The organism is Polynucleobacter sp. JS-Safj-400b-B2, from assembly GCF_018881975.1.
Classification (GTDB): domain Bacteria; phylum Pseudomonadota; class Gammaproteobacteria; order Burkholderiales; family Burkholderiaceae; genus Polynucleobacter.
The window spans coordinates 1-56,766 of the sequence record NZ_JACVPJ010000010.1 but is presented as its reverse complement, the minus strand read 5'-3'; the positions used below and the strand labels follow the sequence as shown (position 1 = coordinate 56,766).

General features: G+C 45.0%; 63 protein-coding genes (1 of these 63 only partly in view). 13 read left to right on the top strand and 50 right to left on the bottom strand.

What is annotated here, in order from left to right:
* The 30 genes from ICN48_RS10755 to ICN48_RS10610 all read right to left on the bottom strand — a co-directional run.
* Positions 1-1,020 carry the 5' portion of a hypothetical protein gene (locus ICN48_RS10755; RefSeq protein ID WP_216153690.1) on the bottom strand. Its footprint begins 780 nt before the window's first position, so only the first 1,020 of its 1,800 coding nucleotides appear in the window; its start codon is at positions 1,018-1,020; its stop codon lies beyond the left edge, outside the window.
* 69 nt (positions 1,021-1,089) lie between these two features.
* On the bottom strand, positions 1,090-1,917 hold the full coding sequence (locus ICN48_RS10750) for an A24 family peptidase (RefSeq protein WP_216153689.1): 828 nt from the start codon (positions 1,915-1,917) through the stop codon (positions 1,090-1,092).
* Complete coding sequence (locus tag ICN48_RS10745) at positions 1,914-2,699, bottom strand: hypothetical protein (RefSeq protein WP_216153688.1); 786 nt, start codon at positions 2,697-2,699, stop codon at positions 1,914-1,916. Before ICN48_RS10745 ends, ICN48_RS10750 begins: the two co-directional genes overlap by 4 nt.
* Positions 2,656-4,545, bottom strand: coding sequence for a hypothetical protein (locus tag ICN48_RS10740; RefSeq protein ID WP_216153687.1), 1,890 nt, complete (start codon positions 4,543-4,545; stop codon positions 2,656-2,658). Before ICN48_RS10740 ends, ICN48_RS10745 begins: the two co-directional genes overlap by 44 nt.
* A 23-nt stretch (positions 4,546-4,568) precedes the next feature.
* A complete protein-coding gene (locus ICN48_RS10735; RefSeq protein WP_216153686.1) occupies positions 4,569-5,819 on the bottom strand; it encodes a hypothetical protein in 1,251 nt (416 codons plus the stop codon).
* A 43-nt stretch (positions 5,820-5,862) separates the two neighbouring features.
* On the bottom strand, positions 5,863-6,861 hold the full coding sequence (locus ICN48_RS10730) for a hypothetical protein (RefSeq protein WP_216153685.1): 999 nt from the start codon (positions 6,859-6,861) through the stop codon (positions 5,863-5,865).
* A gap of 26 nt (positions 6,862-6,887) precedes the next feature.
* On the bottom strand, positions 6,888-7,964 hold the full coding sequence (locus ICN48_RS10725) for an ATPase, T2SS/T4P/T4SS family (RefSeq protein WP_216153684.1): 1,077 nt from the start codon (positions 7,962-7,964) through the stop codon (positions 6,888-6,890).
* A gap of 19 nt (positions 7,965-7,983) precedes the next feature.
* Entirely contained in the window at positions 7,984-8,871 is an 888-nt protein-coding gene (locus ICN48_RS10720) for a hypothetical protein (protein ID WP_216153683.1), read from the bottom strand.
* Positions 8,872-8,896: 25 nt separating this feature from the next.
* Positions 8,897-9,553 (bottom strand): hypothetical protein, encoded by a 657-nt coding sequence (locus ICN48_RS10715; protein ID WP_216153682.1) that lies wholly within the window; start codon positions 9,551-9,553, stop codon positions 8,897-8,899.
* 54 nt (positions 9,554-9,607) lie between these two features.
* Complete coding sequence (locus ICN48_RS10710; protein WP_216153681.1) at positions 9,608-10,804, bottom strand: type II secretion system F family protein; 1,197 nt, start codon at positions 10,802-10,804, stop codon at positions 9,608-9,610.
* Positions 10,801-12,831, bottom strand: coding sequence for an ATPase, T2SS/T4P/T4SS family (locus ICN48_RS14110; RefSeq protein ID WP_216153680.1), 2,031 nt, complete (start codon positions 12,829-12,831; stop codon positions 10,801-10,803). Before ICN48_RS14110 ends, ICN48_RS10710 begins: the two co-directional genes overlap by 4 nt.
* A 2-nt stretch (positions 12,832-12,833) precedes the next feature.
* Entirely contained in the window at positions 12,834-13,400 is a 567-nt protein-coding gene (locus ICN48_RS10700) for a hypothetical protein (RefSeq protein ID WP_216153679.1), read from the bottom strand.
* Positions 13,336-14,700, bottom strand: coding sequence for a hypothetical protein (locus ICN48_RS10695; RefSeq protein ID WP_216153678.1), 1,365 nt, complete (start codon positions 14,698-14,700; stop codon positions 13,336-13,338). The genes ICN48_RS10700 and ICN48_RS10695 overlap by 65 nt, the downstream gene beginning before the upstream one ends.
* Positions 14,697-16,322, bottom strand: coding sequence for a type II secretion system protein GspD (locus tag ICN48_RS10690; RefSeq protein WP_216153677.1), 1,626 nt, complete (start codon positions 16,320-16,322; stop codon positions 14,697-14,699). Before ICN48_RS10690 ends, ICN48_RS10695 begins: the two co-directional genes overlap by 4 nt.
* On the bottom strand, positions 16,319-16,909 hold the full coding sequence (locus ICN48_RS10685) for a hypothetical protein (RefSeq protein ID WP_216153676.1): 591 nt from the start codon (positions 16,907-16,909) through the stop codon (positions 16,319-16,321). Before ICN48_RS10685 ends, ICN48_RS10690 begins: the two co-directional genes overlap by 4 nt.
* Positions 16,910-16,946: 37 nt before the next feature.
* On the bottom strand, positions 16,947-17,561 hold the full coding sequence (locus ICN48_RS10680) for a TcpQ domain-containing protein (RefSeq protein WP_216153675.1): 615 nt from the start codon (positions 17,559-17,561) through the stop codon (positions 16,947-16,949).
* Between the two features lie 276 nt (positions 17,562-17,837).
* Complete coding sequence (locus ICN48_RS10675; protein WP_216153674.1) at positions 17,838-19,040, bottom strand: ATPase, T2SS/T4P/T4SS family; 1,203 nt, start codon at positions 19,038-19,040, stop codon at positions 17,838-17,840.
* Between the two features lie 300 nt (positions 19,041-19,340).
* Positions 19,341-20,579 carry a DUF1173 family protein gene (locus ICN48_RS10670; RefSeq protein ID WP_216153673.1) on the bottom strand — a complete coding sequence of 413 codons (1,239 nt, stop codon included), beginning with the start codon at positions 20,577-20,579 and terminating at the stop codon, positions 19,341-19,343.
* On the bottom strand, positions 20,579-22,036 hold the full coding sequence (locus ICN48_RS10665; RefSeq protein WP_216153672.1) for a TrbI/VirB10 family protein: 1,458 nt from the start codon (positions 22,034-22,036) through the stop codon (positions 20,579-20,581). Before ICN48_RS10665 ends, ICN48_RS10670 begins: the two co-directional genes overlap by 1 nt.
* The gene (locus tag ICN48_RS10660) at positions 22,033-23,079 is read right to left on the bottom strand and encodes a TrbG/VirB9 family P-type conjugative transfer protein (protein ID WP_216153671.1); all 1,047 of its coding nucleotides are present in this window, start codon (positions 23,077-23,079) and stop codon (positions 22,033-22,035) included. Before ICN48_RS10660 ends, ICN48_RS10665 begins: the two co-directional genes overlap by 4 nt.
* The gene (locus tag ICN48_RS10655) at positions 23,076-23,807 is read right to left on the bottom strand and encodes a type IV secretion system protein (RefSeq protein WP_216153670.1); all 732 of its coding nucleotides are present in this window, start codon (positions 23,805-23,807) and stop codon (positions 23,076-23,078) included. The genes ICN48_RS10660 and ICN48_RS10655 overlap by 4 nt, the downstream gene beginning before the upstream one ends.
* A 34-nt stretch (positions 23,808-23,841) precedes the next feature.
* Entirely contained in the window at positions 23,842-24,921 is a 1,080-nt protein-coding gene (locus tag ICN48_RS10650) for a type IV secretion system protein (protein ID WP_216153669.1), read from the bottom strand.
* 2 nt (positions 24,922-24,923) lie between these two features.
* Positions 24,924-25,082 (bottom strand): hypothetical protein, encoded by a 159-nt coding sequence (locus tag ICN48_RS10645; RefSeq protein WP_216153668.1) that lies wholly within the window; start codon positions 25,080-25,082, stop codon positions 24,924-24,926.
* Positions 25,083-25,170: 88 nt separating this feature from the next.
* On the bottom strand, positions 25,171-25,863 hold the full coding sequence (locus ICN48_RS10640; RefSeq protein ID WP_216153667.1) for a type IV secretion system protein: 693 nt from the start codon (positions 25,861-25,863) through the stop codon (positions 25,171-25,173).
* Positions 25,860-28,280, bottom strand: a complete 2,421-nt coding sequence (locus tag ICN48_RS10635; RefSeq protein ID WP_216153666.1) for a VirB4 family type IV secretion/conjugal transfer ATPase — start codon at positions 28,278-28,280, stop codon at positions 25,860-25,862. The genes ICN48_RS10640 and ICN48_RS10635 overlap by 4 nt, the downstream gene beginning before the upstream one ends.
* Positions 28,277-28,654, bottom strand: a complete 378-nt coding sequence (locus ICN48_RS14105) for a VirB3 family type IV secretion system protein (protein ID WP_216153665.1) — start codon at positions 28,652-28,654, stop codon at positions 28,277-28,279. Before ICN48_RS14105 ends, ICN48_RS10635 begins: the two co-directional genes overlap by 4 nt.
* A 6-nt stretch (positions 28,655-28,660) precedes the next feature.
* On the bottom strand, positions 28,661-28,972 hold the full coding sequence (locus tag ICN48_RS10625) for a hypothetical protein (protein WP_216153664.1): 312 nt from the start codon (positions 28,970-28,972) through the stop codon (positions 28,661-28,663).
* Positions 28,973-29,022: 50 nt separating this feature from the next.
* Positions 29,023-30,075, bottom strand: a complete 1,053-nt coding sequence (locus ICN48_RS10620) for a helix-turn-helix domain-containing protein (RefSeq protein WP_216153663.1) — start codon at positions 30,073-30,075, stop codon at positions 29,023-29,025.
* Positions 30,072-30,404: a hypothetical protein gene (locus ICN48_RS10615; RefSeq protein WP_216153662.1), complete on the bottom strand. Its 333-nt coding sequence runs from the start codon at positions 30,402-30,404 to the stop codon at positions 30,072-30,074. Before ICN48_RS10615 ends, ICN48_RS10620 begins: the two co-directional genes overlap by 4 nt.
* A complete protein-coding gene (locus ICN48_RS10610) occupies positions 30,401-30,739 on the bottom strand; it encodes a hypothetical protein (protein WP_216153661.1) in 339 nt (112 codons plus the stop codon). The genes ICN48_RS10615 and ICN48_RS10610 overlap by 4 nt, the downstream gene beginning before the upstream one ends.
* Here ICN48_RS10610 and ICN48_RS10605 point away from each other — a divergent pair.
* Positions 30,721-31,152 (top strand): hypothetical protein, encoded by a 432-nt coding sequence (locus ICN48_RS10605; RefSeq protein WP_216153660.1) that lies wholly within the window; start codon positions 30,721-30,723, stop codon positions 31,150-31,152. The genes ICN48_RS10610 and ICN48_RS10605 overlap by 19 nt on opposite strands.
* A 264-nt stretch (positions 31,153-31,416) precedes the next feature.
* On the opposite strand, the gene ICN48_RS10600 is transcribed toward ICN48_RS10605, so the two are convergent.
* From ICN48_RS10600 to ICN48_RS10580, 5 genes are all read right to left on the bottom strand, one after another.
* Positions 31,417-32,124 carry a hypothetical protein gene (locus ICN48_RS10600; protein ID WP_216153659.1) on the bottom strand — a complete coding sequence of 236 codons (708 nt, stop codon included), beginning with the start codon at positions 32,122-32,124 and terminating at the stop codon, positions 31,417-31,419.
* Positions 32,117-32,569 (bottom strand): hypothetical protein, encoded by a 453-nt coding sequence (locus ICN48_RS10595; protein WP_216153658.1) that lies wholly within the window; start codon positions 32,567-32,569, stop codon positions 32,117-32,119. Before ICN48_RS10595 ends, ICN48_RS10600 begins: the two co-directional genes overlap by 8 nt.
* Positions 32,566-32,958 (bottom strand): hypothetical protein, encoded by a 393-nt coding sequence (locus ICN48_RS10590; protein ID WP_216153657.1) that lies wholly within the window; start codon positions 32,956-32,958, stop codon positions 32,566-32,568. Before ICN48_RS10590 ends, ICN48_RS10595 begins: the two co-directional genes overlap by 4 nt.
* A 431-nt stretch (positions 32,959-33,389) precedes the next feature.
* A complete protein-coding gene (locus ICN48_RS10585) occupies positions 33,390-33,833 on the bottom strand; it encodes a hypothetical protein (RefSeq protein ID WP_216153656.1) in 444 nt (147 codons plus the stop codon).
* On the bottom strand, positions 33,830-34,285 hold the full coding sequence (locus ICN48_RS10580; RefSeq protein ID WP_216153655.1) for a hypothetical protein: 456 nt from the start codon (positions 34,283-34,285) through the stop codon (positions 33,830-33,832). The genes ICN48_RS10585 and ICN48_RS10580 overlap by 4 nt, the downstream gene beginning before the upstream one ends.
* Positions 34,286-34,630: 345 nt before the next feature.
* Between ICN48_RS10580 and ICN48_RS10575 the strand changes: the two genes are divergently transcribed.
* Complete coding sequence (locus ICN48_RS10575) at positions 34,631-35,005, top strand: hypothetical protein (RefSeq protein ID WP_216153654.1); 375 nt, start codon at positions 34,631-34,633, stop codon at positions 35,003-35,005.
* 373 nt (positions 35,006-35,378) lie between these two features.
* On the opposite strand, the gene ICN48_RS10570 is transcribed toward ICN48_RS10575, so the two are convergent.
* The 8 genes from ICN48_RS10570 to mltG all read right to left on the bottom strand — a co-directional run bounded on the left by ICN48_RS10570 (position 35,379) and on the right by mltG (position 42,699).
* Positions 35,379-35,807 carry a single-stranded DNA-binding protein gene (locus ICN48_RS10570; protein WP_216153653.1) on the bottom strand — a complete coding sequence of 143 codons (429 nt, stop codon included), beginning with the start codon at positions 35,805-35,807 and terminating at the stop codon, positions 35,379-35,381.
* Positions 35,804-36,937, bottom strand: coding sequence for a ParB/RepB/Spo0J family partition protein (locus ICN48_RS10565; protein ID WP_216153652.1), 1,134 nt, complete (start codon positions 36,935-36,937; stop codon positions 35,804-35,806). The genes ICN48_RS10570 and ICN48_RS10565 overlap by 4 nt, the downstream gene beginning before the upstream one ends.
* Positions 36,930-38,222, bottom strand: a complete 1,293-nt coding sequence (locus tag ICN48_RS10560) for an AAA family ATPase (RefSeq protein WP_216153651.1) — start codon at positions 38,220-38,222, stop codon at positions 36,930-36,932. Before ICN48_RS10560 ends, ICN48_RS10565 begins: the two co-directional genes overlap by 8 nt.
* A gap of 103 nt (positions 38,223-38,325) precedes the next feature.
* Positions 38,326-39,033, bottom strand: a complete 708-nt coding sequence (locus ICN48_RS10555) for an ankyrin repeat domain-containing protein (RefSeq protein WP_216153650.1) — start codon at positions 39,031-39,033, stop codon at positions 38,326-38,328.
* Positions 39,030-39,821, bottom strand: coding sequence for a TatD family hydrolase (locus ICN48_RS10550; RefSeq protein WP_216153649.1), 792 nt, complete (start codon positions 39,819-39,821; stop codon positions 39,030-39,032). Before ICN48_RS10550 ends, ICN48_RS10555 begins: the two co-directional genes overlap by 4 nt.
* 31 nt (positions 39,822-39,852) lie before the next feature.
* Positions 39,853-40,974 (bottom strand): DNA polymerase III subunit delta', encoded by a 1,122-nt coding sequence (locus ICN48_RS10545; protein ID WP_216153648.1) that lies wholly within the window; start codon positions 40,972-40,974, stop codon positions 39,853-39,855.
* Entirely contained in the window at positions 40,975-41,613 is a 639-nt protein-coding gene (gene tmk / locus ICN48_RS10540) for a dTMP kinase (RefSeq protein WP_216153647.1), read from the bottom strand.
* Positions 41,614-41,625: 12 nt separating this feature from the next.
* Positions 41,626-42,699, bottom strand: coding sequence for an endolytic transglycosylase MltG (gene mltG, locus ICN48_RS10535; protein WP_216153646.1), 1,074 nt, complete (start codon positions 42,697-42,699; stop codon positions 41,626-41,628).
* A gap of 20 nt (positions 42,700-42,719) precedes the next feature.
* Between mltG and ICN48_RS10530 the strand changes: the two genes are divergently transcribed.
* Both ICN48_RS10530 and ICN48_RS10525 read left to right on the top strand, forming a co-directional pair.
* Positions 42,720-43,727 carry a folate-binding protein YgfZ gene (locus ICN48_RS10530; protein ID WP_216153645.1) on the top strand — a complete coding sequence of 336 codons (1,008 nt, stop codon included), beginning with the start codon at positions 42,720-42,722 and terminating at the stop codon, positions 43,725-43,727.
* Between the two features lie 9 nt (positions 43,728-43,736).
* On the top strand, positions 43,737-44,594 hold the full coding sequence (locus ICN48_RS10525; protein WP_216153644.1) for an NRDE family protein: 858 nt from the start codon (positions 43,737-43,739) through the stop codon (positions 44,592-44,594).
* A 2-nt stretch (positions 44,595-44,596) separates the two neighbouring features.
* On the opposite strand, the gene ICN48_RS10520 is transcribed toward ICN48_RS10525, so the two are convergent.
* On the bottom strand, positions 44,597-45,079 hold the full coding sequence (locus ICN48_RS10520; protein WP_216153643.1) for a PaaI family thioesterase: 483 nt from the start codon (positions 45,077-45,079) through the stop codon (positions 44,597-44,599).
* 55 nt (positions 45,080-45,134) lie between these two features.
* Here ICN48_RS10520 and ICN48_RS10515 point away from each other — a divergent pair, with 55 nt between their 5' ends.
* From ICN48_RS10515 to ICN48_RS10495, 5 genes are read left to right on the top strand one after another with little or no spacing between them, the layout of a single operon-like run.
* Positions 45,135-46,601 carry a YdiU family protein gene (locus ICN48_RS10515; RefSeq protein WP_216153642.1) on the top strand — a complete coding sequence of 489 codons (1,467 nt, stop codon included), beginning with the start codon at positions 45,135-45,137 and terminating at the stop codon, positions 46,599-46,601.
* A 30-nt stretch (positions 46,602-46,631) separates the two neighbouring features.
* Positions 46,632-47,051 (top strand): peptide-methionine (R)-S-oxide reductase MsrB, encoded by a 420-nt coding sequence (gene msrB, locus ICN48_RS10510; RefSeq protein WP_216153703.1) that lies wholly within the window; start codon positions 46,632-46,634, stop codon positions 47,049-47,051.
* 23 nt (positions 47,052-47,074) lie between these two features.
* Positions 47,075-47,623 (top strand): septation protein A, encoded by a 549-nt coding sequence (locus ICN48_RS10505; RefSeq protein ID WP_216153641.1) that lies wholly within the window; start codon positions 47,075-47,077, stop codon positions 47,621-47,623.
* On the top strand, positions 47,620-47,904 hold the full coding sequence (locus ICN48_RS10500; RefSeq protein ID WP_216153640.1) for a BolA family transcriptional regulator: 285 nt from the start codon (positions 47,620-47,622) through the stop codon (positions 47,902-47,904). Before ICN48_RS10505 ends, ICN48_RS10500 begins: the two co-directional genes overlap by 4 nt.
* 48 nt (positions 47,905-47,952) lie before the next feature.
* The gene (locus ICN48_RS10495) at positions 47,953-48,747 is read left to right on the top strand and encodes a peptidylprolyl isomerase (protein WP_216153639.1); all 795 of its coding nucleotides are present in this window, start codon (positions 47,953-47,955) and stop codon (positions 48,745-48,747) included.
* A 15-nt stretch (positions 48,748-48,762) separates the two neighbouring features.
* Here the strand turns inward: ICN48_RS10495 and ICN48_RS10490 are convergent, their stop codons facing one another.
* The 4 genes from ICN48_RS10490 to ICN48_RS10475 form a co-directional block, all read right to left on the bottom strand.
* Positions 48,763-49,920: an MFS transporter gene (locus ICN48_RS10490; protein ID WP_216153638.1), complete on the bottom strand. Its 1,158-nt coding sequence runs from the start codon at positions 49,918-49,920 to the stop codon at positions 48,763-48,765.
* A gap of 12 nt (positions 49,921-49,932) precedes the next feature.
* On the bottom strand, positions 49,933-51,045 hold the full coding sequence (aroC, locus tag ICN48_RS10485; protein WP_216153637.1) for a chorismate synthase: 1,113 nt from the start codon (positions 51,043-51,045) through the stop codon (positions 49,933-49,935).
* A gap of 43 nt (positions 51,046-51,088) precedes the next feature.
* A complete protein-coding gene (locus ICN48_RS10480; RefSeq protein WP_216153636.1) occupies positions 51,089-51,544 on the bottom strand; it encodes a CBS domain-containing protein in 456 nt (151 codons plus the stop codon).
* 79 nt (positions 51,545-51,623) lie between these two features.
* Positions 51,624-52,472 (bottom strand): YhjD/YihY/BrkB family envelope integrity protein, encoded by an 849-nt coding sequence (locus ICN48_RS10475; RefSeq protein ID WP_216153635.1) that lies wholly within the window; start codon positions 52,470-52,472, stop codon positions 51,624-51,626.
* Positions 52,473-52,494: 22 nt separating this feature from the next.
* Here ICN48_RS10475 and wrbA point away from each other — a divergent pair, with 22 nt between their 5' ends.
* The 4 genes from wrbA (at position 52,495) to ICN48_RS10455 (ending at position 55,197) form a co-directional block, all read left to right on the top strand.
* Positions 52,495-53,103: an NAD(P)H:quinone oxidoreductase gene (gene wrbA / locus ICN48_RS10470; RefSeq protein ID WP_216153634.1), complete on the top strand. Its 609-nt coding sequence runs from the start codon at positions 52,495-52,497 to the stop codon at positions 53,101-53,103.
* Between the two features lie 17 nt (positions 53,104-53,120).
* Complete coding sequence (locus tag ICN48_RS10465; protein WP_216153633.1) at positions 53,121-53,504, top strand: DUF2069 domain-containing protein; 384 nt, start codon at positions 53,121-53,123, stop codon at positions 53,502-53,504.
* 2 nt (positions 53,505-53,506) lie between these two features.
* Positions 53,507-54,922 carry an FAD-binding oxidoreductase gene (locus tag ICN48_RS10460; RefSeq protein ID WP_216153632.1) on the top strand — a complete coding sequence of 472 codons (1,416 nt, stop codon included), beginning with the start codon at positions 53,507-53,509 and terminating at the stop codon, positions 54,920-54,922.
* A gap of 89 nt (positions 54,923-55,011) precedes the next feature.
* Positions 55,012-55,197: a hypothetical protein gene (locus tag ICN48_RS10455; RefSeq protein WP_015420997.1), complete on the top strand. Its 186-nt coding sequence runs from the start codon at positions 55,012-55,014 to the stop codon at positions 55,195-55,197.
* Between the two features lie 67 nt (positions 55,198-55,264).
* Here ICN48_RS10455 and ICN48_RS10450 read toward each other — a convergent pair whose 3' ends face one another.
* Positions 55,265-56,158 carry an alpha/beta fold hydrolase gene (locus ICN48_RS10450; protein WP_216153702.1) on the bottom strand — a complete coding sequence of 298 codons (894 nt, stop codon included), beginning with the start codon at positions 56,156-56,158 and terminating at the stop codon, positions 55,265-55,267.
* A gap of 50 nt (positions 56,159-56,208) precedes the next feature.
* Positions 56,209-56,472 (bottom strand): EF-hand domain-containing protein, encoded by a 264-nt coding sequence (locus ICN48_RS13775; protein ID WP_216863795.1) that lies wholly within the window; start codon positions 56,470-56,472, stop codon positions 56,209-56,211.
* Positions 56,473-56,766 lie beyond the last annotated feature (294 nt).

The window sequence follows — 56,766 nt, the reverse complement described above, 5'->3', positions numbered from 1 at the left end:
GCCGTTAACCTGTTGTGCAAGTGGCAGTCCAACAAACCAATTGGAGCCGGCATATGCTTGCACATGTTGCGTTACGCTTTGAGAGAAGAAGTTTCCGGAGGTGCTAGTCCACTGCTGTATGTTTAGGTTTGTAGTTGCCAAAATTGCCAAGGCTGGCCTGGAAGCATCAAAATAGGGTCTTGACGCCTGACCCATGATTACCTCGGCAGCAGCCAACGACCCTACGTTATAAAAAACTGGGTCGGTCGGCCCGCTACCAGGCGAGGGCGGCACTGACGATGTAAAGATTGCCGCCACAGAAGCTTTGGTACCGCCATCACTATTGCCCATGCCAATATAGGGATTATTTCCCCAGTCGCAGGCCGCATCGGTACTAGTCTTAAACTCTTGAGCGTAATCGTTATAGGCCGAAACCATATGTGCTACACCATTCCACGGAGTGTAGGGCCTTGTCTCAACATACACAAACCCATCATTCTTTCGAATAAGTTGAACTACATCTACGCGAAGTTGATTTAGGCTGTTGTCCCATCGCCCAAAGACATAATTAATCGGCGCGTTATCACGGATCTGGAAGACCTGCCCCATCGCCTCATCAGGAGTTCCTAGCATTGCTGCAATGGAGTTGTTGTAATTAATCCAGCCCTTGCCTGGATGCATCAACTGCATGGAAATGCCGGGCGTACGATTATCTAGCCTGGCTAATGTGGTCCATTTATAGCTAGGGTGATAAGACTTAATCCGACATGAGTTGCCGTCCGGGTTTCTGAACCAATTGCCAATACGAGTAAGGTCATTGCCCTTCGAGCTGGTGTCATAGACAATTTCTCCAGGAGCTGCGTTAGCCGTCTGAATGCCGGGAACCAAGACGGTTGCAAGTTGTGTAATTAATACTAGGCACCCTACTGCCCTTCTAAACATCCTGCGCAAAGTTGGTTCTGGAGTCAAGGATGCGGTCTGCTCAATCAAATTAAATTGACGAAAAGAAGTAAAAAATAATGGTTTAGTCAATTTAGACATGAGAGCCTTCATTTGCAAGGAAAGAGTGGTGATTAAGAGTTGACGAAAAAGGATAGGAAATGCGGCGACTTATAGAGAGTCAATCAAATAGATGAGCACTCCAAAAATTAAACTAGGGCCAAGGGCAAAAGGTGTTGTGAAAAAGGATGTGGGTTCCACCTGCGCGCTTTCATCAGCATGCTGCTTGGCCAACGCTTTTCTCAAAAACCAAACATCTAAAAAACTAAAGGAGGCAATAAGCAATAGTGCTTGATATGAAATGGAAGGCATGTAGCCTGCAAACGCCCAGCCACCAAACCATGCCGTAATGACACCTGCCAGCTTTGCGTCCCCCTGCCCCATTTGACCAAATTTACCAACAAGCCAAAAAAAGCCATAGACCATGAACGGGGCGATGAGCCACGTAAGCCAAAAAAGGAGGTGATCGACCGCATACCGACTAGAAGAAAATGGCTGGCCGTTAAACGCAGCTCCAAGACTGGAAATCTTAAAACTTTTCCATTGGCCCATATAAAAGTAGAGATAACCTAACAGCCATAAAGGCTTGGTTAGAATATCTGGCAGCAGATGAATTCGCCAATCGACGAGCGCTAATGTCAACAGTGAAAATAGCAGCCCAAGCAAAAGCATCAATCGAATAAACTCTAGAAAATAAACCAGCTGCAGTGTGCCGGAAAACATTCCGGCAGAAGCTTGCACCATAGATAGCGAGAGCACAATTAAAAGAACCCAGGTGAGCGTGGCCAATGTCAATGCCAAAGGACTTTTCGGATATATTTTGCAATCCGGGTAAGAGGCGGCAATTCTTTTGGCCAACCTATTTGCACCCAAAAAGGCGAATGCCTCAAATAATTGAATGATGGATGTTACGCGCGATCGACTGTTGGTGTAAGTCATTTAACCGCCTTTAAATTGGTTATCGGCTTTAGATTTACTACGATCGTGCGGGACTTATTGCGAATAGTCGCACCCATCCATTCAAAAATAAAATATTGAAGGCGGTCAAAGTATGGAGTCCGCCTCAAAACCCCAATCTCCAAAGACTCTATGGCATTGCCAAACATGGCAATCATTTTTAACCTACAGCGATCTTCTGCAACTCCAAAAAAATGCGACTTGATAACAACCCTCTTTACTCCTAACGAAATAAGTAGCGGAACGAGCCAAGTCCGTCTTGTATCGATTAAGCGTTGCTTGTAGGCTCGTACATACTTCAATCTATCTGCCCTTGAGAATGGAAATAGAAAATACGCTTTAATCCAATTTAATAGCGTATCTAGAAAACTCATATGAAACGTAGCAGACGTTGGCGAATTAAATTCGATTGAAGTGCCTTCATAAAAAAGCAGACTCATCCCCGTGACAGAAGTTAAAAACGCACCCAGCAATAAAACCCCGCATAACTCCACCATGGATGACGGACCTCCATCAAAATGCTGCCGCCAGTTAATTAAGGTATCCAAGCTAAATTGCCATGGTTCGGCGGAGATGTAGACTAAGTACGAAACACCGAAAACCAGGCCAAAGCCTACTACGCTAGCTAGAATACAAATTAACCAATATGCAATTGGTGCGAGGCGGAGAAAAACGTAAAGTAACGTTGTTTTTTTCATCTTTAACTTATCCATAACTCCATCAACCGCCGCCTCCACCTCCACCTCCTCCGTCATAGCATCCATAGACGGAGCAAGAATCGCCTAAATCTATTACTGTTGTGATTGGTTGACCGGTGGTGAGATTAAGTCCTAAGAGATAATGGGTGTAATACTCTGTACCTGTAGTGCAGCTGAAGGGGCCGTAATCATCCCAGCATGTTCCTGTAAGGGGGGCACCCCAAGGAGCTTCCAATGCGTAATCAGGCGCGAGCTGAGGATAGGCATAGTAAAGACTTGTATTAAAAGCGGCCTCTGCTGAATATGTCTCCCAGTGGCCGTTGAAGTCCCACCATGGATCGCCGTTTTTTGTGATCCACAGATTATTGCTTGCATCTAACCGTGCGATATATGGGGCTCCTCCAGACCAATAATGAGCAAACCCGACACCATTGATTAGATAGATAGGATAGTTTTGATCAATATTAGTAATGGCTGTGGTGACGCCGCCATCTACAAAGTGTTGGCCTTGCCCCCAATAAGCGCTCCAGTAAGTCCATAAGTTAATGGTTCCCGTCGAGAAATCACAAGAGACAGAAAAATTAACGGATGCATAGGTGCCCGTTCTGGTCGCCGAAGTCCAGTTTGCAAGTGATGCCCCGTTATAACCTGATTGCGTAATTGGGGCCAGATAGCCAATTTGAGGGATCTGGCTAGTTGCGACTAATGGATTTCCTGCAGTTAAGAAATCAATAACCTGTGAGGCTAGTGTTGCGGACTGACTACCGGTAATGGCTTTTGTTAAATCAAAGCTTTGTGTCGGCGATTGAGATGTGGAGCTGGTAGAGGAGATAAGACTATATTGCCCCGTTGGCAAATCAAAATAGCGATCGGTCTTTTGATTTAATGCGTATCCATAGGTTCCAATATTTTGATAGCTTCCGCTAGTGCAGCTTGCCACATGAAGAATTCGCTGGTTATAGTTAATCGACATGGTAGGCGACGAAGTCCCATTGCCATTTTGTGAATAAACCGGTGTTAATGCGCGCACATAATTAACAAAAGCATAACTAGCGCTTGCATTGCTAATTACAGTGGCAATGTCGATATAGCCCTGTACGCAGGCACCTGAACTTGCCTTATTCAGAAGGCACCTAAGTCCTGCGTCTGGATCGATGGCTGCACCACCAATAACTTGAGCTGGCGCATCATATGCGCCAGCTACATTAACGCTCTGCACGGTGCCAACAGGCTGGCCGTTGCTTATTTGGATTACCTGATATTGCAGTGTGCCAGCATTGGGATATTGCCAGCCTTGTGGCAGGCCTTGACCTACCGCTAATGGTGTGTAGGTTGCTGAAATATAAACAGGTGTACCTGGGATAACAATCGGATCACCATATAAGGCGTTGCCCATTGGGTCTATGTATAGCGTCCACACCAATTGACTGTTGCCAGCAATTCCAGTTACCTGGACGGTCTGCGAATACTGATAGCTTGCAGTTTTTGCAGTCGTTGATGCCAGCGCAGTTTTGAGATTGGAAATGATGTTTGGTGCACTGTAAACGAGATAATTTTTTGCGGCGGCGACAATGGCGCCTTGGGTTTGAGTTCCATAATTACTGGCTACCCACATTTGCAATGAGGATGCCACTGTAGAACTCACATTGTTTGGACCGATAACATCAATCTGCGTCCCCGTTGTTATGAGCTGACCTAAGTTTGCAATAATTGAGTTAGAAATTGCGCCGCCAGCGCCATAACTCACCGATTGTGAAACATTTAATGTTGTAAATTCATTGCCATAAATGGTTGTGTTCGGCAGGCTATGACCTGGCGTGATTGGCCCAGCACCCAGGCAGGTCAAGCAAGTTAACAAAAGAGCGCCGCCCAAGATGCGCAATATTGCACTACTGCTCCTATTTAGTTTCATATTGAGTAATTTCAGTTAACAAATTAATTGGCAGGGTTATTTGCACTTGGTGAGCTGGGGATATTGGCGCCAGAAATTGAGCCCGGAACTATTGAATTGCGAACGGGCGTCGTTGGCGCTGTGCTTACTTGTGGTGACCCTGTGTTGGCCATGGGGTTTGCTGAGCCTAGCGGGGCTGGCATCGGGCCGCTGTAATTTGGCGCGGCTCCTGCGCCCGTTGCGATGCGATTTTGGCCGCTTGTGCCGTCTGCGTTGATTGTTGAGCTGGTGCTAACACGCGCAATCGCACTTACCGCGGTAGTTCCGCTGGTGCCATTATTACCAGCGCCAGCGGAGGGAACCTTTTGCTCATCAACAGAAGTAAATCGTGTGGCTTCCAAGGCATTATTCAGTCCAATGCGCATTCCTGAAATAATTACACCGCGATCGTCAACAGCATCGATATGCCTGCCATAAACCATTTCGCCCTTGCCAACCACAACAGTTTCCCCTCCTAATGAAATCATGGCCATAGTTCGCCCGGATTGATTCATTAACCCAACAAGCTGCGGATATTGTGCTGGCGGAGGCATTGCCGCTTGAGCGCGTCGTTCCTTTTCCATTTTTTCGAGAGCAAGCTTTTCCTTTTTAGAGAGTGTCGGTATCTTTTGGGCTTGTGCTTGGGCCTGGATTGGGGCGGCGGGCGGACTGTTGCCCTGACTGGCGCCCTGAGTGTTTGCAACGCCTGGTATCGCTGGGGTAAGTTCGCGAATTCGTTTTTCCTGCTCGGCTATTAGGGCAAGTTTGGTGGTTTTAGCCAATCGCATATCCAAATCCTCAACGCTCATTGTCTTGCCAGTCATAGGGTTGATATGAGACTCGTCGTCGGCCTTCTGGGTGGCTGATTGAGAAGCTTTTTGAGTCGCCGAGCGATTGCTTGCCGCCCCATCCTTTGTGGTTGGCGCCGCACCAACTTCACTACCTCCAAATGGATTGGGCTTTTGCTCTTTTACGTCGACTTTTACATCCTCTTTGACAACATCTTTTGAGTCTTTTGGAGTTGCATTCGTCTTTGATTTACCCATCAACAAGGCATTTGGGTCAGATCTAAGAGGCTCTAACTTTGGCTTTTGGGTATTTTGCTTGATTTTGTTCTGATCAATGGGCCCCGAACCGCCTTCTAGCGCTTGCCCAGCAGCCACATCGGCAGAAAATGCATTGCTAGAAATGACAACTCCCGTTATGGCTAGTTGCACGGCCAAAAGGGTAAGGCGGGTTTGTAATTGATATTTCATAAAGTCTCCTGCTGTGAGATGGCGATGATGATTTGTGTTGACATTAATAGGACCCTAGGGCTGATAGACACAAAGATTGGCCGCCAGGTAAAGTGGTGCAAATTTGTGATGTGAAAGGCGCGTTTGTATAAGCAACGCCATTCAGGTTGCTAGGATTTCTAACTAGGCTAGAGCTGTTATCAAAGGTAAATACATTTCCCCAACCATCTTGCAATGCTTGGCCCGATAACCCTAAGGCTGCCAATAAATTGGCGTTAGTGGCTAGTATCGGCACTCCACCGGTATCGGGAATAATGCCAACTGTATCGGAGGCATTTGTGAAGTAGTCTAGGCTGGGATCGCGGTTACTGTTGCTTTGGTATCGACCATAGAAATAGCTCTGTAGCGCTGAAACCAATGCATTCATGCGCGCTAAAGTTATGGTCATTTGCCCACTATTAATGCTACTGCCATCGATTAATCGCCCTTGATCATCACCTCCGGTTACCAAGGCTCCGGATGCTGTCAATGCGGTTGATGGGGCAATTGAACCGTCACGACCGGCAGAAATAATCGCAATATTATGGTAATAAATTGTTTGACCGCTAGTTGTTGTCGAGAGTTGACTGGATATAAGAAAGCACATGGGTTTACCATATCCGTCCTTATAGACAATAGAAGTTGATAGGTTGGTGTAAGTTGCAAGCGGAGCTAAAGTTGCGCTATTGCTTAAGCACATGCGAGTCCCGCCAGAAAGCACTTGCGGAGCGACTGGAGACATTGTTCCTAGCGGCAATACCAATACAGCTCCAGTTTGCGACTCAACCAATTTGGTATTGGCCGTGTAGGCATTGGTAATTGCTCCAGCAATGTCAGATAGACGGTTTTGTGTTTCTAGTTTTGAGTAAAATGCCTGGGCGTTTGAGAATGCCTCACCAACAGGTAGCATAAATAGGGCAAATATAGTGATTGCAACCAGTAGCGAATACATTGCCGTTTGACCACGCTCCCGCCCATCTTGCTTTGGCCTTAAGCAATCTTTAATTGATATTAAAAATGACATTTTGAGCATGGCTTTAATGATTATTCTTAGACAATTAAATCGTGAGGATTGCGCGAAACCGATTTAGCCTGCTCTAAAGTAATGCGATCTTCTAGAACTAATTTTGCCAAACTGCTATTGAGCAATACATGGCCATGACTCGGATTTCCCATCATCTCTTGATAGATGGTGTTCATCTTGTTTTCTTTAATCGCATTACGAATCGCTGGCGTTGGAATCAAAATTTCGCAAGCAATTACCACTTTTTTATCCTTGTCGCGAAGTCGTACCTGAGACACCACAATATTGAGGAGTTCTGACAGACCCTGTAACGCGGCCTCTCTGTTGGCTCCCTCAAAAAATCCCGCAACTCTCGAAACAGTTTCCATGGCGCCATTGGTGTGAACGGTCGCCATGGATAATTGCCCGGTCCTGGCCGCCTCAATCATAAAAGCCATGGTTTGAGCATTTCGAATCTCGCCGCCCAATAGAACGTTAATGTCACTACGCAGGGCTGCTTCCAACCCCTTCTCAAAAGAAATGCAGTCCTTGCCCTCCCCCACCTCACGTTGAATGACGCGTGATTTAATGTCGACATGTTTTGGTTCAATTGGATCTTCAAGCGTCAGAATATTAAGCGCCTGTGTGCGATTGAGGTAATCGATAATCGAATGCAATGTGGTGGACTTGCCAGAATTTAAGCCGCCCGTAACGAGATTGATGCCAACTGGCCGCATTGCATATTCCAGTATCTGCGATGGCAATCCTAACTCCTCAAATTGCAAAATTCGCTTTGGGTGAACACGCAAAATGAGATTGAGAAGTCCCCCTGCAACATAAATTGTCGCGCGCATGCGGGTTTGACCGAGCACAATCCCGGCGTCATCCGATCCGCCTTTATGGGAAAGCGCTTCTTCTGGTTTGTTGCCGCCATATATTTGCGAGCTTAGAAATTCCTTTAAAACATTAAAAGCTAGGGGTTCAGCCCCCCAGCGTCCAAAGCCATTTTCATTTCGAATCCAAATTGAACTGAATTCCTGAAGCTCAATATCCGTGACAGATGGGTCCTTCAAAATATCTTGCAAAATTAGAGAAAGCGGATTTTCTAGATTGATGGTGGTCATGGCTAAATACAGAAATTGGTTAGGGTTGATCAATAGTGGTGGTTAATAGACGGGTATTGCCCGATCCAACTGCGCCATAGGGAATTTGAGCTGATATGGAAGCTGTAAAGGGTGCATTTCCGCTATTTGGATTCGCAAACTGCAGGGTGCCTCCCCAGCCATCCAATAGACCTTGGAAGTTGATGCCTGCACCATTAACCATTGAAGCAGTTAAGGTGGTGGGTGTATCAAGACAAGGCAATTCGACGGGAAGCGGGGTTCCACAGTTGGCGGCCCTATAAAAATTTTGGGCATCGTTTCCCGTGGCGAGGCGGCGAGTCACAAAATATCGCTGAAAAGATTGTCTTGCAGCAGTTAAGGCATCTTGAGTAGCCCCATAGGCGCTTGTTTGTAAGGCAACTCCATTGACCTGTGCTTGATATAACACGCTTGGATCGGCTGTAAAGACTCCGGTAACAGGATTAATTGAGCTGGTATCAACATGCCCTGTAGGGGGTATCCAGATTGCAATTATTCGCGCAACGGGAGCTTGATTAAAGCCAAGGGAAATCGAATTCGAACTCGCAACTTTAAGTCCGTAATGCGGCGATAACTCACCGATACCGTTCAAAATAGCGGCTCCGGAAACGGGTTGCGTATCGCCACCAGTAACCAGTGCCGATAAAGGTGCGCTAGCGATATTGGCGGTATTAAGTTGAGAAATGGTTATTGCGTACGCACTTTGAATGCGCGATGCAATACTGGCTACATACGCAGATTTAATCTTCGCATCAGAGGCAAGGGTCTTTTGTCGTACTTGAGTTCCAATTGCTTGTGCTAATGCAAGCATTGCAATCATGATCGCAATAGCCGAGAGCATTATCGCATTGCCCTTTTCCTTAGTCGGTATGTTAGTGTGCTCGCTCATTCTCAAGACCCAGCCAATTCCTTTCTTACTGCGTCATATTGATGTAGGTATAAAAGCTACCTGTCGATGCGCCAGCCGTATATCCGCAAGGCTGAGTCTGAAGTTGCGCAGCAATATTGCCGGCATTGGCATTAGTGGCTGAGTTTGAACACAATTTCATTGCCTGTTGTAGGACATCATTAGGAACATCGTTAACCTGGGTGTAATAAATCCAATTCATGTTATTTACCGTTGTTGCTACTCTGCCAATTGAGATGACGCTATCGGAGTTAACATTTGGCATTTTGATATTGCCGTTGCCATCTACTGGCTTAGCCTTTAGATAGGGTCCATTCCAACTCGTAGTGGCTGCTACACCACAATAGCTATTAGCTGCAGTCGCTTGAGTGCTATCAAAAAGGACATTTGGCGTCATAGGAAAGCAGCTAATATCTAGAACAGCAATTTCAAGCGCCTTATTCACGTTTTGCATAGATTCATACATGGCTGTGGCTTTAGATTTCGATGAGTTCCAATTAAGGCCGATTACCGTGCTCATAATCGCCACCAACGCCAGTACTGCAATCCACATATACATTTGGGTATTACCCTCTTGTGTTGATGCGGGTACTGTCGATTTGTGCACTGCTAACGAATGCTTAATATGTTGATAGATTTGTCTTAAGTGATTTGTGTATTTCATGGTTGACTCCTATTTAAGGTGTTATTTCATTCGGTTGATGTAAGTAAGCTGCAATTAACTGCCAGCCAGTGCGGTAATGGCTGGAATGACAGACACGTTGAAGGCAAAAATGCCTACAACGAGGGTTTGAGACAAAACATCAAGCATCTTGGCCCAAAATTTGAGAGCGGCTATTTGCCATGCAAGGTCCTCACGCCAAAGCATGACGCTGCGATTCATTTCCTCTTCAAAATCAGTTTGATAGGCAGCAATTAGCGCCGACTCAACCCAGCGTGGCCACATTGCTGCACGCACGGCAACAATATTGTCTCTACCGGCAAGATGTGCCCTTGCCATGCGGTCCAAGCATTGAGCTGTGTTTGGTAGAGATACTGTTTTACGCAGCAGCACACAAATACGCTGCGCAATTTCGCCGGCACCGTATAGCATTGCAAAAGACCCCCATAGAGCCGCATGCTCTCGAAGATCTAAAAATCGCTTAACCACACTAATCCGCTCTACTTGCTTTTGCACAAAGGATGACTTCAGCAGCGCGACTAAGCCCGCTGGAACGGCGAGATAAATAATTGTTGCAATAACAAGATGGTCGTTTAACCACGTAATTGCCGCGTAATATGCCGCAATCCATGAAGGTAATTTGATGTCAAATTGATTGCTAGTTGCGATCTGTACCGGCATGATCAAGAGCACTAAAAAAGGACCTCCAGCAAACCAAACAATAGCTGCTAGAACCTTTGGCATACGAAACAGGCCTTTTAAATCACGTCCCAACTGGAAGCGCTCCTGAGTTTCCCTGGCAAGATCGGCAAAAGCGCTCGCCTTTTGTGCTGAACGAGATTCAATGGCCATAATGACGCTGGCATCTCGTTCTGGTAGTCCCGCAGATAACATAGACTGCCCAAGGCTTACATTAGAGCGTCTTTGGGCATACATGATGGCTGCGGCTGAGCGCATGCGGCCATCAATTAAGTAGTCCTGTGCAGTGCGCAATATTTCCGCCTCATCCATACGCAAAAGCAATCGGCGCGACAATGTTTGATAAAAACGAGCCAGCTCGGGCGGCGAAACGCTACGGGTGCCGCTAATCAATGAATAGATTGCTTGCGATATATTGAGCTTGAGGGCTATTCGCTCTAATCCCATTTTTTTGACGGAATATATAGCGCTGGCGCGTGATTGAGCGTCAATGAGTCCGCTAATACGTTCACGCCTAGTCGGGTGGGTGGCCGTAAAGGTATAAACCAGCTTCATAGGGACACCACCTGCTCAAGATCCACTTCTCCTGCGCCAACCAAATTCAATCCATGGCCATACATTGAATCTTGTGGGGCAATGGCATGTTTTTCTATTTCGGAAAGAGGTGCTCCACCATGAATCATCTGCGCTACCGTCACATCGATATCAAGTAGCTCATAGGTTAGCTTGCGACCTCGGTAGCCAGTCATATGACAATGCGGGCAACCAGGACCGACCCGAAATGGTTTCGAGTCGTTTACCCAGGGGGCTTGCTTTAAGGCGCTCATTGTTGCGCTACGCTCATCAGAGATCTTGCACTGTGGGCATAAAATGCGCAGGAGCGCTAAAGCTAAGATGCCGCATACCGTATCGGCAATTTGGGCATACTCTATTCCCAAATCTTTAAGCCTCGCAATAGCAGAAACAGCTTTATTGTTGTGCATGGTTGTCATGCAAAACACCGCCATATTCGCCATTTGCATGACCAACTTCGCCATTGCTGGCGTACGTGTTTCGCCCGGCACCGCAACGTCGACAGCGTTTCTGAGTAGGCCGGTAGCAATATTAGTTGCGCCCTCCCCCTCGCTAGCATCAGATGGCTGCTGGTACTGCATCCATGTACCCATGGCAAATTCACGTGGGTTATCGATGGTTTGCACACTTCTGGCGATTGGATCTACAAAAGCGCGTAAACAAGCTGTTTGCAGAGTGGATTTACCTGAACCTACCGCCCCCGTGGTAAATAAAATTCCAGCGCGTCGCATCAAATAGGAGGCTAATTTTTCAAGGGTTTTACTATCAATCCCAAGTCTATGCAAGTCAACCTCTTCCGCTTGATTGTCAATAATTCTGGCAACCATGGTGGTGTAGGCCATATCAGTTTCTTCTGGCAAAGTACGAATCAGCTCGACCCGAAAGGCATAGCGATTTGCAAGATCCAAGTTTGCATTGCGTCTTGCTGAATATCTAGAGCCATCAAAATGCAATACCGTTTCAATTGGCCCACGGCGCAATTCTTCGCTTTTGCCTGATTCGTCGATTAAGACATTGATCAAGGCACGATAAACATCCCAGCGCAAAAACATTAAGTCACGATAAATACCATCAATGCGAAGTAAAACTTGCCCTCCTCGACCGGAGGCCATTGGTTGCATGCGTATATCAGAGGCCCCGGCATAGCAAGCATGACGTGCTAGAGCCATTAATACAGCCTCTTTGTGATTGCCAGCTTCGCCATCCTGATCTTTTGCGTCTAACGCTTTTTTATAGGACACATAAGAAATTTCTAGCGCTTGCTTTGTATTGCCAAAGACGCGTCGATATAAATTATTTATAACCCCCTCGCTAGCAACTCTAAATTGACACGTATGTCCTGAAAATGTATGCCTTGCTAAGCTGCGAGCTTGCGTGTCAGAAATCAATACTTCAATGTTCGAACGGCCACTAGAATGGTCGTCCATTACACACAGTGGCATAAAGGTGCTGGGGCCGTCACTGCGTAGCACAATTTGATGTTTTTCAAGGCTAGCCTCATCAAGCAATCTTGCCGCCTCAAACCCATCGATATACTCCATATCATTAAGCTGTGCAATTACTTGAGCTATCTGCTCCATGCTTAAAAAGCCATAATCTTCGGGCCGCATGATGTCCAGCAAACTCTCTCCAGTTTGCCTCGCTCTTGATATTGCCATCAAAATATGAGAATCGCGCAGGCCTTTATTACGCAGCAATTTAACAAGCTCAATTTCGTTTTGGTGAACTTGAGTTAGTAGCCAGTCTGCGACGCCTGCAGGCGGCTCCGGCTGTTTGTTGACCTCGTTATTTAATTCGTGATTCAGCTCAAGAGATTGTCCTTGGGTTAACTTTCCAGCGAAATCAGATGAAATCCTTAAGTCTGAGTTGATTGGGCTAACAACCGCATAAGCGGACTCGGAGTCCATAAGCTCCTCTGAAGACGTCGCATTACTTTCCAGGTCATTAGCGCCCTCTTTGTAAATGAGGTCAGACTGGTCAACAAGTTTGCGCAACGAAAATCGATTCACATTTAGCTCCCAAAAACATCTATTTGTGCATCAAAGTGATCCCCGGAGATCGATAGCTTTCCAACCCCAATGCCTGCTTGAATTAAATCTGCAAAGAACAGGCTTAAATCGTCAGCGCTTTTGTATTGCGCTTTGATATTAATGGTGATAGCACGGATGCCTTCAACGCCTGTTGGGCGGGCCGTAGCTGCCAGAGGGTTATTAATGCCTGGAGCAGCTTGTGCTGGATTTACCTGCGATAGCGTAATAAGATGGTTTGTTGCACTACTTTGTAGGGTTGCTAATGCAACAACCAGAGCAGTATCCAATGGTTCGAGCATCTTTTTGGAAGGCGCCGGGACGGCTTTAGCGCCGTCATCACGCAACATATTAGCGGCGGCCCACTCAATGATTAATGATTTCCATTGCCCCGTTTCTTGCGAAGCCCTGCTTACTTGAGCGTTCAATTGCTCTTGCTGGGCTTGCAAGTCATCGGCACGCTCCTTAAGTTGGGCAACGCCAAAACTAGCGGCGAGTGTAAAGAGGGCTAAGGCGACTAGTACGGGAAGTGGTTTGGTTTTGGCAATCATAATCAATCACAATGTCGGTAAAGGTTGTATCGGAATTTACGGAACGCTTAGTGCATCCGGTCGGAGGAGAACTTTGTAGAGCCGTTCGCGAACGCTCTGACATAAACTCCCCTGGCTTTAGTGGTCTGGGTAGGTAGCTATGCAACACCAGGTGCGCCCTATCAAGATCCATGCTCACATGGCCTCCGCTTTGATAAACTTGTTGAGCAAGGTCAATGGCTTGACCAACATCAATGCTTCCGCCGGAAATAAAGGCGCCAAGTTGCTCATGTACCGTCTGGCTTAACTCTTTGGGCAGTTGAGTTTGCGTCTCACGCAGCTTGCTCAAGTTCGATTCTGTGCTGATAATTCGATACTCGTACCAAGCCATCATCGAAATTAAAGCAAATAAGCAGGCCCCTAAAAAACTACTAGCTCTTTTTAATATGAGTGATATCGGAGCCCCAAAGACTAATTTTTCACTAGGGTATGCGATTGGTAATTTATTCGAAGATAAGGCTGTCATATCGAAAAGAACAACTTGAGCTTCATAATCAAATCCGCCGGCAGTGGTGGTTTGACTTGCATCGGCACGCCTTAGAAAATCTACCAACGTTTCTTGATAAGCGCTGGGCGTTACATTTGGAGTAACGAGAAATCGCATTGATTCAGGGCGATCTGGACGCGATCCAAGATAGTTATCCCCGTCTAGATAATACAAAATCAGGAGCAATTGCAAAGATTCGCTTCCATCTGGCGATGTAGTTGATTGCGGCAATGCAAAGCCAGTAATTAATGGCCTTGTAATTAAGCCGTGATTAAACTCATATTGGGAAAGCAAATGATCAATTAATGCCAAACCTGAAATAATCGGCATGGACGAGTCGATGACTCGATCTAATGCTGTTGCATAAAGTGTTTGTGATTTTTTACGGCTACCATCAACCCCATTGCTGGCAGACTTGTGCATCCAAAAGGATAGTTGGGTTCCATAATCTTCTATGGCACGCTCGCGCAAGTTTATGGCCCGATCTTGACCATCCGCAGCAATTCGATGGTCATCTGCAGAAAACGAGATCAATACACCTTCATTAGGTTCAAAATTGGCCGTTTGGGCTTCTACAGAGCCAGAAATCCCGGAAGACACACCATAAATCTGTGAGCGCTTATCAAAATCCGTTAAAAGCCAAAGCAATTGATTCTCATCGCTTTTACCTTTTGTATTGGGTGAACTTGATTTGTTTCGATTAAATCCATTTCCCTTATTGCGAAAGGCAGCCAACTTCATTGAAAAGAAGTTTTTACTATTGGTTATTTTCACAAAGCCTCTCCTACAAGAACATCAAATGCGGGTGCAGGCAAAACCTGCACATGAATCAAGGTGACATATTCATCAACAGCGCCGGCAATATCAGTGGCGGCAAATAAGGGCCCAATAATTGGTAGACGCGTTAATCCAGGGAGTCCAGTACGAGCGTCAGACGACTTCACGCTTCGGTTTCCGGAGAGAATTACAGTTTTCCCGGATTCGGTTAGGACATTCATTAATGAATGTTTCGTGTCCATTTGGTAAGCGCTAATACCCTGCCCCAGGTTTTGCAAAGCGCCAAGCGTATTGGTAATAGGCATGAGCTGCAACTGCACTAAATTGTTATTCATAATGTGCGGGGTAATTGCGATTGTCATTCCGTCCATCGCATATGCTGCCGAGGCAGATGTTTGTGAAGTTCCTGTAGTGCCCGTTACCGTAGTTGATATTGAGGGCAAATATGGCAACTGCTTAGCCACGGAAATAGTTCCAGTAATGTGGTTGGTGGTTACCACCTTGGGGTCGTTTATTACCCTGGTGCGGGTAAAGGTTTCTAAAGCGCTAACAACTGCAGCAATTGAAGCGGAAGTGTAGGTATATGCCGGCACTGCTGCACCCCCTGTGGCAGTAACAACACCCGTGTTATTAATGCTGATGCCTTTAGTTACGCCACCCGCTTCATTTAGAACTTTATTCCACTTTATCCCTAGCTGAAAATCATCGTTTATCGATACATCAATAATTGCCGTATCGATAATCACATTGCGCATGGCATCTGTTGAAAAATCCTGTAAAAAATCCTGTACCCGTTTTAATGCTTGACCATTACTTCTGACTGTAATTAATCCCTGCTCAGCCAGAACTGAAATCTGAGCGTTTGTACCGGCTATATTGCGTAGATAGCCCTCCAATTGCGTAGTGCTACTCTGCCCCGACTGAGCAGACCCTCCAACCCCACCAGATCCTGGGGACATACCCCCAATACCGCCCGTGGTAGCGCCTGACCCTCCGACTGAGAATGTTGCTGTACTTGGTGGCGCACTTGTGCCACCACCACTGCTAGATGAACCACCGCTGGAGCCTCCACCTCCCGAACTTGAACCGCCGCTATTGGCGGTCACGGAAAAGTTAGCTGCCAAAAGTTTCATTGCCGGCGGAGGGAGTTTAAATGTATATGTAGCCAGCGGAGCAATCGTTACCGAATGATCTTGATCACGAACTACAGCAACATAACCTGCAAGCATTGCCAGAGTGTGGATTGCCTCTTTTGTTGTAGAGCCTGTAATTGCAATATTCATTCGTCGACTGGTATCAACACCATCCAATGTACGAACTACAAACCCCTCTTTTTTTGCAATCCCTTGCAAAATTGAAAACCAACTCCCATTGGGCACTGAAATTGCCAAAGTCTCCTCTGCATCATCCGTAACAATTTCCTTGGTTGGTGAGCTGATGCGATCAACTTTGGTGATCACGGGCCTCTTCTGGGATTTTGCAAATTCAGAGACTTCTTCTTGTGTATTGTCTTTATTTTGCTTTGCGAGAGGCAGGAAGGTGCAGGCGCTTGACAAAAGTCCAGCAGATAGCATAGTTAAAATTAGCTTGCGTGACGATCTTTTAATTACGTGACTCATCTTTGAGCAACCTCCATCTTACGAACTTTTATAGTTATATTTTTGCGCTTACCGTAGTCGCCATCCGAGATGGTTACCTCATCATTAAGCGTTACATTGATAGTGGAGCTAATATTGGCCACATCAATTTCAGGTGTTTCAATAGCATGATCCCCAATCTGTATTTTTTTCATCGATAACAACTTGGATGAGTTGGCATCAAAATCCAAAATCAAGTGGCCTGGAATTGGGGGCGCTTGCTCTTTAAGGGAAATCACAACAGTATCGCCAACGATAATTTTCTGACTCGTCGCACCTTCATGAACAAATCCATCGGAATCAACGGTAGTGGTGATGGCACTTAAATAGTCAATTTGAGTGCCGAACTGCATAGACATAGGGCGTCCGTCAGCCTGGACGGTAAACTGGATCGTATGGTCAACCTTGTCATCGCCCATCAGCACTACGTCGACCACATATTTGTCTTGATTGATATACGGCGAGGACCCATTTGAATCGCCTGCTTGCATTTGAGGCCCAGCATTAACGGTGGAAGCTGCCCCTATAAAAACCAATATAGCTGCGCTAAATCGTAAAAAATGCATCATTATTTTTTTTATGAAAATATTGTTCATTTGGTTTCTTCTATTTATCTATTGTGGGTTGCTCAGCGGAAGCATTTGTAACCAGCACTTTATGATCGGCACTGGAAATCTGAACAGCCAACGCTTTGCCAGTCAGCACTTGACCTAATACTGTTTCAATATCCCCATACTGGGTTGTATCGTCAGAGACAACAAAATCCCGAAGTCTTCCACGTGTTCCCGCCTGCGGCTTCCAAAGTAGCGTCCAACCTTGATCAGAAAGCCAATGATTAAGAGAGCTCGACAGACGATCACCGGGGCGTAGAACAAGAGCTACATCGGGAGGCGAAGCCCTTCCAGATGGGTTGACCTCTGAATTGGCAGTCGTTAGCGGTGCAGGCAAGGTAAGTATTGCCTTGGGTTCTTTCGATGGCTGAGGTACAACAGCTTGTTGAAGGGGCTGAGGAATTACTTTTTCGGAGGCTGGGGGCACATCCAAGATGTCGCTAGGCGATATAGCAGCCACAGCAACTACAATCTCCTGGGTATTTATCGGGACGCGGGCACTCCCATCGGGCAGCATCAATGGTTTTGGACCGCTGGAACAAGCGATCAAATTCATCGTGATTGCCACGATGAAAACGTCACCTTTACGGGGATATGGGAAAGATATCATTTGAAACTCCTGTGTGACGCTCTAACGTCATTCCATAGTTTAGTCGTTTTCCAGAGCTGCGTTGCTAAATATAGGTAAAAAACAACAAGTATTAGATGGACATTGAAAGGGGTATGCAATTCAGAAAAAGGCATGTAGAAAAGAAATGGAGCCCCCAAAACTAGGCATGCCGTAGAAAATCTATTCGACAAGCGATCATCTTGGTAAATTCCAAGAATATAGCCCCCCAAAAGCCAAAAAATAGTGACAGCAATATAGAAATAATTCATAGCAGCATCAATGTTCAAAACTTAACCCCTCTTTCAAAATAGGATCCCAGTAAATTTCTGTCATAACTCGCTTTTTTCCGATCATTTCCCCAGTGGCGTTAAAAAGGGGCACCGCTTTAACGTGCGCGATTACATCAATTGACATCAAAAAAAGCTTTCTAAGAATTTCCATATCATAGGAAGCGGCCTCTTTACTCTCTTTAGCCATAAACACAAATCTAGGAATGGCGGAGGCGCAATTCACGGCATGGTATGAGGTAACTGAACCAGCATGCCCGGAAGTCATGAGTTTTAGAAAATCATAGCTTTCAGAACCGCGTAACTCCGCCAACAGGACCCTATCGGGCTTCATCCTCATGCAGTTGGCAATTAGGTCTGATACAGAGACATCCGCCTGCCCTTGCATTCCCTTTGAATACATCAGGTTGACAAAATTGTCGTGCGGAAGAAAAAGTTCTCGTACATCCTCGATTGATATCAAGCGTTCTTCAAGCGGAATGAGTGAGCATAGTGAACGCATTAAGGCCGTCTTACCGCTACCAGTGTCTCCCACCATAGCCATGGTGAACTTTTGCTTGATACCAAACATTAAAAAATCAGCAATTCTGCCGGTGGACAACAACTCATAAGCTTGACCAATCAATGGGTCATTTTTTGCTTTTAATTTAATTTTTTCAAGGCAATTTTTGCTGGGCGACCATTTAACGCCATTTAATTCGGTGCCAGCAACACCATCATCTTGAATTGCATCCTCAATAAATGCCTGATGGTCAGAGCCGAATCCATCACCAGTTTTCCAAGCCGTATTTTTAAAATAGCCTGATTCCACGTAAGAGGAAACAGGAAAATTATTTATCGACGGTCTACGCACAGAAATTGAAAATTGTTCAGATGCAACTGCCGGAGGCATGACTATTTGAATTCGCTCCCGATTGGGTAGCATGGCACTCATAATTGGGTTTTGCTCTGAAATGCTTTGATTCGTATTTTTTGCTATGGTCTTTGCGAGAGACTTAAGAGCGTTCATATCCAATGAGAACGGCACCTTTCTCCAACCCGTCCTTCCATCAACAAATGCGAGGTTTGGTCCAATAATTGCTAGATCAGTGCAATCATCTTTTAGGTGCTCTACTAAAGGCGAAATTGCGTGATTTATCCAAAGAGAGGCATCAAATCCTGATATCGATTCATTTTTTAGATTAGCAGTCACTGAACAGCCCCGGTAGTCGAATTGGTTTGAGTCGGCAAAGTAGGCTGATTATTTGGATTGGTATTACCGGAGGCTGAATTGTTAAATTGCGGAGTCGCTACACTTGGTGCTGAGGCTCTACTACAAGAGGGCCAACTTCCATGATGGGCTAGAACGTTATAAAGTCTTTGTATTGGGGCAACGCATTCGGAGAGAGCCATTGGCCCAGCTGGATTGGCCATGCACAATGCAACTTGGCATCCCCAATCATCCGCCATGGCCTGCTGGCATAAAAAAATTAGCAAGCTCGCTACTATTCGCTTAATCATGTGAATCTTCTCCTGAAATAATTGTGGGCTGACGAATCATGGGTTCTGGAATATCGGGCATTGCATGAGCGGCATCCCAAATCCAATAGTCCATCGGGTCTTTGATTAACATCTCATGAAGTTCTTGCGAAAAGTTTTCTGGTGGGCTTGCTGGTTGTATGAATAATGCGCAAGCATTTTCGGTGTCAGTAAGCAATACCGATGCCAATGGTTTTTTCTTTGGTAAATTAAAGCGTAAACCTTTAATGAAGTGACGTTTTTGATCATGCACTTTATTTACAAGCGTCCACTCCATAACCCCTTCAATTGGAATCCATCCGGGTGTAGTAAGCATCAGTGAAATTTCCTCGATTTCAGGTGTGAGCGCCTGATTAACGCCGAAAGTAGCTATAGCTATAAGGTGAGCTCCATCTTCAATATGGGCATCCCATAAATCCATACTCGGGGCGAAATGCTTTTGCAATGCCTTGTAAAGGCTTTCCTTCATTTGAAAACCAATATCAGCGTGCTTGATCTTCATCTCAACGCCTAAGCGCGAAGGAGAAAAGGATTTCACTTCGCCAATTAAAAGCATTAGAGAACGTTTTCCATGGATAGATTCTGATATCTTGCTAAATGCAATTCGCCTACTCTCGGCTATTCGCTCCTTCGCATCTTGCGACCAAGACTCTGGGCAATAGAGCAAAGCGCTTAAAGGTTTATTTTTTGCAAGCTTTTGCTCGCATGCCTTTAATAAATAATGGCGGATAAGGCCCCAGTTGCGTTTGCCATCCATTTTTGGAGACCACCGATGAAATTGCGCTTCAGACCAAAGATATTGCAAAGTGCTTAACATCGATAGCTCTGTACCCGGTGATTTGACGGTATCCTTAGACTCATCACTTGGTTCTGGAGGAAGTTTTCCTGGTACTTTGCTTAAAGCGAAACCAAGCTTTAGAGTTGTATTGCCGGTTTCAAGATCCTCTTGTATCGCAGTACCCATAACCTCGCCAATACCAGACAGAATGGCTGGAGCCTCATAGGAGCCGCATGTAATTCCATGGGCGGATCCAGAACCTGGCATGCGCTTAATAATGTAGCGAGCATTTACTCGAGATATATACATCGATGGTGCTGGCGTAATACACATGCAACTAGGTCGCACCTTTTTCTCGTATGCTTTTGCGAGAATATCTTGCCAGCGGGCATCTTCTGGTGAATATGAGGTACCTCCAAATTGATAATTTGGCATCACTTAGCCTTTAATTGATATACGCTAGAAAAATCGACGTCTCTAGCAACGTGGATGGTGATGATTTCGCCCTGGTTGAGGGTTAATCTTGGTGGTATTGAAATGCTGTCTTTAAGTACTTCAGTTGCCATCTGGTTACCAGCATTGGTGGTATTTTGGAAAACAGTTGGTGAAGTTGAATTTCCACCGCGTGTAGACGCGTATGCTATAGAGTCCTGCACCATTGAGAGTAAAAAGGCGGATCCAATGCGTTCGCCCCAGCGCTTATCGAGATCCCCCTCAAGACCACCCCGCCCCAAAGCATCAGCCCCAGGAGAATCTAGCTTGACAGTGACGCCCGTTGGAGTTTTTAGGCGCGACCACAGCACATACAAACGGCTTTGGCCATTTTTCATTGCTATTGCCCCTGACTCACCGTTAAAAGTAGTGCCAGCCTCAGCCAAAACAACTTTTCCATCATCGCTATAAATGTCTTTTGGAGCATGGCATCGTGGCATTGAAGGTAGATCAGAAGCAACTGCAGTATCTAATACGCAACGAATATCAACACCTTGCGCCAATATCAAACTACGATTACCTATCATTGATGCCGTGGCTCTTGGTGTTTGGGCCGAGGTAAGATTCCCACCATAACTACCGCCAGTCGATGGATTGGAGGTGGCACCAGTATTTGTTACATTTGCAACCGAAGATGCCAGGTTAACTCCTGGGGAGTTTGCGTTTGTAGATACAACGCTAGTGTTGGCATGGGTGGCGCCACCATTTGCAGGGCTTGCCCTTCCATCTTGCGCCCCCATGGGCGCATCAAAGCGATTAAGCGGTAACTCGGGTGCAATGGGACGGCCATATGCATCCAATGCGGGCTGGGGTGTTGCTATCGACTGTCCGGGTCCGGGCTGAGCCCCAATGGCCCCAGGACCCGATGCTGTCTTAGCCAAGGGAGCCGGCTGCCCAGCAGGTTGATTCGGACTTGCGGCAGCAGGGGTTGGATTATCTTTTTCAGACTCCACCCCAAGCAAGTGAGTTGAGTCTTTTTGATTGCTGGCACTGCCTACAGAGTTATTGTCGCCAACCACATGCACTGTGCTTGGTAATACGCCAATTTTTTTATTTAAATGCGACTTCCAAACGGTGAGAAAGTAAAACGCAAACCCTCCAACCAAAACTACTATCAAGAAAATAACAAGGCCAAAAGTTTTAGAACGCTTTAGGAAGGCTTTTTTCTTTAAATCTTTCAAGCTTGGGGTAGCTTGCACATGCTCTGCATTACTTATTGAATTCTCTTCGGTGACCGCTGTACTTTCATGCGAAGACAATGGCACGCTCGCATCTTCCAACAAGTCTGCTTCATTATAAAATTGCGAGAATTCAGATCTACCCCCAAGTTGAAAGTTTTCTCCTTTCGGGATCGCATTGAGCTCAGCGGTTGGTGAATCAGGATGCAATCCTCTATTCATAGTGGCTGCTCCTTAGTAATGCGTATTACGCCTGGAACAAGCGTGCCATCGACAGGTGGCAATCCTTCTGGGTCAAAAGCTTCGTTATATATAGCGATAACCTGAGAGCCGTAACGCATCACCCACTGGCGCGCAACTTCATGCAAGACAACGACGTCTCCTTCCATGTGAAAGTTTGTTGTCAGCTCTGATTTATCAGGCATCACCTTAAAGAAAGCGGGTTTTTCACGATTATTTGAAATACGAATATAGGTAAGCCTGCCATCATCCCAGGCCTCGCTTGGAATAATGTCGTCCGAACCTTCGATTTTTTGTAATGTATATCGACGATTACGCTTGTAGTGCAATGGATTATTCAGGCGATCATGCAGCATGCGAGCCTGCTTTTCCGGCGAGAATTCCGGCGAATCATTATGAGAGATTCTTACGCGCCACGTTCCTTTTGACTTTGAGTCATCTGGTAGCACCCTAAGATCTAATGAGTACGCATATAGGTTGGTGATAATCGAAATATTGGTATCAAATGCTGTTGATTTAGCTCTGATAGTTGCATTGTTATCGCCAGCATTCCCAGTCACATACCATCCACTGGAGTCACCTACGTCTATACAGTCATACTTACTGCCACCACAACGCTCAATATGCTCTCCAGGCGCGAACAAAAGAAGAGTGCTAAAACCACGTTTCGCATAGATGGTTACAGGCTCTTCAGCAGTCTCGCCATCGTAGGCTACTTTTAATATTGTTGGAATCTCAGGCTCCCTGAGAATTAGTTTTTTAATAGGCTTAGAAGTCTTAGCGGGAGAGTTTTTTGTCTGGTCAGCACTTTGAATGTCGCCCTCTTCCTTGGTTGATTTACTGGGGGCCGCTCCTGGTGCCTCAGTAACGCTTGGTGTTTTTGAGTTGGCTGCATTGGTGATGGCATACAACTTACTAACGGATTCTTTACGCGCATTAGTTCCATCAGGGTTATTTTGAGCATTAACCACAAAAGAACAAGAAAGCATCCAAGCAACGCCAAAATACATTAATGACCGTTTCATTTTGCAGCTCCGCTCGCATAGTCTGCGGAAACGGCATAACCAGTTACCTTATATCCAAAGGGGTTATCAATAACCCGTTTTTCTTTTACAAAAGTTTTGGGCTGCTCATAGATGTAGCTAAGCGTAGCGACGAAATTTTCAAGCGGCTTATCAATACCATTTTCACGAGTAGTTCTCTCAAAGCGCACTACCGCTTGACCGGGGGAGTCTGGCGGCAAGGTAACTGATTTTATAAAAATACGTTGACTGCTATTTGAACCAAGTCTTTTGGCGCGAGAATTATCGCCATCATATACAAGAGAAAATGTACGCCCTACCTGGTCAGATGAAGTATTTAGGACCCAATCGTAGTCATGCTGTAATAATGTCCATTCATATCGTTCACGGTGGTCAACATACTCCTGAGCCCAATGCTTATCCATCGCCTCCGATAAAACTTCACTCTTAATTCCTGATGGGTCGACCATCTGAGCTACGCCAGTATTTCGGTCAACTGTAAATACAACTGGATTAAATTCATGAAGAGGAGTTTGTACGGCCACGGCCAGCACACATAAGCATGAAAAACTCAATGAGAACCATGTAAATTTCCATGCCCGAGATTCTGACTTTGATAGTAATTCCATATGGTTGCGCTCCCATCCCGCAGCCTCATCGTGCATTGATGATATGGAAATGCGCTTGATTTTTTCCGACGTAATATTGGATTTATCCTGACCTAATGACACACTACACTCCTGTTATTTTTGCTCTAACAAAAAATTATTTAGCTCGCTGGCGACCATAAGCCGCAGCTCTTTGAAATGCATAAGATTTACCCGAAGCCCCTCCTGCTAAAGCTCCAGAGCCTCCTTGACCAATGCTTCCCCCGGGCTTTGGTTTATCTGGTTTAGGCGGCGCAAATACATGGCCAACAATCCCCTTGCCCATTGCATTACCAACCATTGCCCCAAAAAATCCACCACTTGATTGACAGCCCGAAAGACCGCCGGCTATAGAGGGGAGTTTGTATGCGATCGCAGCAAGAATTCCGAATGTAAATAGGATTGCAAAGGCAACCGCTGGAACAGTACCACCCGTTCTAATCAGAAAATCTGCCAAACTTTCTGTAGGAGCGGGCATTATTTTTCCAATAAGGGCTTGCATGAGCGCCATCGCCATCCCCAAAAATCCAAAAACAAAGACATTTGTTATGCCCAGTCTTACAATCGATGATTGCCAGCCATCAAAATATTTTTTTGTGGGCTCAAAAGCCCAGGCAAAGATAAAAAGTGGCCCTACTGCAAAAAATAATTGAAGTTCAATGCGGCAAAATATAACTTCGATTGCCATGATAATTTGAAACAAAACAAGCCCAACTCCAGCAACGAATGCATACAATATTATTGCTAAGGCACCAACCACATTGACCCATGACATTTGATCTAATTGATCTTGAAATCCCTGCATCATGTTGTCACCGGCGTCTGAAAAACAATCAAGCAGTTGATATGGTGAGGATGAGTTGCTCGAACAGAATTGAACCCCAGGCGCAACACTTAACATTACGCTGGAAACCTCTGTTATTGCTGCATTGACCAATGCCATAAGATCAGATTGATAGGCTGATGCGCTTGTTGCTAAGGATAGAATCAAGCCCATCTTGGTAAATCGCCATCCAAATGCCATAATTGGAGACTGCGTTTCCCCTCGCATGGTGGCATAGCCGTATAACGTAACCCACAACGTTGTTAGCGTTATGGAAAGCGGAGCTAAATAAGAGCAAAGAGCTGCCGAAGCAGAGGTCGCATAAGATACGGCCCCGGCTTCAATGGTAGATCCAATTACAGAAAATAATCCCATACTTATTTAGGCGAAACCAGCTGATTGATTCCTTTGGTTCCACCAAAAAATTGCTTAGTAGTGGCTACGCCAGAGAATAATGAGTGGTATGTCCAGGCTCCAGCTATGCCGCCAATCATTAACGCAATAATGATGACGATAATTAATTTTGTATTTTTCATTTATTAAACTTATTTAGTCCAAAATCTCTCGGGGTTTTTGCTGATGCATTAATTCGATGAACTGCTTGAAAGTAGCGGTTGAAAATATTCATTGTGTAACCAGTTGGCTCATACCTTTTTTGCCGCTAAAGAATTTCATGGTCGACTCCGTGCCCTGCTGTTGAATCAATTCAACTTGATTCTTTGCAAGTTGGGTAGCAAGCTGCGCTTGCAGCATAGTGTTTTGCTGGCTAAGAGCCTCGGTCTGGATGCGCGCTTGAAGCTCAGCAATTGCTTTGGGGTCTTGGGTCATATTGATTTGCGCCTGAAGTGCTGCTATTTGCTGACTTTGTAGTTGTGATGTCTGATATGCCTGATTGAACATATCTTGATTTTGATAGTTCACATTAAGACCTGCTTGGCAGTTGCTATAGGCCGTCCCAGTTAAATTTTGGCAGTTATATACCATGCTTTGGTTGCGAGCCATTTGAGCTGCAGGAGAAAGGTTGCCGCTTTTAAGGGCCATATATGTTTGCTGCAAATTGGCAGGGAGCGCATTTGAAAGCAATGGGTTGCTTAGCAAGTTACCAAAACCTCTTGCCCCGGTAAGGACTTGATATTGGCTTTGCAGTTGGTTGTATTGCATTTGCATGGCTTGAAGTTGCTGTTGCCATGCATTTAATTGCTGAATCATATTGGCAAAATTAGCGCCGTCATAAACGGGAATTCCCTGAGCCATCAAACCTGTTGAAAATAAAAATGCGGAAAATATGGGAATAAATTTGGCAACTATCTTTTTCATGCTGTTACTCCAATGCGCTGTTGTGTTAACTTCGATTGATTTTTACGATCTCTTAGGCTCGCTCTAAATACAGGTAGCCATTGGTCAGGGTTATCTCCCACTTCGGCTCGTATCACATCCAGGAGTGCGACATCATCCAAGGAGGCGGATAGGACATCCAGATAGGCATCTAATCCGCCCAGGTCCAAAGTTGCTACTGATGAGGATCCACCCTGCTTTATCAAAAACTGACGGGATGTTTCGCTTAAGGTTGAGATGATGTCAAATTCAGCTTGGGTGACCTTAAAACCATTGATGTAATCTGATCTGTCAGCCTTCGGGTTTGGCAAGTAAATTTGGGTGGGGGTTTGCTCCACAATTGCAGCGGTATGTGATGTTTTGAGAATTTGAGCTGGGCTTTGCGTATCAAAAACACCGAAACCATTTTTAGATCGAATTGTGTATTGCTTTGTGGTTGCAAAGTCAGCAAACCTAGGTAGACCGAGGCGAATCCAAAACTCAGCCATTACATAAATATATCGACGGCCATCAATTAGAGTATCTGCCATAAACAACAACGTATCGGTGATTGGACCCAAAACCTCTGGGTAATCTACTAAATCCGTATCGTCAAAACCATTCCAGCGGTCGCTATAAATGTCAATCTCATTTTGAGGGTTGTCGAGCACCCAGGCTAAATTGCCGCCTGCAGCATGGCACCATTTACGAAGATGCGCACTAATGGAGTCTTCTGAAGTTTCCAATAGCTGCTGATATACAGAAGACAGGCAGCGTAGCCGCATATCCTTGGAACGCATTACCTCGTTAACGGCGCGACTAATGTCGTCATGCTCGGTAGGGGTTATGGTTCTTGGCACAAGCGACTTAACTAAGTCAATTAGAAAGAGAATGGTAGAGGGATTGACGGGTAGATGAAAAGGATTTAACCCGGTTGAAACACCACGCTTGAATACTCTGTAGTTACCCCCATTTAAGCGAATCGCTATCTCAGCGCCACGCTTGTTATCAAAAAACATTACCGTTGGGTAATACTTATCTGCCATTAACAGTAAAAAAACTTCAGTAACCGTTTTTCCGGTACCGGTAGCTCCAATTAAAGTTGTATTGGCAGGCGCCTTCTTATCGTATGACAGCTCATTAAGTGGGGTATAGTGAAAATTGAAATACAACGGTGAGGCATTAGGGGTTTTTAATAATGTAACCGCCTCACCCCAAGGGTTGTTTTGACGCTTGCCAGTATAAAACCCATGAAAGCAACTAAGACCGCAAAAATTTCTATTTGACAGGCTGACGTTTCGAGGTCGAAATCTGAAGTTGCCTGGCATTTGAGAAAGCCATGCAAACTCAGCAGAAATATCAGCCAAAGCAGTTATGAAGCCCGAATCTTTGAGTATCGCATCGGCTTCGGCTATATTTTTTCGCGCCTCGACTGGTGAATTCCCAAAGATTGCTAGGGAGTAGTGATATTCGCCAAAGCTAATGCGACCTGAAATGAGGTCATCTAGTGCGGTTGTTAATTCTTCAATTTGTGAATGTGCGGCATCTTCACTTGAAATCATCCGCCCTTGTTGGGTTTCGATATATTTTTGCGCCGCCGGCTTTGACTTAGCAGTAAAGCTTTGGGTTTCGATAAACTCAAAGTCCGAGTACAGCAATGAGTTTAGCGTACCAGGCTCCGAGTTCATTGGATATTCAAGTAAATCAAGCATTGCCGCGTATCTTGTTTTGCCAGGGCCTTTCAACTCAATCAGCTCGGCATCGCTAGTTATTCGTGCGCTAGCTAAGTAGTTATAGGCCGCACTGCGAAGTACTCGGACCGGCTGCCATGTGCCATCTGTTAAAAATTTATAAAATGAAAAATTCTCAGAAAATAGCTCCCCAGATCTTTCGTAACTACTCAATACCTGGGGGCTATAAGATCGCATATTAGCGATAGTGCGCGACAGAAGGTCCTGCATTACCCGAAGATCCTCCGCCTCTTCTATTCCGATTTGTTCGCCGTCACGAAACGCATTGCCAAATCGTTTAATTTTGCTGCGCAAGCGTGCAGGCTTATAAACAATCGTTAAATAAAATTGATTACTCTTCATCCGGTAGCCGTTAAAGCTGCCGTAATAGGCTTCAGCCATTGACCGTACAAAGTGATTTTCATACTCAGTCGATAGACGGTCGCTAATTTTGCTGCGGATCCGGTGAGACCACAGCGCAACATCACCACCTAAACTTTTTACAAAGTTCGAAAAAGTATTGTGACGATGAAGTATTTCATCGGGATCTTGAGTCTCAAAGGCAATCCCAGCCAGCAACAATGTTGAACAATATGAGCCGTCTCTATTTTTAACAATGGTTGGTTCCACATGGCACGAAAACGGGACAAATTTGCCAATAAACGGATCGTTATTAATTGGATTGGTCATAAGTTTTCTCCAAGGGGAAGCATCCGACTTAGGTAAGCGCTTTTTCGATAATCTATTGGCGAGTATGAAAATAATCCATGGTGGTGGCTTAACTTATCGCGACTAATCCATAAATAAAATGTGGCCCAATATTGGCGACGATGCCACCACAACCGCATTAACTGTATTAAGCGCTGCTCATCTCTTTCCGAAACAATTCGCATCCATACCCAAACAGAGAAACATAGTACAAATGCCACCACTAGCGAGAGAGGGTGAAATGCAGATCCAATAATCCCGATCATAAAAATAGGCACGCAAAAATACATCAACGGCTCCATTGGCGCACCTTTGAGCATTGTGGGTCTAGTACAGCCTTTGAAAATTGGATCCATTTATATTTAGGAGCTCTGTACGTACAATCCAAATGCACCTGCACTTGCAGCAATAAGACCTCCGGCAGCAATGTGCCAAACATCCCCGAAAGTGGCTTTTTGGCCAAGCATTTTGTAACCAACCATCGATGCGGCACCAGTTCCAACGCCGAGACCTGCAGCTGAAATTGCGGTCACTAGTCCAGATGTGTAATTGCCAACCTTGTTAGCAATTACCGGAGATTGGGCATACGAATAAATTGGACTGCAAAGTATATAAATCGTAATTGCTGGAATGATGTCCCCAGTGCGGATTATTAGTTTTTTAAAAGCGTTCATAAAAAGCTCCTTGTGTTGAAGAAATAAAAGTGCGGCATTAAAACTCCTTATTAATAATTAGAGAATGATTTGCAGTCGCGTTCGTATTGCTCATAAGGCACCTGCTTATAAGCTAAGACGCGTAATTTGAATTGAGGAAATGGTTCACCTGGGTGAGGCTTACAGCCTATGCGATTGGCTTCATTTTCAATGCCAGCATCTGTGACATACCAGGGTGCGGCATTGATGTTGGAATCATGGATATTGGCTAGGGCGCTAGTGGGTTTCCCCGCCTTAGCTGATGAGGCGATGATCGAATCTAGGTACCCGATCGTGACCGCTGTTGGATCACCCTGTTTTTGACGTTGGGCGACAGCTGTGTCATAGGCTGCTTTCAGGGCACCAGAAGAAACGCAAACTTGAAGCCAGTAGGAAATCTTTGTGCGATCGCTGGCTGTGATTTTAACTGTCTTGCCCCTGCCCTGCTCCCAAGTTGAAATTAATTCAACGACTGCGTCCAAGTCATTTTGCTCGGCAGCATTTGTCTTTTGGTTTTCAGGGTTGTGGATAACATCATCTGTCGACGTCGACGATAAAGGATGGATCGAGGGATGGTTATGGGTGACAAATTGTCGGGGTGGTGGTGACAAATTGTCTAAATTACGACCGTTTGTCGGGGGTGACAAATTGTCGGGGGTCTCTACAGAATCTGGGTTTCCTGTCGGGGGTGACAAATTGTCGGGGTGAACCTTTGTCGGAGTGTCATTTTGACGGGGTGAACTTTTGTCGGGGTTGTGGATAACTTTTGCACCATCTTGGTGATCATCTTCGTCAACCTCCACCCACTCTTTTCGCTTTAACTCCACCAATCTAGAAAGAAAAATAGTGAAATAAGTTGACCGTCCATAACGTGCTTGGCGAGAAATTAAGCCATCTTCCTCAAGTTTTTTTAGACTTCTTTGTACGGATCTATCCGACAAATTGCACTTGGCAGCAAGGTAAGCAATACTTGGCCAACACTCTTTGCCAAAGTCGTTAGCCTGGTCAGCTAAGGCTATTAATACATACTTTTGGTTATGCTCAATATCGGCATCCCAAACCATTGATTGCACTTTTACACTCATAACGCACCCTCCTCGTGCAGAGCTTTGCGGAGCTCAGGAGTCCATTTCGGGAATCGATCAGGAAGAATTTGGTACCCATGACTCACTGTAGTTTGGCCATTGGGATTGCGAATTGATACGGATCGGTTTTCAATAATTCCTTTTTCTTCTAAGGACGTTAAATGCGCCCCAATCTCTTCGTCAGTGAGGCTTGTATCACTTGCAAGCCGGTCTAGCGGCAGCATTGCTAGGCCTCCATCAGTAGCGGTAAATGCTAAGCGCAGAAGCACAAATTTTTCCCTTGAAGGCAGAGCGCAATCAGAGACTTGTCGATATAGATGTAGACTCATGCGCATACTCCATTTCTTGATTTTTGCTTTACTGGAAGCTGATATAAAAGACTGCAATCGCCAGAGAATGGCTGCGCTACAGGGGTTCGCCCTTGTGGCCAACGATGCTCTATGTAGCAAGCCTTACACCAATTATTAAGACCATCAATGCGGGTAGCTGAGTAAAAGAATTCCAAATCTGATGGCCAATAGTCTCTACATTTGGCGCAACGTTTTTCAATGCACCCATTCGCATCTATGAGCATCTTTCCAGACTTAACGCGGCGTAGCAATACCGCATCCGATAGATATATGGGCGTAGTTTGGATGAAGTTAAATGAAGAGAAGTTACCCATTTAAACCCCCAATCACTCTGGAAGGGGTGGTGGACTCCCATGCTGTGCTAAAAGCACGGCAAGCCTCATTCACAGTTGACGCTGCATTAAATGAGGTTGATTGCCGTGGTCCACCCATGACACATAAGAAGGAGTCCACCATGGAGAAAAATGTACTATTAGCCGCGTTCATATATGCGCTAGCTACCTGCACTGTAACTTTCTGCATCAGCCGCAATTTCACTAAAACGCAGTTACTTAGATTGGCATTCCCAATTAACTTAGTTATCACTACGTTATTGGTAGCATTTGGCCCTGTCGCATACTCGCTTGAAGAATTTACAGCCCTGTATATAGCTGGCACTTTGATGGCGCTTGTATTCATTGATTTTTTACTCATGATTAGATGGCTCTCAGCACGTACTGCTGCTTAAATAAAAATCTAAAATTAGAAATAAAGTGATGCAGACGCAAATGCCAAGTGCGCCTAACGTTGCAGATCTGATGGCATATCGAAGATTTTGTAACATCATTTTTTTATCCATTTGAGCTGACATTCATTGTTAGGGCCAAATAGCCAAGTGGAGACCTGGGGCAGATGGTTCATGTAAATGAGCACCGGGGTTAGTAGCATTGCCAAGAAGAAGGCAAAAACGATTGCCATCTTGATTGTTTCGGCGAGGTTTAGTGTTGAACGATTAAACATGCTCTTCCTTTAGAAATGAGGTTGATTGCCATGTTCGCGCACAAACACTCGGAAGGGAGTCCGCCATGGAAAGTGCATTTGGAATTTGTCTAAAGTTTCCAAAAAATGGGGTGGTTGAGTTTCCTAGGTAGAATTTATTACTCACTTCTTTCCGTGCGACTGCAACCGCAATACGGGAACGGTGAGCAATTTTCAGAACCCTACCTTGATAAGGAAACTCAACCATGGATGGTGGGCATTGAGTTCGCCCTTTCAAGTCGCCATTTGTGGTGATCAGATCCCCTAGGTAGAATTGCTTAACCACTTCTTTCCGTGCGGCTAGAACCGCAATACGGGAACGGTGGCTAATTTCAACCAACACACCTTTGATAGGAGATCTGATCGTGGGCTTTTTTACTGGCATTAATATAGGATTCACATTTATCGGCATAGTCTTGCTTTGCACGACCCTAAGCCTTCTATTAGCTTTGGCCACTAGAGAAGGAATAAAACGATTTTTTCTATATGAATATGAGCCGTTACCTATTTGGGTCGATATTGCCCTTAGCCTCATATCAAGTGGATTCATACTTGGAATTGGCCACTGGTGTGCACCATCACCATGGGGTTGGGAGGTCGTAACAGCATCACCAGCAACTGGATGGCGCGTTTGGCTTGGCCATTTATGGTCAATTGCAATCCTTGTAGGTTTATTAAACATGATTGTGATCACCCTTCTCAATGGCACCATTCGATTGGCTATTGACTGGTTGAGCATCCGATTTTTTGATTAACTTGGTCGCCAATGCATCAGAGCCCGGAATGTCAATTCGGGACTTAGGAAAAAGCGATAAAGCCGCCAGCAAAGCGAGTAGGCAGATCTGAAATGTAACTGCGAAGTGCAAGAAGAGCCATGCAAGTAAGGCGGGTATATATATCCAAGCATTCTCGCTATAACGCATCTCAAGCAAATCCGATAGCCCATCATGCAACGGTATCGATCCCACTATTACAAAAAAGAGGTTGGCCAGCAACAGCAAACTAAAAGCCCGTGGAAATTTAAAAGCATTAGCAAACTGGCTATAGGCGGCCAGCAAAGGTTTTAAATGTTTATGCGCAAGATCTTCTCGCACAAGCTTAGGGGTAATTGCAATTTTGGTTGTCATTTTGAAAACCCCATTGGAATAAACATCGCCCAAAGAGGAAATGTGAAAATAAGTACGTATATATGTATAGGGCTAGTTGGAATATCGAGCAATTGAATCAATCTAAAGTTAATCAGCCACCAGATAGCAATACCTCCAATAAAGCTTAACCATTTCCAACAAAATTCAAGCAATGCATCCTCGGGCACATTGCTTGCATATTGCTTGATAAATCTCTGAGCCAATTCGACCAGCAGATTAAGTGGGACAACTGCGTAAAGCAGGAGAACTGTTATCAACAAAGGGTCTAACTTTGCAAAGAATTGAAGCGCGACCGCAAGCGCATAAAAGAGCATTTCTTCAACACAAAAGGTAATGGCCCAATACTGCCTTTTTGGATTAATGATCATTTCGAGCACCCCATGATGAATTTGGCGTTGCCAAGCCGTCTTTCACCTTCGAATGACACTGACGAATCACCATTTGTGGTGATCAGATCTCCTAGGTAGAATTGCTTAACCACTTCTTTCCGCGCGGCAGGAACCGCAATACGGGAACGGTGGCTAATTTCTCTCAACACTCCCTTTTTAGGAGATCTGATCGTGGACAGCACTACGGAATTTGCATTCGGAGTCATATTAGCCTCGGTACTCATGTATCTCACCCGAGAATCTATTAATCGCTGGAAAAATCGAAACATACCCATTTACCGTACGATTCACGGCGGAACTTTTGGGGGCTACCAAAGGGTTGCATTTCATATTCATCCAAAACGACGGGCCAATAAGTTCATACGATTGACCTGTCCTGGCTATTTGATGATTAGAGAACGTGATTTTGGTCATAGTGATTTCTCTCCAGAATTGGAGATTGACTGCTTAACGCTGGACTCATCAGATATTGATCGAATGTGGCCAGAAGAAGTGCTATTTAAATCAATTTCTTCTCCGCCGGCACCTTTAATTCCAGTATTTACATCACGTGAATCGTATTCACCAATGTAATGCGGCAGTCGCCTAAAGACTGCGAGAAGTTTGAGTACTGCAGCATCATCAAATTGGTCCTCACCAAGATCTTGATTTTTAGTCTGAAGGCCTAGGCCTCCAAGAGCAATCTGCGTAAGACTTAACTTGTGCGATATATCACACCGCTTTATATATCGCAGACAAAACACCCCGGCTCCCATAAGGGCAATCTCAAATAAAAAGATGATGGCCATACCATGGGATAAATAAAACACAATCCAATCCAAAATTGAGGCTGGTGACAGTGCTGCAGCAATCATGACTTGGCCTCCTCGTGAATTGGCTTCATAGCTTGGCAACAGGTTTGTCCAATGACAACGGTTGCACTACCTGATTTGAGCACTTCATTAGTTAAGCGAATAACTGGGCGATAAGTGTATGAAAAAAGAAGATTGATCCAGAAGTTGATTTGCAAGATGGCGCCAAGCTGCCATGCCAATGCCAGCACCGGGAGAATCATTGCTACAAGAATAATTTCAAGCGCAATCGCCTGGTTGCTAGAGAGCATCAGTTTGAGATCTTGATTCTTAAAAACGCATAGCAAAATTGAAAAGGACATTATCAAAATGCCGCAGATAGATGCCCAATTCATATACTTAGTTTTCCAGTAATCCATTGGCGACAATGCGTATCGATACGCAAATACTGCGGCTATTAAGCCAACAACAGCCATGCTTATGAGGGTATAAAAAACAATAATGGAAGGAATCATAAAAATACCCTCATCTCTCTATAAATGGCGGCGTAATCCCGTACTATGCTTTTGTCATGGCAAGCCTCATCCGCAGTAGACATCGCATTGAATGAGGTTGATTGCCATGCTTCGAAACAAACGCTCGGAAAGGAGTCGGCCGTGGACAGTACCTTTCGAATTTGGCTGGATTTCCCAAAAAATGGGGTGCAAGGTGGGCATTGAGTCCGCCCTTTCAAATCGCCATTTGTGGTGATCAGATCTCCTAGGTAGAATTGCTTACCCACTTCTTTCCGGGCGGCTACAACCGCACAGCGGGAACGGTGGGTAATTACACCAAAAACACCTTTGATAGGAGATCTGATCGTGGACAACTTTTTTGTACTTTGGCTATATTTATCCATTCCATCGGCGATAATTGCGGTATGGGCAGTGCTTGCGTATAGTGGATATTTTTTCGAGGTGCAATCCAATAGGTCATTGGAGCGTATTGCCGACCATCCGTTTCCAACAATAATTGCGCTCTTGGTTATCTCCCACTTCTTTTCATTTTTTGTCTTGTGCTTATTCAATACTCCATATTGGCGATCAGATAGCCCATATGGATGGCACGATCTATCCCCGGTGGTGATAGCAATGCATGACCAATTCGGATCGCTGCTCTTGTCCAGCTCCATAGCCGGTGCAGCATTTGCGATCCTAGGATTAGCGGTCTTGCTAAAGCGCGAATACGTCATTTGATTGGAAGTTACGCTGATAGAGCCTGGACGGGCGACCACTCTAACGGCCGCCCTCCTCTTAGCGCTACCCCTGTTCTCCAAATAAGATGTGTGACGATGGGAATTGGGCCCCACCATAAAAATAGGTGTATTTGATATACTGCGGGTAACCATCTCGGCCCATCTACCAGCTCCAGCCGCCCCACGGGCGGCGCTCCTGTTTGGTGGAATGGCGTCGGGGTGGCCAGGGCGGGCGGTTGCTCTAACAACCGCCCCAACCCGCTTTATACCCACACGGACAGCACTCCTGCGAAAGAAAAGCCAGCACCCAAATTCCATTGCTTGATTGTTCGGGCAAGTTTCTGTTTTTTGGAGCTGGACTAAAGCGTGATATCTCATGATTGACCTCCCGATAGTTCGGATGGAGTCTGCGCATCAATTTGTCGCGTCTGGGACTCTCTAAAGTCAGATTGAGATAATATGGACCATTCTTTTATTTGAATTTGGGTTTTATTTTTAATCTCGCCGCGAGATGAAAACTTCACAGTCTTTACGGCCCCACGAACCCAAACATAGGTACCCTTAATTACCAACTGGGCTATCTCTTCAGCCTTTTTACCCTGAGCAAAACAGTGGTGGTACTCGGCTATAGAAACCCAATCGTTAGCCTCATTGCGGAAACGTTCGTTAGTTACCACATCCAAATCAATTAATATGCGATCCTTAACTTTACGTATTTCTTCAATCTTGGAAACGGATCCAATGAGTTGGATTTCATTCAAGCTAAAGCGAGTGAGATTACGACTTAGTGCAATTGAGCTCATAGCATCCCCTCGAGTAACGCCTTCAAAGTCTTAGCTTCAGAATGGTTGAGAACAATATGTTTAGCCGCCTTATTACCAAGCTGGAGATCTAAGTTGCGAATAAATCCATTAATCGCAAGGCGGGTTTGCTTATTTGAGGTCGGTTTTTTGGATGGCTCACCAAGCTCTGTATCTATATGCGATTCTGATGAATTATCAGGACTGCTAGCCTCATTACCTTTGATAACGGGTTCATCACTATTGGTGGCCGATGCAATTTCTTTGCTGGCTTTAGTTTCCGAAACAGCGAAAGCAACTATTTTTGTTTTTGCATTATCAAGATGTGAGGCTGATTCCATGGCCACATCGTTGAAAATGATTTTGACGTCGCTAGCATTTTCCACAATAGCTTGCGCGCCTTCTGGAGAGATATTGGCGATCTGACTAAGTCCAGGGTTCTCGGAAATTAAGGCCGCTGTATTAACTGATTTGAGAGCACTCAGAATTTGAGCCTGTGTAAGTAATTCAGAATCCCGCACCAATTGAGTCGCTAGATCAGGTGACTTCTTGTAAATAGAGGTTAGGTTATATGCCGACAGGACTCCTCGTATAACGCCACTACGAAGGGCATCGTGAATGAACTCAGGCGCATCTAAAATGGCCAAATGTTTACCTACATAGTCTTTTGACTCATTTAACTGATCAGCGATATAAACATTGGATTCACCCTTGTCTTTACGGCTTTGGATAAAGCGCGCGATATCAAGAGGTGATAAATCTTCGCGTTGGGTATTCTCTGTTACTTGAGAGTAATCATCAAAAGTTACTACATTAACTCTGACAATCGCTGGAATTTGCGTGAGTCCTGCCAATACGCTCGCTCTATAGCGACGTGCTCCTTGGATGATTTGATATTGCGCAATGCCAGTGCCCAACGGTTTAACAGCAATGGGTTGCTGCACGCCACGACGCAAAATATCTTGTGAAAACTTCTCAAGATCAGCCTGGTCAAATTGTTTGCGTGGTTGATCCGGATCCTCGTGAATATCATTCAATGGAATGGATATGACAGAAGCAACTTGGTTATGAGGGTTGAGCGGAACATCAAATGCCCCCAGGTCAAATGTTTTGAGTGGTGCCGGCTTACTCATGAGCACCTCCATCAACAGAATCTAACTGCGCTACGAATGCGCTATCATCTGCCGCATCTGTTTCTGGCGAATATAGATTTGCAATCTTTAGGGTTTTCTTCGTGATTAAGTTTTGCTGCGCCCGAATAGTCGAAATGTAGTCAATTTGACCTTCTAACTGCATTAAGGAAAGCAAACGATCCAGTACATTTTTTAGTCTTGGCCATGTTTCCCTGGCTCCAGAATTACTTGTTGCCAGGGCCTGCAAGGAAACGCCTGCGCCCTGCGCCTGACGAATGGATTCACGCTCAGGAATCAACATAAGTCTGTCATCTTGGTCACGTAAAAAATATTGGCCATGTGATTTTCCCAGCTGCTGCAGCGCCTCTTTTTGCTTGGGAGATGATTTGGCTTGATTCGGCAAGAATCCTAAAAAATCTAATGAAGGATTCACAGACCCCTTGATACGCAAAACGCCTCTTGGTGAACTTAGGGTGTCGCGCATACCCTCTACGCTCTCTTGGGCTAACTGTATTGGCGATAGGACGTAATCGCATAACGCCAATGCCATCGTTACGCGTATATCTTGTGCTGGCGGCCCATCAATAATGCAAAGGTCGTAAGATTTTTCTACGGCCTTAAAAAATCGCTCTAGACTTTGATGCGACAGTGTGGCCAATTCGATGCGCTGTCCATCATGCTCGGATGTGGTCCTTGCCTTTTCAACCAGCTCCTGCGTGAGCTGTGTATCGGCTGGTACAAATGCAAATTCTGGTGTTGTTGAAGGGAATGCCTTATTGAACAAGACTTCTGAAATTGAAAAATCTAATTGCGTGGCAACTTTTCCTCGCAATAGGAAGTTTGTGGTGTTGCCCTGATCATCTAGATCAAGTACAAGAACACGAAGTCCGAGTGAATGCGCGTAAGTAGCAAGCTGGCAGGTAATGGTGCTTTTGCCAACCCCTCCTTTGCGGATAGATATAAAGAGTTTTTTCATTGGATGATGCATGTGTCCCTCCCTTGGGGTCGTTGAGAAATTTGCGGAGGGAGACTCAGCCAGCTCAGGCCAGACCTCCTTCCAGTCTGGTCGAAACCGAGTTTTGCTAATTTGAAAGAGGTCCTCTATGCGCTCGGCACAGATTGATGGCACTTCTACATCGCCAGCGGCCCATTGCGTAATGAGCCCTGAGCTAACTTGAAGAATGCAAGCCAGGCCATCTTGGCTACCTGCAGCAGAGATGGCTTCTGCCAAGGCATCTGATAAAATGCTCTTGGCAAGCTGTGGTGAATGTTGATTTGTCGCCACTACCATGAATTGGTAATGGCTTGATCCCTAGAGTGAGATCGCTAGAACGCTAGGCAAACTATCTTGTAAGTCCGATATTAATGATTATACGCAAATAGATATATTAGGACTTGGGCTGGACAACGCCTTTTGGTGCAATATAAGGTTTCTTATAAAGTTTTAACCAACGTGCGCTTAAGCCCTCAGCAATCCAGGGCTTCTCATAAATCAAAGCAATATCAATGGCTGATAGCCCAAGGGAATTACGCGTTTGAAGATCAGCGCCTTCATCTAGCAATAGCTTAACTAGCTGTTCATTTCCGGATTGAACCGCCATCATTAAAGGCGTTGTATTGCTTGGACTTAAGGAATCAATAATTGCACCATTAGAGATTAAGTATTGGGCTACCTCTAAATTTCCCTTAGCGCAGGCGTAATGCAATGGAGTCCAGCCTATATGGTCTATCTTGGCTTTCCTGCCTTGAACTAGCGCCTTGACAACCGGTAGATTGCCATCAATGGATGCAATCATGAGCGGGGTTTCCCCAAACTTATTTGAGATATCAACGTCAGTTGCGTTATTTGTCAGTAAAAATAAAATAACATCATTGGACTTATCTCTAATGGCCAGATTGAGCATTAATTCGCCTTTTGGATCCAGGATATTGGGGCTCACACCCTTGGAAACAAGCGCTTTAACGGTAGAAACATCATTAAATTTGGCCGCTTTAGCAAATTCTGCCACTTGCTCGTCAGATTGCGCCAAACCCAAACCATTGAAACCAAGGAGTATGACTAAGGCCAATACTTTTTTATTAAACATATTTATCATGAATATTTTCTATCTATATGAAAACATTCATAAAAATTATTTGTAGTTTGATTTGCTAGAGCCTCAACTGAAACTCCCTTGAGGTCGGCTACAAATTCGCCAACCTTAGAAACCCATGCGGGCTCATTTGTCTTGCCGCGATATGGAATTGGAGCCAAGTAAGGCGAATCAGTCTCAATCAGCATTCGACCCAAGGGCACCTGTCTGCAAGTTTCTTGGAGATCTTTAGCGCTCTTGAAGGTAACAATCCCCGAAAAGGAGATGAAAAACCCCATTTCCATGGCAGCTTTTGCAACTTCATAAGATTCTGTAAAACAATGCATCACCCCGCCTACTTGCTGAGCGCCCTCCTCTTTGAGGATTTTGATTGTGTCTTGCGATGCTGAGCGAGTGTGAATGATCAAAGGCTTCTTTGAGGCAATCGAAGCCCGAATATGGGTTCTAAAACGTTCTCGTTGCCACTCCATAGATTCATAGCTGCGATCACCCATGCGGTAATAATCAAGCCCCGTTTCGCCTATAGCGACGATTTTGGGGTGCTTCAGAGCCGTTTCTACTAAAAAATCAAATGTAGGCTCTGGGGTGTCTTCGTAGTCAGGATGGACGCCCACTGATGCAAACAGATTTGGATGGTCCTGGGCTAACTTCAATACATTTGGAAAGTCAGGTAAATCAACCGATACGCACAAAGCATGACTCACTTTGGCAGACCGCATATTACCTAAAACCTCTGGAAGCCGGGATTGAAATTCTGGGAAGTCGAGATGGCAATGGGAGTCTATGAACATGACTGGCTATTTTAGACTGCCTAAGCTGGTTTTATGCCCCAAAAATCTGTTGATATTGAGAAAGCAATGCCTCTAACTGGATTCTATTCGCTAAAGGGTGATTTTCATGACGTCGGGCCTGAATAAGTGACTTCCAATACTGAAGTAATTTTTGGACATTGGCCATTTTTGATAAGCCCTGAAGGGTTGATAAGTGCTTAGGGTAATAACGCGGATTGCCGCCCTGAGTTACTGACTGCAAATCAGAAATCCAGCGCTGCATGCTAGCCAATAAAAAGGAATACTGGGCTTTATGAGTCTTCTCGGCCGTTTCGAGCCAATTTATCCTAACGCCCTGAGCCATAGATTGGAGTAAATAACGCGAAGCTTGGATTGATATGGTCAGCTCGTCCTTATCGTCCTTGTTGTGTCTAGCAAGAAGGGAATCGAGAACCGAAAAAGGAGCCCCACCTTGTTCATCATAGACTGTCTCAATATCAGCATCGCTCGCTTTTAGTCCGCTGACTTGATTTAATTGGGCCTTCAACCAGCTTAGTCCTTGTTCGCGATCTGGGCGAGGAGCGGTCAGGAGGCGGCAGCGTGAGTGTATCGTTGGTAAGACACGATCTACTCGATCAGCTAGCAAAATAAAAATAGTATTTGCTGGAGGTTCTTCAAGGGATTTTAATAATGTATTCGCAGAGTCTGGGCGTAACATTTCTAATGGGTAAATCAGAATGACGCGATTACCACCGCGGTGAGATCCAATGGAAAGATTTTCAATGGCATGACGAGTTTCTTCTATCGAGATATTTTTCTTCTCTTTTTTTTCGCTTGATTCGCCGTCATCATCGCGCGCTGCTTTTCCTCTTTTGGGTGATTCGTCACCCTCATAGTCAGCATGGGGCAATAGTTTGCGATGCGTTTCAGGTACGAGGGATATGAAGTCAGGATGATTTCCGGTATCAAACCAGTGACACGCCTCACATTGATTGCATGGCTTTAGCGCAACGCTAGCTCTTTCACAAAGCAAGGCCTTTGCAAGCTCTACCGAAAAGGCAAATTTTCCGATCCCAGATTGGCCATGCAACAGAATGGCATTTGGAAAATTGGCAAAGTCCAACCCTTCCCATAGGGGTTTGAGCCATGGTGCTATTTGATGTTCCCGTTTCACTTAAGGAGCAATCTGAATCAATTTCAAGCCATTCCAAATGGCTTCAGGAGTCTGGGTGGCATCCACTAGATGAAAGCGTTCCGAATCATTCCGGGCTCGACGTAGGTATTCCTGGCGAACTCTTTCGAAAAAATCCAAATCCATCTTTTCAAATTTGTCTGGAGCGCGTACCTTCGAGCGTCGCGCTTCTGCAATCTCTCCCGGCAAATCGAACAAGATCGTTAAGTTGGGCTGTAAGAGTGAGCCATCGGGACGACCCTGTACCCATCGTTCTAAGTCATTCAATTTATCCAAACTTAAACCGCGACCACCGCCCTGATAAGCAAAGCTAGCATCTGTAAAGCGATCAGAGATCACAATTTTGCCTGCAGCAAGAGCGGGCTCAATTACCTGGGCAATATGCTCACGACGTGCAGCAAACATTAATAATGCCTCTGTCTCTAAATTCATGGGTGCTTCTAAAAGTAGATTACGCAGTTGCTCGCCAAGAGTAGTGCCTCCCGGCTCTCGGGTCATGACCACTTCTTTATCGGAATAGCGCTCTTGCATGAGCTTACGAAATGCATCCACATGTGTACTTTTGCCTGCACCATCGATACCTTCGAAGCTAATGAAATAACCGGTTTTTGTTGATGTCATATTTAAATGAATTTAGTTGGCACTATTTTTAGGTGCAATTTTGCGTTGATATCGATCTACCGCTGTTTCATGCTCTTTTAGGGTTTGAGAAAAGTGGCTGCTGCCATCTCCCTTAGCCACAAAGAATAAAGCATTGCTTTTAGCGGGGTGGGCAGCTGCCAAAATGGATTCTTTACTAGGCATTGCTATGGGGCTAGGAGGCAAACCTTTGTACATGTAGGTATTGTAGGGAGTGTCTTTACGTAAATCCGCTTTCCGTAAATTACCATCAAATTTAGGCCCAATCCCATAAATCACCGTAGGATCAGTTTGAAGTGGCATTCCTCTATCAAGACGGTTAACAAATACGGCTGCGACCAAATTTCTATCACTAGTACGCCCGGTTTCCTTTTCAACAATAGAGGCCAAGACTAATAATTCATAAGGTGTTTTGAGGGGAAGCCCCCCTTCTTTTTGATCCCATATTTGGGATAGTTGTTTTTGCATACCTTGCGCTGCCCTACGATAAATATTGATATCAGGTTCATCTGGATCAAATAAGTAGGTATCGGGTAGAAAAATTCCCTCGTCACTAGGGTAGCTCAGGTTCAGACTCTGCAACAATTCTTTATTGCTCATGCCTTTGGTTTGATGAATGAGTGCCGAGTGAGAATCAACAAGGCCTCGAAGCTGCCAAATAGTCATCCCTGGAATGATTGCGATACTTTCCCTTACTCGATCACCGCGAGCAATTTGCAGGAGAATCTTTCCAAGACTTCCCCCAGTCGGGAGTAGATAAGTTCCCGGCTTTAGTTTTGAGCCAATAAATAAGCTTCTAGCTGATAAATGCAAGACCAAGGAATTGATAGATAGGCCTTGCTCGCTCAGCTGATGGGCAATACTGGACAAGCTTGATTGCGGAAGAATCTTAACCTTGTATATGGCCGCATCTTCAACATTAGACTTATTGGGGACTGCAGGAAATAAAAAAATGCCCCCATACAGAAGACCCAGCAATACAAACAAAAGGACTAACCAATACTTCAGACCGCGATCCGAAGGCTTCCTCTTGTTAAATAATGATCTGCTCTGAATTTTTCTGCTCATCGGGCTATGATAAAAGGGTGATGACAAATAACCCGCAAATTCAGCAAAACTGGCTGAATACCCCTTCTTTCCTGCCCTGTAATCTGCCGCAATGGGGCTTAATCCTCATTGAGGGTCCTGATGCTGCCAGTTTTTTGCAAAATCAACTTACAAACTCTGTTCTAGGGCTCAATCGCATATTACCGGGAAGGATTGCCCAAGGTGAAAACGCAGTTCGTTTGGTAGGCTATTGCAGTCCTAAAGGTAGGCTATTGGCAAGTGCCTGGGCTGGGCTATTTCCAGCAAGCGCAGAAGGTGAAGAACGCTATGCTTTATTCATATCAAAGGATATTGCTGCCAGTATTGCTAAGCGTTTGTCGATGTATGTATTGCGTTCAAAAGTAAAGGTTCTTGATCTATCTTCGGAATGGGAAATTGCTGGACTTTACGGAACAGATAAACAAATTTCTGATTTTAAATTTAATGACAATTGCATTGCATTACGAATGCCAGATGTATTGGTGGGGAATCAAGCCGTTGCTCGACTGCTTGTAGCTAGCCCAAAAGATTATTTACTTGACTCGACCAATACACTTGAAGCACTTGGAGCATGGAATGTACTTGAGGTCTTAAGTGCAATTCCGAGAATTGTTCAAGCAACGCAGGAGCAGTTTGTACCGCAAATGATTAATTTTGAATCTGTTGCTGGTGTTGATTTTAAAAAAGGGTGCTACCCCGGTCAGGAAATAGTCGCTCGCAGCCAATACCGCGGTGCTATTAAGCGGCGATTGCAACTTGCTCACCTCAATACTAATGAATTAATCGATAGCTTGGCTGTTCCAGGGGTGGAGCTTTTTAACTCTAAAGATCCTAGCCAGCCTGCAGGAATGGTAGTTTTATCGGCAAGGAGCCTAAATGAGCCAGAACGAATTGATCTACAAATTGAATGCAAGCTAGAAGCGCTTGAAGATGGCGAAATTCATCTTGGTAGCGCCCAAGGACCTGTGTTAAAAATAGATTTATTACCCTACCCTTTAATTGAAATTTAATTACCTCTTATGTGTCTTGTCCTTTTCGCCTGGAATGCTCATCCAGACTACTCGCTGGTAGTGGCGGCGAATCGCGATGAGTTTTATGAGCGCAATACCGAAGGGGTTGCATGGTGGCCAGAGCATCCTCATGTATTGGCAGGTAGAGATAGGGCTGACGTTTTAGGCAGCCCTGGCACCTGGCTTGGATTCACAAAAACAGGGAAATTTGCGGCCTTAACAAATGTTCGGGCACCTAGTGAAAAAAATCCTGACTCCAGAACACGTGGTGAATTATCTTTACTGTATCTCACCGGCAAAGATGGACCCACTGATTTCATTCAAGACAATACAAAACGTTTTCAACAATACAACGGCTTTAATCTTTTGATGGCTGATCTGAGTAATCCAGAAAACGCTGAAATGCATTGGGTGAGCAACCGTATGATGATGGGCCAAAGCATCCGTCCACGTAAGGTCTTTCCAAAACAGGCCCTAGAGCCGGGTGTCTATGGGTTATCCAACGCCATGCTAGATACTCCATGGCCCAAAGTAAATCATCGCGTTGCCGCGTTTGCCCAAGCATTGGCAATGGATCAAGGCAGGCTCAAAAATGCAGATCAGTATTTAAAGCTATTGGCCGATAGTCATCATGCCAGTGATAATGAACTTCCTAATACCGGCGTTAGTAAGGAATGGGAGAAGGCGCTTTCTCCTGCTTTTATTAAAACCGCTGCTTATGGAACGCGCTCCAGCACCGTTCTCAGAGTTCGCAAAGACGGTCAATTTGAACTTGTGGAGCGGCGATTTGATGCTTCGGGAACCGTGGGCCATGATGTAGTGACTGGCGCCCTTAGTTCGGCATCTGGTTCCAATTTATCCGTTTAGCCTTAAACAGTTCGTCCGTCATCGTTTATGACGCGTTCACCATCAGCATTGCGAGTCGCCAAACGCTTCAAATACTTGAAAGTGCCAGTAGCCATGCAGCACACTTCACCCTGATCGTTATATAGCTTAGCCTCGCAAAACGCCATTGTTGCCGTTCTTCGTACGGTATCCGCTTTAACCCTTAATACACCAGTCGCAGCTTGCATGAAATTATTTTTCATTTCAATAGTGACAACGCTGCGGTCACCAGGATCGCCAGATCTAGCGGCTACAGCCATAGCTACATCCATCAGCGTTAATAAAACACCGCCATGCGCAACCTCCCAAGTGTTGTTATGTTCTGGCTTGAGGGCGAGCAAAATTTCACCTTTACCCATTTCGGCGCTTAGGCAGCGAACACCTAAAAGCTTTAAAAAAGGAACGTTTAATTCCTCGCCTAAATTAGCGAGTTGGGTTTGGGGATTCATTTGGACTTGTTTGTTCATAGGTCAATTTTAAAGGCATGAACGCAATTTGGGAAATCCCCCTAGAATAGCCCTCATGGCCTTTACTTTAAGCGGTGATGACGTCTGTCAAACCACCCTACCAACACCTGTACCTGATCCCTATTGGGTTGCATTTTCACCTTCGTCTGCAAAATTAGCAGGCATCCCTCTTGACGAAAACGAATGGCCAACTGACAAAGCTTGGCTGGAAGTTTTGTCTGGAAATCAATTAAATGCTGGCGGTCATCACTTTTCAAATCCCATTGCAACAGCCTACAGCGGCCATCAATTTGGTGTGTGGGCAGGACAATTGGGAGATGGTCGTGCAATTTTGCTTGGTGATATTGCAGGACAGGAGTTGCAACTTAAAGGAGCGGGCAAAACTCGCTTCTCTCGAATGGGTGATGGAAGAGCCGTTCTCCGCTCTTCCATCAGGGAGTTTTTATGTAGCGAGGCAATGCATGCACTAGGAATTCCTACAACGCGAGCATTATCAATTATTGGATCTGATTTACCGGTAAGAAGAGAAACCATGGAGACTGCGGCGGTTTGCGCGCGGTTGGCGCCAAGTTTTATCCGGGTTGGGCATTTTGAGCATTTTGCTTCGTTACAAAATCACGCGCGTTTAAAGGAGCTTGCCGATTCTTTAATCCAAGCCCACTACCCTGAATGTCTTCAAGCTGAAAACCCATATTTAGATTTATTCAAAAAAATCTGTGAACGTAATGCCAAACTTGTAGCGCAGTGGCAGGCGGTTGGCTTTTGCCATGGTGTTCTCAACAGTGACAATATTAGCGTTCTAGGCTTAACTATTGACTATGGCCCATTTGGATTTTTAGATCATTTTCAAATCGACCATATTTGTAATCATAGCGATCAGGGTGGGCGCTATGCCTATCATCGACAGCCTCAAATCATGCATTGGAATATGGCTTGCCTAGCTAGCGCGATGATTCCACTGGTTGAACTCGGGTGTGACGAAAAAGAGGCGCAAGATCAACTGCGTAAAGCGCTTGAAGAATTTCCAATAATCTACGCTCACACTTGGCAATCTTTGTTTCGAAAAAAACTTGGATTTACTGTCGAAGAGGATGGAGATATAACGCTAATAGAGCGACTATTGCAGGCCATGCATGACTCAAAAGTAGATTTCACTAGCTTTTTTCGACGTCTTGGTGAACTGAAGATAGATGCACTTATCAACCAAATTTCATTGCGGAATGACTTTGTTGACCGCGATGCTATTGAACAATGGTTTTCTGAATATCTAGCTCGCCTAAAGAGGGAAGGTAGCAACGATTTATCGCGTCAGATATCCATGAATCAAGTAAACCCAAAATATGTGTTGCGAAATCATCTGGCACAAGAGGCTATAGAACTGGCGCAGAAAAAAGATTTCTCCGAGGTGGCCAAACTTCTCAATATTTTGAGCAGGCCTTTTGATGAGCAACTAGAGCACGAAGCTTATGCCTTGGCACCGCCACCAAACATAGATTCTATTGAAGTAAGTTGTTCATCGTAAGTTAATGAACTGACAAATAATTTCCCTGGGATAAAGATGAAAAAAACAGATCAAGACTATCGACAATCATTGAGTGATATTGAATATCGTGTCACTCGTGAAGCTGCAACAGAGCGCCCTTTTACTGGAAAATATTGGGATCATTGGGATCAGGGTCGATATAAATGTATTTGCTGCGACACTCCACTCTTTCTCTCGGACACCAAGTTTGATGCTGGGTGTGGATGGCCTAGCTACAACGCACCGGAAGTTGAATCCTCCATCAAAGAGATTCGAGACACCACTCATGGCATGATTCGAACAGAGGTCCGTTGCGCTAATTGCGATGCCCATCTGGGGCATGTTTTTGAAGATGGTCCAATGCCTACTGGATTGCGCTATTGCATAAACTCTGCATCTCTGAATTTTGAGCCTGGTACCAACGCTATACCTACTAAAACAGAGAAATAAGCAAATAGCTGGATAATCCATTTATGAAATTCTTATTTGACCTATTCCCCATAATCCTTTTTTTCATCGCCTTTAAGTTTGGTGATATCTATACCGCTACTATCGTTGCCATGGTCGCTACCATCGGTCAGATCCTGTGGGTTTATTACCGCCATCGCAAAATTGACGCCATGCAATGGGTAAGCCTGGTGATGATTCTGGTTTTTGGCAGTCTCACCATATTCCTACATGACAAAACATTCATTCAATTAAAGCCTACTGCGCTTTATTGGCTTTTCTCTGGTGCTCTTTTTATCAGCGCTCAGTTTTTTCAAAAAAACTGGATACAAGTATTAATGGGCAAGCAGATAACACTCAAAGAAAAAAATGCCCATTCTGTTTGGCGAAGTCTTAATATGGCATGGGCAATATTCTTCTTCTTCATGGGCGCACTCAATCTTTATATAGCCTTTAAATATTCGGAAGAAACCTGGGTCAACTTTAAATTATTTGGCAGTACAGGCTTGTTATTAGTATTTGTTATTGCCCAAGGCATTTGGCTCTCTAAACATATGGAGCATCCAAGCGAATGAGTATTAATCAGCAACGTATAGCTGCATTTGAAGAAGATCTTCGCAAAGCTTTTCAGGTTGAGGTCTTAAACATTATTGATGAAAGTCATCTTCATGCTGGCCATGCTGGAGCGGCCAGCGGCGGTGGTCATTTTCGATTAGAAATTGTTGCTCCAGAATTTAAGGGTTTAAACCTAGTAGCTCGTCACCGAGCTGTCTATGCTGCATTAAATAGGCATATTCCAATTGAGATCCATGCCCTCACTATCAATGCCTTAGCCCCTGATGAAGTAATCAACTAAGCCTGTTTTAAAATAGCACTACTTTCTTTAATTAATACCTAAACTACCATGTTCAATACACGTCAAATATTCTCGATCAGCATACTTAGCGCTGCCCTTCTTTCTGCAAATGTGATGGCACAAAATGCAGTAATCGTTAATGGTAAATCCATACCTAAAGCGCAATTAGACAAATTAGTGCAACGCTCTGGTCAACCCGATAATCCACAAGTGCGTGATCAAGCTCGTGAAATGTTGGTAACGCGTGAATTGGTTTTACAAGAAGCTGACAAGCGTGGTGTAATTCAAAAAGAAGTGGTTCGCGAACAACTTGAACAAGCGCGTATAGGCGTTTTGATTGCTGCAGTCTTTGAAGACTATGTTGAAAAAGAAGGTGTTGCAGAAGCCGACTTAAAAGCAGCCTATGAATCCGTTAAAGCACAATATACCGGCAAGGAATATCACGTAGAGCATATCTTGGTGGAAAAAGAATCTGATGCTAAGGCTATTACCGCTCAGTTAAAAGCTGGTGCAAGCTTTGAAGAGATTGCAAAAGCCAAATCACTTGATCCTGGCTCAGCTAAAAATGGTGGTGATTTGGGCTGGGTTAGTGATAAAGCTTTAGTCCCCGAGTTCTCTAAGGCAATGGTTCAGCTCAAAAATGGTCAAATCACTGATAAGCCTGTGAAATCACAGTTTGGTTGGCACATCATCAAGATGATTGATACACGAGATGTTAAAGCCCCAAGCATGGAAGAGATGAAGGATCAATTAAAGCAAATGATCATGTCTGATAAAAACTGGCAAAAGGCCAAGTTCTCAGAGATGATGCAAAAACTGCGCTCTAAAGCAAAAATTCAATAGAAGGTAATAAAAGTATTATCTGGCGGGGTAACGTCGCGGTCTCAGTTTCTGGATTGCCATACCCGCTAGTCCGCATGCAAATGCGGACATCACAAAGACATCTCTTGGTTGGGATGCCTCCCATATCCAACCAGCACATAATCCACCAAGCGTGCCACCCAAGCCATAAGAAATGGTAGCCATTAAGGCCTGACCTCTGGCTTGTAAGGGCCCAGTGAACCAGCGCTGTAAAAGTTTTGTAGCGGCGCTATGGTGAGCGGCAAACGTTCCCGCATGCATCAGTTGCGCAATAATTAAGACGGAAGTGAATGGTAAAAAGGCAATCAATACAAAGCGAACCACTCCGATGCCAAAGGCGGCTTGCAATATCACCTCGGCATCAAGCTTACTCAAAACCTTACTTTGGAAGTAAAAGAAAATGACTTCCGCCATGACGCCCAAAGCCCAGAAAAGTCCAATCTGAAATTTATCGTAGCCTAGATCAGCAAGATATAAAGAGTAGAAAACGTACAAAGCAGCATGCGCAAAGATCATAAAGAATCCAGACACTAAGAACCACCGTACATCTGGATTAAAGAGCACAACCATAAGCTCGCCCTTGACCATTTTGCGACGCTCCATCTTTGGCTCATGCAGGCAAAAAGAAATTACAGCTAAAGCTAGCAAAACAATGGTGCCAACGATCGGATACATTTCAATGGACTTACGCTGAAATAACTCGCCTGCAGCAAGCACCATGATAATAAAGCCAATAGATCCCCAAAGACGTAAACGGCCATAGCGTTTATCAAATGAGTTGTCTTTATATAGCGCATGAATCGTAGCGGATTCACCCAGAGGCATTAAGCTGCTAAGGATAGTGTGCAGCACAAACATCCAGATGAAAAATCCAATGTAACTTTGCAAAAAGTAGATGCACAAGAACACAACTGCAGCAAGACAGGTACAGATTCGAATAATGCCAACCCGATTGGAAAGATAGTCAGATAGCCAGCCCCAGGAGAATGGACCAACAATTCTGGTTATCTGCAGCATAGACATTAACGCTGCAATCTCAATGACGCTAAAACCTCTGTCTAAAAAAAAGAGGCTGGCGTATGGAGATACCAGTCCAACATAGGCAAAATATAAAAAGAAAAAGGACCCGAAGGCCCAGCGAAGTGATGGCGTCATCTAATAAAACAGTTAATCGCGGTAAGCGCCGGGTTGAGCAGCCGGAATAGAGGCGATCTCAGGAACATCGGCGCACTGAGCGCGATGACGCAGAGCGTGATCCATTAAAACAAGAGCCAGCATCGCCTCCGCTATCGGAGTAGCGCGAATGCCAACACAAGGATCATGTCGACCCTTAGTTTGAACGGTAATTGACTTACCATTCAAGTCAACAGATTGCTTGGGACTCATAATGCTAGAAGTCGGCTTAATAGCAATTGAAACTCGCAAATCTTGGCCGCTACTAATTCCGCCAAGGGTGCCGCCTGAGTTATTGCTTGCGAAGCCATCAGGATGGAGCTCATCCCCATGTTCGCTACCACGTTGCGCTACAGATTTAAAGCCAGACCCAATTTCAACCCCTTTAACTGCATTAATGCCCATCATGGCATGTGCAATATCAGCATCCAACTTATCAAATAAAGGTTCACCTAGGCCAGCAGGAACATTGCGAGCGCGCACTTCTATACGTGCGCCACAAGAGTCCCCTGCTTTACGCAAAGCATCCATATAGCTCTCTAGCTGTGGAATGATTTCAGCGTTGGCGGCAAAGAAAGGGTTTTGCTCAATCTGAGATTCATCTTTAAAAGGAATTTCAAGCTCGCCCAATTGGCTCATGTAACCGTAAAACTCAGTGCCATATTTATCGTGTAACCATTTTTTGGCAATCGCTGCAGCAGCGACAACGGGAGCCGTTAAGCGAGCAGATGAACGGCCACCACCACGGGGATCACGAATTCCATATTTACTTTGGTATGCATAGTCTGCGTGACCAGGGCGGAAGGTTTGCAAAATATCGCCATAGTCTTGGCTGCGCTGATCCGTATTGCGAATCAATAATGCAATAGGCGTTCCAGTAGTCTTGCCTTCAAATACGCCGGACAGGATTTCAACCCTATCCTCTTCCTTACGTTGCGTGACATGCCGTGAGGTGCCGGGCTTTCGGCGATCCAAGTCTAACTGGATATCGGCTTCGGATAAATTCATACCCGGAGGGCAACCATCCACAACAGCCCCGATTGCGGGACCATGGGATTCACCAAAAGTGGTAACAGTAAAAAGAAGGCCTAAAGTATTTCCTGACATAACAACATTATGTCATTTGTCAGCAAATATTGGCTAGGAGAGCCTAGGGAGCTGCTTTTTCGGTATCTTCTGGCCAATCGCGGATATAGGCCTTGAGCATCGTATTTTCAAAGTCTTGGGCCTCCACTACCGACTTGGCTACGTCGTAGAAAGAAATAACACCCATCAGCATTTTTTGGTCTACTACCGGCAAATAGCGGGCATGGTCAACCAACATCATGCGACGGACTTCATCTATCTCGGTCTCCATATTGCATGTTAAAGGCTTTTGATTCATTACCGAGTTAACCTGAAGCCCTTCTAGCTTGCCGTGGTGTTTGGCTAAGGCAGCAATAACTTCACGGAATGTCAGAATACCGACCAGCTTGTCGTATTCCATAACAACCAAAGAACCAATATCGTGCTCGCTCATAACCAGTACCGCCGTTTGCAGCGCAGTATCAGGGGCTACTGTAAAAAGGGTACTTCCCTTAACGCGTAATATGTCGCGAACTTTCATTTGGTCTCCATAAAGCAATGCACTTATGACCCCAATATAGACTCAAGACCTCTTTGAATCAAGAGCTTAGGGGTAACTTTTAGTAACGAATAACCCTAATGACACCGCTGCGTATGTTCGGCAAGTTAGCCACCAGAACTGCTCCAGTCAAGGTAATCCACCAGGTTAAGTAAATCCACATCAGACCTAAAGGGAAGATAGCAAAAGCTCCATAAACCGTTTTGTAGAAGGCGGTATGACTTAGGAAGATGGCGAAACCGAATTTCATTAATTCAAAGGCTAGTGCAGCTACCAAGGCCCCAGCAAATGCATCTCGCCATAAAATCTTTGCATAGGGAAGGATTTTATAGACCACCGCATAAACAAGAATCGCTAGGCAAATTGGGGCAATTGTTGCGACCAGCTGAAAACCAAAAGATACAGCGCTAATCCATCCTTCCGAAGCACTAAACAAAACGCCACTTAAGTAGAGCCCAACGCCTAAGAGTATTGGGCCTAAAATTGTTGCTGCACTATAAATCACAATCTTTTTATACAAAGGTCGGCTAGCGGTAACTTTGAAGATTTGATTAAAGGCACCCTCAATCACGGCCAATGTCATGATCGTTGTAATGATGAGGCCAGCCAAACCTACGAAGGTTAATCCCCTTGCCTGTGATGAAAATTGATCTAAGTAGATAAATGCCTGCTGGTTTATGCCGCCAGGCATATAGGTATCTAAAAGCCAGGCCTTAAATGCATTTTTGACTTGGATAACGCTTGGGAGATAACCAATCATGATGGTAGCAATAGTCACCATAGGAACCATCGATAAAATGGTTGTAAAGGCTAGGCTGGCTGCAATTTGATTCAAATTTTGACCGCGATTGCGCTCCCAGATCTCTTTAGCCAGAGAGAGCCATAATCGGGGGTTACGAATAAGACGCATCGCCGTATCATAAGAGATCAATATGAACCAACACGATATTTTAGTTTTGTACTACTCCCGTTATGGTGCAACCAAGGACCTGGCACGGCTGATTGCCGAGGGAATAGAAAGCGTACCCGGAGCAAATGCCCGCTTAAGAACCGTACCCTCAATATCCACCGTTTGTGAAGCTACTGAGGCTGCGGTACCTCAAGATGGTGCTCCATATGCTGAATATTCGGACCTAAAGGAGTGCATAGGCCTTGCATTAGGCTCGCCTACCCGTTTTGGCAATATGGCTGCTCCCATGAAATATTTTTGGGATGGGAGCTCCTCCGAATGGCTCAATGGCGCTCTCATAGGAAAACCTGCCTGTGTATTTACGAGCACTGGCAGTATGCATGGAGGTCAAGAAAGTACTCTTTTAACAATGATGATTCCCCTTCTTCATCACGGCATGTTTCTTATGGGCATCCCTTATAGTGAGTCCGATCTCATGTCTTCGAATACAGGCGGCAGTCCCTATGGAGTGACACATCTTGCTCATGCGGATGGACGCGCGCCTATAAGCCCTGAAGAGCAGCGTCTAGCAAAAGCACAAGGAAAGCGTTTAGCTGAAACTGCATTAGCACTTCATCAAAATAAAAGGTAATGCACCAAGGATTCATCATGATTAAAAAGATTCTAAAAAAAAATCCTTACCAACTAATAGCTACAGCTGCATTTATTGATTTGTTTATTCTGTGTGTCTGCTGGGAGTGGTTCATTTCACCCTTACGTCCAGGCGGCTCCTGGTTGATTCTTAAAGGAATACCTTTGCTATTTGCCATTCCAGGAATATGGAAGGGTAAGGTTTACACCATGCAGTGGGCCTCCATGTTGATATTGCTTTACGCTCTTGAAGGCTTGGTTCGAATTCTAGAAACTGGCGCTAACTTTTGGCTTGCTGCCCTAGAAACCCTGCTCGCCATAATTGGTTTTGTTTGCCTGCTGATGTATTTAAAGCCAATTAAAAAAGAGGCCAAGGCACTAAAGAAGCTTTCAGCAAAGTAATCATGCAAAACTTGATTAATCAACTGTCTTTAGTTCTGGGGGAACAATTTATCCTCACTACAGATGAAGATAAAGCGCCCTACCTAACAGACTGGCGCAAACGCTATACCGGAAAGGCATTAGCAGTGCTGTTACCGAGCAATAGCTCAGAGGTATCAAGTATCGTCAGGCTCTGCGCTGAAAACCAAGTTGCTATAGTTCCTCAAGGCGGTCATACCGGCTTTTGTGGTGGCGCTACACCTGATAACAGTGGCAAACAAGTCATTCTCAATCTGAAGCGCATGAATCAAATTCGTGAGATCGATGTTGCCAATCAAACGATTACGCTTGAAGCGGGATGCATTCTACAAACGGTACAAGAAAAAGCTGCAGAGCAAGGCTTTTTATTTCCACTGAGTCTTGGTGCTGAAGGCAGTTGCATGATTGGTGGTAACTTAGCAACCAATGCCGGCGGCACAAATGTTCTGCGCTACGGCAATGCACGAGATCTCTGTTTGGGTTTAGAAGTTATAACAGCCAAGGGTGAAATCTGGAGTGGCCTTAAAGGATTACGCAAAGACAATGCTGGTTATGATTTACGCGATTTATTTGTTGGCTCTGAAGGTACGCTAGGTATCATCACTGCAGCAGTTATGAAGCTATATCCATTGCCAATTTCACAATGGACCACGCTGGTTGCCTGTGAAACTATTGCATCTTCAATTGCGCTCTTAAATTTATTTCAAAAACGTGCAACTTCTTTGCTAACTGGTTTTGAAATGATGACCCAAGAGTCTCTGGAGCTAAATGAAAAGCATTTTCCTCAAATGGCAAACCCTCTACAGGGAAAGCCGCCTTTTACGATTCTGATTGAACTCTCAGATCACGAAAGCGAGGACCATGTAAGACAACTACTTGAGGCTATCCTGGAAGAAGCTTTCGAGTCTCAGTTTATTAGCGATGCAGTCATTGCCAGTAATTTAAGTCAGGCAAATGCTTTTTGGCACATGCGTGAACACATTACACTTGCTCAGGCCGAAGAAGGCGCCAACCTGAAACACGACATCACCATTCCCTTATCGTCCTTGGATAGCTTTATTAAAGAAACAGATGCTTTAATGAGAAGCAGCTTCCCGGGCGTGAGAATCATTAATTTTGGTCACTTAGGCGATGGCAACCTCCACTACAACATCGCCCCTCCCCCAGGTGTCGATGCCAAGATCTTTAATGAAAACAACGAAAAGCCAATACATGAGCTTGTCTATGCACAAGTTGAGCGTTGTAATGGCTCCATATCCGCAGAACATGGGGTTGGGCAGCTTAAATTGGACGGCCTAAGGGCCCACAAGGGCGAAGTAGCCCATGACCTCATGAAGACGCTAAAAAGGGCCTTAGACCCTCAAAATATACTTAATCCCCATAAAGTTGTCTCTATTTAGAGAAAACAGCAGTTTTTTATTAAATATTTTGTAATTCATGTCATCTCGACCATATTTTCATGCGTTGTATGGTCATGGAGGTGACAAATATGTCAACAAGACTCAAACGTTGGGCCCGTGCAATTCAACAGATCGACTTGTCCAAAAGGACGCCTGAAGTAGCTATTGGCTATTTAGATAGCAAATATCGCGATATTGCATGGCGTTATATCCGAATCCTAGGCTTTGAGCGCACCATTAGCTTCATGGCTAGCAATAATTTTCACCCAGAGTGATATTTAAAAACCCTAAATAATTGATTTACTTAGGGTTTTTTGTTTTATCCGCAATAAACCAGCAGGTTTACCTAAAGAATTCCTTGGCTTCTGCTATCAGTAGCTCTGGAACCTCTTCGGGGATGTAATGTCCGCTTGGAACCGCCCTTCCCGAGACCTCGATGGCGACTTCCTTCCAGTCGTCTATTGGCTTAAAGCATTTATTCACTAAGCCATGTTCGCCCCAAAGTACTTTTAAGGGCATTTGCAGCCTCTGATTAGCAGCACGATCGGCACGATCATGAATCAGGTCAATGGTGGCCGCAGCGCGATAGTCTTCACACATTGCATGCATACTTTGTGAATTGGCGGCTCCAGCTAAGTATTCGGCCCATCGCTCTGGTGAAAATATGCCCGTTCCCGCATGCCGACCCATATGATTTTTGAGCCAAAACTCTGGATCGGCTCCAATCAATGTTTCAGGGACTGGCTCTGGTTGAATCAAGAAGAACCAATGCCAATAGCCTTTAGCAAACTCCATCGTGGTGTTGTCATACATCTTTAACGTAGGAGAAATATCCAACACCATTAATCGCAAAACACTTTCCGGGAAATCCATTGCCAGTCGATGAGAAACTCTTCCCCCTCTATCGTGTCCGAGTAAGAAGAATTGATCAAACCCTAAACTCTCCATCAATGCATGCTGATCTGCTGCCATTGATCGTTTTGAGTAGGTAGTGTGATCTGCCTCTCCATGGGGCTTAGATGAAGATCCATAACCCCTTAGGTCGGCAGCAACCACTGTGAAGTGTTTGGCCAATTCAGGGGCTACCAGGCTCCAGATTGCCTTAGTTTGGGGAAAGCCATGAAGCAGCAACAATGGAGGTCCACTACCGCCGATTAGGTAGGAGATTTCAATAGAACCATCTGGCGTGCTAGTAGAAAACTTTTTAGATTCAAAGCCAGGAAAAGAAACAGCCATCATTTACCCAATAAAGAAGAGCCCCCTAAGAGACTCTTGTAATTAAAAGACTATCTATTGGCCATAGCCTGAATTTCGGCCACAGTCACATATCCCTTATTTGTAGAGTCAATGTAACTAAAGTGGTCATAAATCCTAGGCATACATCCCTCGGCATCTTCTTTAGTCAACCTACCATCATGATTGGTGTCGCATTTAGCAAAACGCTCAGCAATCTCTTTATCACGTGAAGCATCATCTGCATGGGCGATGAGCGGAACAAATATGAATAAATTGAAGCCAAAGAGAACAATCAACTTAGAGAGTAATTTCATATTATTTTTTAATTACCAGTTGGTGTCGGCATCGCGGAAGTTTCCATTGCGGACCTAACAACCTTCTTGGCCATGGCTACAAATGAATCAGCAGATCCCGAATTGGTTCTAAATGACTCACCTTGGGGTCGGCACAGAAAACGGAAAAAATCGTACGCTAAGACTTCTCTAGCGGCCGTAAAGGTCGGTATTTATTGGGCCCTAGTTTGGCGCCCAGCCAAACGTAATCCCCGGTCAAGTTGACATGTTCCCAACCCAGAGGCGACAAGTATTGGAATAACTCTGCATCGCTTG

Coding starts and splice junctions, on each gene's coding strand:
- ICN48_RS10750 (WP_216153689.1), bottom strand. CDS start 1,917: ATGACTTACACCAACAGTCGATCGCGCGTAACATCCATCATTCAATTA.
- ICN48_RS10745 (WP_216153688.1), bottom strand. CDS start 2,699: ATGGATGCTATGACGGAGGAGGTGGAGGTGGAGGCGGCGGTTGATGGA.
- ICN48_RS10740 (WP_216153687.1), bottom strand. CDS start 4,545: ATGAAACTAAATAGGAGCAGTAGTGCAATATTGCGCATCTTGGGCGGC.
- ICN48_RS10735 (WP_216153686.1), bottom strand. CDS start 5,819: ATGAAATATCAATTACAAACCCGCCTTACCCTTTTGGCCGTGCAACTA.
- ICN48_RS10730 (WP_216153685.1), bottom strand. CDS start 6,861: ATGTCATTTTTAATATCAATTAAAGATTGCTTAAGGCCAAAGCAAGAT.
- ICN48_RS10725 (WP_216153684.1), bottom strand. CDS start 7,964: ATGACCACCATCAATCTAGAAAATCCGCTTTCTCTAATTTTGCAAGAT.
- ICN48_RS10720 (WP_216153683.1), bottom strand. CDS start 8,871: ATGAGCGAGCACACTAACATACCGACTAAGGAAAAGGGCAATGCGATA.
- ICN48_RS10715 (WP_216153682.1), bottom strand. CDS start 9,553: ATGAAATACACAAATCACTTAAGACAAATCTATCAACATATTAAGCAT.
- ICN48_RS10710 (WP_216153681.1), bottom strand. CDS start 10,804: ATGAAGCTGGTTTATACCTTTACGGCCACCCACCCGACTAGGCGTGAA.
- ICN48_RS10700 (WP_216153679.1), bottom strand. CDS start 13,400: ATGATTGCCAAAACCAAACCACTTCCCGTACTAGTCGCCTTAGCCCTC.
- ICN48_RS10690 (WP_216153677.1), bottom strand. CDS start 16,322: ATGAGTCACGTAATTAAAAGATCGTCACGCAAGCTAATTTTAACTATG.
- ICN48_RS10685 (WP_216153676.1), bottom strand. CDS start 16,909: ATGATGCATTTTTTACGATTTAGCGCAGCTATATTGGTTTTTATAGGG.
- ICN48_RS10680 (WP_216153675.1), bottom strand. CDS start 17,561: ATGATATCTTTCCCATATCCCCGTAAAGGTGACGTTTTCATCGTGGCA.
- ICN48_RS10670 (WP_216153673.1), bottom strand. CDS start 20,579: ATGCCAAATTATCAATTTGGAGGTACCTCATATTCACCAGAAGATGCC.
- ICN48_RS10665 (WP_216153672.1), bottom strand. CDS start 22,036: ATGAATAGAGGATTGCATCCTGATTCACCAACCGCTGAGCTCAATGCG.
- ICN48_RS10660 (WP_216153671.1), bottom strand. CDS start 23,079: ATGAAACGGTCATTAATGTATTTTGGCGTTGCTTGGATGCTTTCTTGT.
- ICN48_RS10650 (WP_216153669.1), bottom strand. CDS start 24,921: ATGGGATTATTTTCTGTAATTGGATCTACCATTGAAGCCGGGGCCGTA.
- ICN48_RS10645 (WP_216153668.1), bottom strand. CDS start 25,082: ATGAAAAATACAAAATTAATTATCGTCATCATTATTGCGTTAATGATT.
- ICN48_RS10640 (WP_216153667.1), bottom strand. CDS start 25,863: ATGAAAAAGATAGTTGCCAAATTTATTCCCATATTTTCCGCATTTTTA.
- ICN48_RS10635 (WP_216153666.1), bottom strand. CDS start 28,280: ATGACCAATCCAATTAATAACGATCCGTTTATTGGCAAATTTGTCCCG.
- ICN48_RS14105 (WP_216153665.1), bottom strand. CDS start 28,654: ATGGATCCAATTTTCAAAGGCTGTACTAGACCCACAATGCTCAAAGGT.
- ICN48_RS10625 (WP_216153664.1), bottom strand. CDS start 28,972: ATGAACGCTTTTAAAAAACTAATAATCCGCACTGGGGACATCATTCCA.
- ICN48_RS10620 (WP_216153663.1), bottom strand. CDS start 30,075: ATGAGTGTAAAAGTGCAATCAATGGTTTGGGATGCCGATATTGAGCAT.
- ICN48_RS10615 (WP_216153662.1), bottom strand. CDS start 30,404: ATGAGTCTACATCTATATCGACAAGTCTCTGATTGCGCTCTGCCTTCA.
- ICN48_RS10605 (WP_216153660.1), top strand. CDS start 30,721: ATGAAGAGAAGTTACCCATTTAAACCCCCAATCACTCTGGAAGGGGTG.
- ICN48_RS10610 (WP_216153661.1), bottom strand. CDS start 30,739: ATGGGTAACTTCTCTTCATTTAACTTCATCCAAACTACGCCCATATAT.
- ICN48_RS10600 (WP_216153659.1), bottom strand. CDS start 32,124: ATGTTTAATAAACCTACAAGGATTGCAATTGACCATAAATGGCCAAGC.
- ICN48_RS10595 (WP_216153658.1), bottom strand. CDS start 32,569: ATGACAACCAAAATTGCAATTACCCCTAAGCTTGTGCGAGAAGATCTT.
- ICN48_RS10590 (WP_216153657.1), bottom strand. CDS start 32,958: ATGATCATTAATCCAAAAAGGCAGTATTGGGCCATTACCTTTTGTGTT.
- ICN48_RS10585 (WP_216153656.1), bottom strand. CDS start 33,833: ATGATTGCTGCAGCACTGTCACCAGCCTCAATTTTGGATTGGATTGTG.
- ICN48_RS10580 (WP_216153655.1), bottom strand. CDS start 34,285: ATGATTCCTTCCATTATTGTTTTTTATACCCTCATAAGCATGGCTGTT.
- ICN48_RS10570 (WP_216153653.1), bottom strand. CDS start 35,807: ATGAGCTCAATTGCACTAAGTCGTAATCTCACTCGCTTTAGCTTGAAT.
- ICN48_RS10565 (WP_216153652.1), bottom strand. CDS start 36,937: ATGAGTAAGCCGGCACCACTCAAAACATTTGACCTGGGGGCATTTGAT.
- ICN48_RS10555 (WP_216153650.1), bottom strand. CDS start 39,033: ATGATAAATATGTTTAATAAAAAAGTATTGGCCTTAGTCATACTCCTT.
- ICN48_RS10550 (WP_216153649.1), bottom strand. CDS start 39,821: ATGTTCATAGACTCCCATTGCCATCTCGACTTCCCAGAATTTCAATCC.
- tmk (WP_216153647.1), bottom strand. CDS start 41,613: ATGACATCAACAAAAACCGGTTATTTCATTAGCTTCGAAGGTATCGAT.
- mltG (WP_216153646.1), bottom strand. CDS start 42,699: ATGAGCAGAAAAATTCAGAGCAGATCATTATTTAACAAGAGGAAGCCT.
- ICN48_RS10530 (WP_216153645.1), top strand. CDS start 42,720: ATGACAAATAACCCGCAAATTCAGCAAAACTGGCTGAATACCCCTTCT.
- ICN48_RS10525 (WP_216153644.1), top strand. CDS start 43,737: ATGTGTCTTGTCCTTTTCGCCTGGAATGCTCATCCAGACTACTCGCTG.
- ICN48_RS10520 (WP_216153643.1), bottom strand. CDS start 45,079: ATGAACAAACAAGTCCAAATGAATCCCCAAACCCAACTCGCTAATTTA.
- ICN48_RS10515 (WP_216153642.1), top strand. CDS start 45,135: ATGGCCTTTACTTTAAGCGGTGATGACGTCTGTCAAACCACCCTACCA.
- ICN48_RS10505 (WP_216153641.1), top strand. CDS start 47,075: ATGAAATTCTTATTTGACCTATTCCCCATAATCCTTTTTTTCATCGCC.
- ICN48_RS10500 (WP_216153640.1), top strand. CDS start 47,620: ATGAGTATTAATCAGCAACGTATAGCTGCATTTGAAGAAGATCTTCGC.
- ICN48_RS10495 (WP_216153639.1), top strand. CDS start 47,953: ATGTTCAATACACGTCAAATATTCTCGATCAGCATACTTAGCGCTGCC.
- ICN48_RS10490 (WP_216153638.1), bottom strand. CDS start 49,920: ATGACGCCATCACTTCGCTGGGCCTTCGGGTCCTTTTTCTTTTTATAT.
- aroC (WP_216153637.1), bottom strand. CDS start 51,045: ATGTCAGGAAATACTTTAGGCCTTCTTTTTACTGTTACCACTTTTGGT.
- ICN48_RS10480 (WP_216153636.1), bottom strand. CDS start 51,544: ATGAAAGTTCGCGACATATTACGCGTTAAGGGAAGTACCCTTTTTACA.
- ICN48_RS10475 (WP_216153635.1), bottom strand. CDS start 52,472: ATGCGTCTTATTCGTAACCCCCGATTATGGCTCTCTCTGGCTAAAGAG.
- wrbA (WP_216153634.1), top strand. CDS start 52,495: ATGAACCAACACGATATTTTAGTTTTGTACTACTCCCGTTATGGTGCA.
- ICN48_RS10465 (WP_216153633.1), top strand. CDS start 53,121: ATGATTAAAAAGATTCTAAAAAAAAATCCTTACCAACTAATAGCTACA.
- ICN48_RS10460 (WP_216153632.1), top strand. CDS start 53,507: ATGCAAAACTTGATTAATCAACTGTCTTTAGTTCTGGGGGAACAATTT.
- ICN48_RS10455 (WP_015420997.1), top strand. CDS start 55,012: ATGTCAACAAGACTCAAACGTTGGGCCCGTGCAATTCAACAGATCGAC.
- ICN48_RS10450 (WP_216153702.1), bottom strand. CDS start 56,158: ATGGCTGTTTCTTTTCCTGGCTTTGAATCTAAAAAGTTTTCTACTAGC.
- ICN48_RS13775 (WP_216863795.1), bottom strand. CDS start 56,472: ATGAAATTACTCTCTAAGTTGATTGTTCTCTTTGGCTTCAATTTATTC.